The organism is Acinetobacter sp. SwsAc5 (assembly GCF_013391485.1).
Classification (GTDB): Bacteria; Pseudomonadota; Gammaproteobacteria; order Pseudomonadales; family Moraxellaceae; genus Acinetobacter; species Acinetobacter towneri.
In genome coordinates this window covers 115,343-162,171 of record NZ_JACAXD010000006.1, presented here as the reverse complement: position 1 = coordinate 162,171, position 46,829 = coordinate 115,343, and the positions used below count along the sequence as shown (strand labels likewise).

Sequence of the window (46,829 nt, the reverse complement as noted above, 5' to 3'; positions counted from 1 at the left end):
GCCTATTTAAGTGATGTGCTGAAAAGGCTGCCGACACATAAAGTGACCCAGATTGAAGAATTGCTGCCGCACTGCTGGAAACCTAAATCGAATTAAAAAATAGGCATGGGGTTCAGCGGACGCTTACTTACATTCGGGGTTTTTTCAATTGCTAATAAGGCAAACAAGATGCGTTTACGGATATGGACGTACCGTACAATTTCCGACTTATAGTTTAGGTGATAGCCATCATCATTAGGGTTTGATTGTTTAGTTAAAGTAAACTTAACCCCCTGAATCTTTGTATAAATTAGAAATGCCGCAAATCGGATATCTTCTTGTCTAAGCTGATTTTTAATAGAAACTTTGGAAATGAAATGAATGAGCAGTTGATGAAGAAGAAGAAAACCCAGACCGAGCACAAGTACCGCAGCAACATTATTCTGTATGTCCGCAAAATCAATATATTTTGTCATATAAACGATTAGGGGAATGCCTATTAGCACTAATAACCCTAGCGTACTAAAATATATAAAGCGCTTTTGCTGCTCGTTATTTAAAATCATTTATTAGCCCATGTCTTGAATTCTTATTTTATAAAAATTTTTGTATATTTTCTAATTGTTATATGTATATTTTAGAAACATTGGTATGTCGATATAGTGGTTCTTGATATATAGCTTATGTCTATTGTGTTTGAAAATTAAGTTTATCTAACAGATACTAATGAAATTAAAAAGCAAAAATAATTATTGCGTAGTAGCGGTATATGCTTTATATTTTATTTCAAGAATGCTCTGTTATTTATTTGCTCTTTCTAGCCAATGCACCCTATACATTGGCTTTTTTTTGTCTTTAAAATAATTTGTTTCTTTAATGTTTATTTATTTTGTCGGATTCATATTGTATGAACTTTTAGTATTGTTATAATTATTTTGTTTCAGCGTTGGCAGTCTGTGGTTTGGAAGGCTCCATAGACGAGAAAGGCGGGTTTATACCCGCCTTTTTTTTGGACTTATTTAAAGCATTTGAAGCTGCGTGGTCTTAACAGGCATCGGGTCACGTTCAACACCAAACGTAGCAAGTGGAACAGGTTTGCCTTCACCCAAAACGTGATAGTGAATCCGGTTGTGATAGGCAATATAGCGGCGGTTATTGACAGTTTTATGCAATATTAAAACAGTAGGAATGTAATGCGGCTCGGTGGAACCAGTTGGCTGCTTGTTTTCATCCAGTATTGGCTTACTGTATTGTTTCAGGGGGTCGAAGTTATTTTTTGGAGCCAAATGTGTAATTGATTCAGGTCCAAAGCGATATATCTTAAATCCGAAAACTTTAACCCTATAATGGCCGTTGGCCAGTTGATCCCTTAATTCGTTCAGGCGGCCGATGTATGCCGGTTCATCTGATGCAAACAAACTGTAATCAAGGTCAAACCCGCAAAAAACGTGTAGAACGACACGGGCAATATCTTTGGTTAATGTAATTTGATTTATTGGTCCTGTTTCTCGCTCAAGATAATGATTAACAGAATCAACTGGTTCTTGAGGTGCAAGGAAAGTTGCATTTTGACCATTGGCATCTATAGCAGTAACTTCTGCATATTTCTGAAAAATATTGAAGTAGGCAATTACACCATTCGCATCAATGATCTGCGCTGTAAACATACCCTCACGAATCATCCCTTTATTAAAATTGTTGAGAGCATATTCAATCATTTTGAGATTGTTTTCAGGATCATCAAGATTAAAGTAGCGCATGAATTCAATGACTCTTGCATGAGCACGTTGTTTATCTATGTGATCACCGACCTGTTTGGCAGGGCTGTACTTGATATTGATATGCCCTATAACCATTTCCACATCTTCTTGCTGTGTCATTGAGTATGACCAGTGAGCGCGATAGGTTGGCATAAAAGCGTTTTCGTCCTGTAAGCGCACGGCACGTTCAAAGTACAAGTATTGAGAATGTCGCTTGGTTTTCTTTTTATCGAGAGTTTCACGCGCATTGTGGCCAGTGTAAAGCGCTGTGATCTTGTTACGGGCTTCAACCAAGTTGGATGCGCGTTTAGTTAGTAGCAAATCATTCGCGCCTTCATCGATGTTATTTAAGCGTACGCGCACAACTTCACGCTGCATCATGTCCAAGCCATAAGCATAAGTAATATTATTTTCAGTTTTGATTTCATGCACTTTCATATACAACGATAGGAAAGGTGCTAAATTGCCAGTACCGGTGGCCTTAGTATCGGTTTTTGCAATTTGTGATAAGTCTTGCAGAAAGCTATTCATCATTTCACCTAACCCCAATTAACTAAACTTAAAAGTTTGTTTTGGATAATGCTTCATTTCATCAATTTTTGCATCTGAATAGATACCTTTAAGCTGTTCCTTTCCTATATAGAAGTCTACATACAGGTAATTTGTCACGATATTGCGTTTAGATCGGGTGCAAATATAAAGAATTGGAATGTTGCTAACTAAAATGTCACCGGCTTGATAATCTTTCGTTTTTTTGTCTGCATAATGTAGGCCGGTATCAATTAGACCATTTTCATCATAAGTAGCAAATTTTAAATGACTGACATCATAACGAACTACATTCCCACGACCTTGTGTAGAGGTTTCTTCTGATATGCCTTCATCATTGCCGGATACATTGAAAGGAAAACAATTATTAGCTTTTAGAAGCGCGTGGAACTCGTTGTGATTTTTTGGAGTTTGATAAAAGGAATTAACAGATTTGGATTCTGTTTTATCGGCTGTTGTAGCGGTATTTTCTTGATTTCCACTATCTGCATTATGGGTTTCGATAGGTTGGCAGCCATACACAATGACAGCCGCAGCGAGAACACTGATTTTTGGGATGGTTGAAAGTGCCATAAAGTCACCTTAAAAATCTATTTGTTGATAATATTTATTATAAAATAATAAACACTATTTAAATAATATTATTATGTTATTAATGGTTAATTAACCAAAAAATTAACAAACTTTGGTGTATTGGATTGTTTTATATCTAAGAGTTAAATCCAATACGGAAAGGTTTGCATTCACAGTAAGTTGGAGTGGGCTATTGATTTGATGTGGTATATCAAAAATTTATTAAAAACCCCGCATCATTTAACAGGGTTTTCAGTTTGTTGGTGGGGGTTAGGGATGGTTTTAAAGATTGCCAGTGCATCATGAATATCAGCCATTTTTGCTTTATAAATGTATATAGAAGCAATACATAGGATTGCACATAAAAACATAAATAGGCTGCCATTAAGACCGAGATTGATGACATCTAAGGTGTGTTCAACTTCATAAGGGATACGGTTAACTTTTTGGCCTTCAAATGTGGCATTAATAAAAACCGATAGCAGAAAAGAGGAACCGGCAATAGTCATACCGGCGGCAATGTAAGAGAATCTAAATTCACTTTTAAACATGCTATATGCGCCCATAAGGATTAATGGTATTGAAAGCAACATGCCAAATACATGCAATCCATTAACCAGTGCATTTACACTCTGCATAAGTGATTCATTAACTGTAAAAATTTGTGATGGAAAGTTGGAGTCACCAACAATTTTTTCAACCGGTACTTCCTTATATTTGGTGGAAGTCCATTTGAAATGGAAGGTAGCTGCCAAATAATTAAGGACTGAAAGGACAAATAATGAGATACCGCACTTGGTAAGTCGAGCTGTTAGCTTGGCTTCGCGTTTGGCATGGGTGTCAAAATAATTGTGGAGAGCATCGTATTCATTGACCTCATTATTGCTAGAATCATTTAGGAGTACCGCATCATTTAGATGATGCAAGGTAACAGTTCTGAACTTATCAATATGCTCAATCTGTTGATGGCAGACAGCAATCTTCTGTTCTATTGTCGCAATTTTTAAATTATTGACCGAGATAATGCCTAAGTAATCTTGTTTAAGCTGAGAATCATCTAGTTGAATCGTGTATTGGTTTAGTTGGCCAACACAGTTCTTCAAATCCAAAATAAGGTGGGACGCTTTAGAGATAGCCGACTCAATTTGTAATGCAAAATTTGTTAACTGTTCGTAAATTTGATCCCGCTGCGCCTTGAATAGGTAGGTGTAGACACGCATGATAATTGGCTTCATTTTTTGAAGCTTTTCGATTTCAGCAGACTTTAGAGCAATATATTCATTACTTAATTTAAGAGGTTTGTCTAAATACTCTAAAGAAGGGCTTAGTAATGTCAGTTGGTGAATTATCTCTTGCGCTTTGCGTTTTTCAGCCAATTGTGGATACGGTGTATCGCTATTCTCAAATTTAGCGTTCATGTGTTTTACCTGTTGATAGATTTGAGTAGTTGTACTCTCTTATAGTTAACAATGATTATAATGGAATCAATTATTATGTGTAAATAAATTAATTAATGTATTGTTTCATTTTTGAAAATATTAAGACAAAATATTTTTCTTATTCTTTAGTTATATGTCTAATATTATTGAAAAAAAAGACACAGAGAGGTGCATAAATTTTGATAAGCAACATCATTTCTGCTCATTGATTATCCATTGCGTCTTGAATTGGTGAATCAATGAATATTATCTGCTATATTTTGGTGAGTACGTTTTTTTTGTATAAATTGGAGCAATCATTAATGAAACATTTATTTTTTGGGAGTATTTTCTAGTAGAAATTATGAACACTCATATTTTTTCAGAAAAATTATATTTAAAATAATATTAATGTTTATTATTGATTAATAAATAATAGCTAAACACAAAGCATTTAAAATATAAATTAAAATGCCATGACTTATTAATTTAAAATAAATAGCAATATATTGTAGATATGAGGAATTTAGGTTGCTTGTCACGCATCCTGTGTAAAGTTGTGTAACATGGATTTCGGTGCAAAGTGCCAACTATGTATAATTTAAGGGTGTTTTAAGAAATTTGTCAGTGTATTTTTTATGTAAAAATAGACGAATAATTGAGCAATGACTTGACAATGATGGTTATAGTCATTTAATAATTAAACTTGCTTTTTTGGTTTAATTTCCTAAAATATAAATATGTGTTCTTATGTATGAAATGCTTTATTTAACCCTTTTTTTGATTGAATGATATTTATAAAAAAATTATCTGAACAGGGTGAGTTTATTATTGTTTTATTAAGAGGTAGGTGTGGATATAAAATCTAAGATAGAGCAAATCCTTGTTCGTTTTGATGATTGTGAGCTGCAATCCAATGAACAATTGAGCGCAAGCTTATATTATGCTTATTGCTCTTTGCCTATTTATGATTCTTCCGAAGTTGATCTTCGAGTAAGAACAGCTACATCTATTAACTTTAAAAAAATTAGACGAGATTCTTGGGAGATAGACTTAGCAGATAATATTGCTAAAATCTTTCGCTGCATCGTTTCTATCAAAGAGATTGTAGGCAATACATCAGGCTCAAAACCAAGAAAGATATACACGTTTGAATTCGTAGGCGTAGAAGATGATCCGGAGATCGCAAGCAATATTTTCAACCGTTTATATGGTGCAATGATTTATAAGTGCAGAAGTACATTTAAAAGATCGTTAGATAAAGTCTTTTCAAAAAAACCTAAAGCCTATGCAGCCGCCAGTTGCGGTCGATCTAATAAAGAATCGACCAACAGAGCAGATAATGAAATTAAAAACCTTGTTGAAGATATTTCAGACTTTTCATCCAGTCTTAATGCGAATGAATTTAGTGATCTAATTACTAGGCATTTTATGAGAGAACATCACCAAGGGCTTCCTTCGTAAAAGCCTGTTATTTCTTTAGCCTAAAATTTCATTAAATTGGGTGGATAGTAATGTTTCCTCATGACTATCTATACCTCACCTCTACGTTAAGAGAGAAAAAAACAGCACCGGCAGTCAGGCTAGTCATAGAACGCTCACCGACTGGAACACCTCTAAGTTAATAGCGAATACCGCTAAAAGACCCCATGGGCTTTGCTTTTGTGAAATACCTATGCGCAAGTGGAAAAGCTTAAATGTAAACTTATGCCTATAATTACAAATATTTTGCCCGTTATCATGATTGAAAATTGCTCAGTCTGGTTATATTTTTCTTGTGTTCATCTATACACATGAGTTTGTAATTCTCTTTGAAACCAATCTCTTTTCTATAAAAATGACTTAAAAAACACTAAATTCTATATATATTTATTAATGTAAAATAAATATACCAATAAATAAATGTATTTATATCATAATAAACTATTCATAAATGAATTTGAATTAGACTATAATTAAATAAATATTGTGGATTCGGATGTCCGTATGTCTATTTTTTATCCTCTGCGTGTAGAGGTGGATATGGCTACCTCTGTAATACCTTCAAAAACCCATCCAATACATCTTGATGGAGTTCTGTACTGGTCTATCTTCGATCTTCTTAAAGATCATGAACGGACGATCAAAGAGCTAGACAAAATTCTTTCAAAGTCTCATGGGGTATATCACGCTTCGCAGGCGCTCCTTGATTCTGATTCTAAATTAACGATTTTCTTTGCTCATGGGGATATGGGAAAAATTCAGTTCTATTTAAACCGCCTTAAAAATACTAATACTGGCTTGAATACTAGAATTGGCGAAATAAGAAAAATAGAGATTATCAGAATGGTAGAAGATTGCAGTTGGTTCCTAGATGACAAGTTAAATCGGATTCTACCGACCTCAATTTTCTATGATTCGCGAAAAGAACCAGTGCGTTCATGCCGTTACCTTCCAAACTATAAAAACAGCACCGCTACAGAGTGTTACATCCCAATCAAGAATACCTTGATTGCATAAGGGGGAGTGAATGAAAAATTTGAATTTAATGGTTGTTGGAATGTCATTTCCGAGTTGTCGGAAGATATTAGTGAAAGGCTTAAATAAATGAACAAGTTTAAATTTTCTGTGTTACCAGTCGTTGTCTTTGGGGCACTGGCTATGACTGGTTGCAGTTCAAGCAATCATAAAGATGCGCACTATGAATTGCATGACTCAGAAATTATTGTTGAAGATGAAGCAAAGCGTAAGTCTATTGCTGATCTTCATAAGCTTTCAGTAGAAGGTGTAGGGAAAGCACAAGGTAAATTAGCTCAAGAATACTATGACGGAATTTATCTCAAACGTGATGATGAACGTGCGTTGTATTGGGCGAAAGAAGCAAAAAGTAATGGGGATGGATTGGGAACTCTGATACTGGCTCGAATGACGTTTTATGGTGAATCTACTGAAAAGAATGTGCCATTGGCCTTAGCGCTGATGGAAACCATTGTGAAAGAACGAATTGAAGCCGGTTATATCTTGGGGAAAATGTACCTTGAAGCAGCCGATCAGAGTCCGGACTATGCGTTAAAAGGGGCTGAAATGATTAGCAAGACTGCGGAACGTGGTTTTCCTGTAGCTCAATATGAACATGCTCAAACTATGCTTATGGGTGTAAAAGACTCTGATCCAAAAGTAACAGACGCAGTTCGTAAGTCTATTCGGAAAAATGCCGTTGAATATATGTCTATGGCAGCAGATCAACAGTTTGTGCCTGCAATGCGTGATATGGGCTTGTTCTACTTGAATGGCTTTGGGGTCGCTCGGAATGAAGATAAAGGCAAAGGTTTATTGGAAGCGGCAGCGCATCATGGAGATCGAATTGCTACTGAGTGCTTAACGACAGGTAAATGCGATTTAGGTGTATATCAATGAAAATAAAATTAAGCCGATTACTTATCGCCGGCATAGTAGCCATTGGGCCATTAGTAATAGTTCATGCTGCGGGACCGCAAACCGTGATCACAGATACGGAAGGGAGTGAGCTGACTCAGAAGGCATTGTTTTACTATAACAGTCCATTGGAAGAAGGTTTACAGACAGCATTTGAGTATGCGAAAGAAGCTGTTGAAAAAAATCCAAATGATATTGTTTCGCACCGATTGCTTGGGAATATGTATTACCACGGTAAAGGGGTGGAAGCAAATCATGAAGAAGCATTGTTCCATTATCTTCAAGGAGCAGATAATGACTCTGTATCTGCATATATGGCCGGAAAGATGTACCTGAATGGTGAAGGCACAGCAATAGATATTGATACTGGTGCAGATTTGGTAAAACAAGCTGCGGATATGGGCGAGACACTGGCTCAATATGAGCTTGCTCAGTTAAGTCTTGATCAGGCAGAAGTTGAATCAAACCCGCAGATGAAACATAACCTTGAAAAAAGTGCTTTGCATTATTCAAAGCTCTGTGCGGAGAAGAAAAACACCGGCTGCATGACCGTGTTGGGTCGGATATTTGAAAAAGGTTTGGCCGGTATGCCCGTGTCAGTCGATTCAGCAAATCAGCTTTACGAGATGGCTAGAAAATGAAATTGAGTATTCAGCCGAAAACAGGTCACTTAGTTGTAGCGTTAATTATGAGTGGGCTTGTGGGTTGTGTTCAGGCTACCAGTGATAAAGGGGTTAATCTTGCTGCTAGTTACGAGATTCTAAGTAGTCATGTTGATAACTGGCAGATTAATCAGCCTAAAGAATTAATCATAGATAAACCTGAAAAGGATAAGCCAATGTTCCGGATGAGGTTTATACGTGTTGATGCTGAGAAAGCTGCGGAAGCTTGTAAGGACTCACGGGATCAGAGAGGGTTCGATTTGTGTGTGAAATCTGCTTATGAACATTTTCCTATCCACGCAATCAACTTAACGCAATACATAGAGTCGGAGGGCTACAAGTTATTGAAGGATAATCCTGAACTACGCAAGGTGTTAGACAGTGCAAAGAAAGATGGACACCTCAGTAATGGCGAGTTCAAAAAAATAATTACAAAAACTCAAGAGTTGCTAACCCTAAGTTTTGAAAAGCAATATCAAGAAAATATTGCAAATTTATAGGTAGAAAACTATGACAGCAGATGTTATCAACCCTTATGGCAATACATCTAAGGGGAAAACGCTACTTGACCTGAGTACCGTTGCGTTGGCTTTGAATGAATTGAGTCGTATTCGTAAACGTCCGGATGGATACTCAATGGAAGTAGTTAAGGCTGTACGCGCGGCAATCTTGAATGATACGGAACATCCCTTAAAAACATGCGTTCTGAATATCATCAAAAATCCCGATCTGAGAAAGATGTAAAAGATAATTATGGATATCTAAATAGCAAAACTGTTGAAAACAAAGGGGGTGGTCGGTTCGGCAAGAGGTGGATATATCCTCAATCCCAAGCAATGCTGTTCTATTTGGGTAGTCGAAAAGCGCTTAAACAAATTTTATAACCGGACGAGGGTTCGGTTTTTTTTGTATTTTATATATAATAAACATTAAGGAAACTAATAAATTAAAAATACGCTATATGAGTAATTTAGAGTATGAATATGACCCCTATTTTATAAATGAAGTTATCGACTATGGACACATGATCGGTGCTGAATCCGTGATGATGATGAACGGTGATATTTATTTGTATTACAGGAAGGGAGATAAAAACTCTAAATATTATCCATGGATATTCGACCCACATAATCAGCGAAAACTAGAATGGGCTATTGGGAATAGCGCCAGTGTTGATTCTGTTGTGAAATTTTACAGAAACTTGGGTTGTAAAACTGAAATAATTGACTTCAAGACGTTTCAGAAGTTTGACCTTCCGGAGCGACCAAAAAGCGCATGACTAATATTATCGAAATAATATTTTTATAATAATATCCATTATTATGCTTAAATAAATGATAGAGAAATCAAAAGAATTTATGATATAATTTTCATTGATATTTTGCTCTTAGAGATATAATTAATGGATAAATTAGACAGTATTCTTGAGCTGCATGATCATGCCATGATTTACGCACTACAAGCCGAGTTCAACCGTGTGCGTGGTTCTTTCGACTTAGAAAATCAAAAAGCTGCACTAGGTAGCTACAACATCTTTGAATCAGAGTTTAAAGAATTGATTCAAGCTGTAAAAGAAGAAAATTACAATGAACTGCGTGATGGTATCGGGGATGTAATAACTACAATCCTTGCTTTGGCTTACCTGATTGATATGGATATCAGTTATAAGCAACTGAAAGATGTCTACATTGAAGAATCCTTGTATCCGTGTGAAGATTATCGCTGTTATGTTGATAGCATCTATAAGTCAGTGGTACTTCTCAAAGATGCAATCCTGAATAAAGACATTGAAGAAACAAAACGTCATGTCGTAGGTGTATTGGCACGTACTTACCTGTGCCTTCCTGAGTTTGCACGTTTCTCAATCCGTGAGGATTTAGTGCAGATCACTAAAGCTTCATTAAGCAAAATCTGCCCGACAGAAGAAGATGCACAGATGACAGTGGAGAAGTATGCAGAAGAAGGCTGTGAGACTCATTACAAGCCAACTCCGACCGGTGGTTTTGCGATCTATTCATCTAAAGAGCAAATATTACGCGGTGAAAAGATTTCAGAAAATAAGTTCCTGAAATTTTATAAATGGCAAGAACCAAAATTTGAGCCAATTGATAATGAGCAGACTCGTTGGAATCACTACAATACCAAGACCTTTAAGGCTTTAGCACTGATTGAATCACAAGCTGCATAAACACAAAAAAAGCACCTGATTAAGGTGCTTTTTTATTGGACACGATTTTATTGTTCGCTTTCGGATTCACCGTTATCGCCATATTGAGATTTTAGGTGTTCAAACACCATGGTTTGCCAGTTTGGAATAAAGTTAGCAATAACCAGTTTCAATGAGTAGATATGTGAGAGATTAATTAATAGATCATTGACATCTTCATTATCTGATTGGACCCATTCACCGGATTCAGATAGATATACCCGTTCATTATTATGGAATTCTTTGATTTTGTCATACTCGGCAATTTCGTAAGACTCTATACCATTTTCTAAAATGTCATCGACATCGTTCCATAACATCGAGTCATAGTGCTTAATCTGAATACCGGTATTAGGGCATTTGTAGACCACAATAAAGTCAGAAATGATGGCCCCATGATTAGTGGTAAATTCATGTGTGACAGTTAGGTTTTTTGCAAAATCGTCAAAATTTGAGTTAGCAGCTGCAACCGCTTGAGTTAATGCTTTGATTAAAATTGCACTGGATATTTTCATGGATAACCCTACTTGTTGATACGCTGTTATTCAGCTTTTATATAATAACCATATACCACAAAATATTATAGTTAATTCTTGTAAAATCTACAGTGTTCCGTGGTTGGCAATGTGAATACCATGCCACTCACCAACGAGCTAATACGATTACTTTCAGCCCTGCGTTGCTTGGTATTCACCGTTAGAGCATGAATGATGATTGTATCCTGATACATTTTTTCAGGCTCAACTTTTTCATCAATTTCCGAAGCGCAAACCATTTTCATACTAGCTTCATGTGCTGCTCTACGATATGTTTCACGATCTTCACTAGCCAAAGTCATCTTTCTTCGCAATTCTTTCGCATACTGCATATATACGCTAATAAATTCAGGGTTATTCGCATATTTGAGCTTTATGTATCCCTCAATATCATCACGCACACCATTATTATTAGCATCAATCCCACCGATGGTTTTTGTTTTATCTTCATTTTTTAGGAAATTGGATGCTCTCACTTCTTTTAGTGAATTGTGAATAGTTGGATTAAGAAGCGAGGAACAGCCTGTCATAAATATACTTAACCAACTCAGTACAATAACTGCTTTTTTCATAGGACTTTTTTCACTTTTGTTGAAAATAAATTGTTTCGCTAATGTTTATTTTAAGAAAATATTTTGATAAATTATTATTTAGTTTGTTGAGTATAGTTTGACGAACTCGATTAACTTGTAGGACAAGACGATAGGTGGGTTCGCGGGGAACCCACCTTTTTTAATTTATAACCTAAGTTTTTATATTCAATGGATTTTCATGCTTAGGTACTTTGGGCTTGGTGTTTTTGATCTTCTTGAATGCTTCATATAAATGAGGTTCATTGCTCAAGGTGTTATAAATAAACTGGCGCACAGTTTCCATTTCTATCACCTTATGGCGCTTCCTAATATACGAATATGAGCATAATGTTAGCGCGATTTTATTAATGTCCTTTTCGGTAAAGTTATTAAATAAATCAGGCGTTGATTCATCCCTTAAAGAAATACAGTCATCTTTCGGTGATGATTTAGCTAAGTTTTCGTTATTCATATCCATAGTCATAACCTATCGATTTATGATTCGATGAATCAATCGTTTATACAAATTTAAAAAAAGGACCAAGAATATAGGGATAGGTAGGAACGTCAGGATGTTCACTACGAACTGAGCTATATGTCCCCAAAATAATTGAGTCTTAGGTAAAGTTATATTTTCAAATGCCTTTAGCTTCGTGCCATGGCAGATAATCGCGTTGTATGGTTTGTTATCCAAAGTCACCAGTTGATAGCCGTTACGAATAGAAGGGATCGCGTTTTGATATTTGAGCAGATCAAAAACATGCTCGGTATCACATAGCAGTCGGTTATCCACGGCAAGGCGGTTTTTGCTCACAGCATTCTGAGACATAGTTGCGTATTGAACGCTCTCTACAGTCGGAATAAAGACATTGGTTGCAATGAGGAAAACGGCAGAAGCCGTAAGGAATTGTCTAGGGTAGGATCGACCAAGTACAGGGTACTTCTCATGCACAATTACTACGAACAAGAATGATAACGAGACAAAGATCAGAATATTACTTGCCAAGTAATAGTAGATCGAGCCAAGCAGCGGGATCGGATAGCTGATCAGCTGCTTTAAGCCCTGCATGTTACTGAGATCGGCTTTCGTTGAAGGTATTGGAAGCAGGGTACAGACTGGTGCTGTATCCTTGCCACCGGCAAAAGTAACTAGCTCTTTGATTCGTTGTTGATTGGCAGCAGTCAAGCCTTCGGCCTGTGCACACGGCGTTTTCAGAATCGTTGAGGTATCGGATACATAAGACTGGTAGGTATACACCGGTACGGAAAAAGCAAACATCAGTAAGCCGATTTTAGTTACCCGACCTATGATGCTATCCGGCATATAGTCATTAAATGCCATGACGAGCTTATTTTTTTTGAACTTGGTCATTCGGCATCCTCTTTCTGCAAGGTGGCGAGGAAGCTGATTGCTTCAATATGTCCGTTTTGAGCTGCTTTTTTTATGAGTCGTAAACCAAGATCGCGGTTGGTTTCAAAACCTTGCCCGTTGTAGACGAGATAGCCCAATGTGAATTGAGCATCCTTTGATCCTTGTTCAGCTGCCACTACTCGAAGCTCTAGGCCGCGCCTAATGTCGATTGATTTCCCATATAAGCCATTTTCATAGATACCGGCCATAACCTGACAAGAAGGGGAAAAACCCTTGGATACAGCATTTTCAAGAAGCTTGATCCCGATGGACTGACTGAACTTCGATTCAGGGGCATATTGAAGGTAATAAATGGCAAGGGCGTGATACCCAAGTGGATGATCCATTTCCTGTGCCGCCGTCAGGTGCTTTCTAGCTTCATCCAAATAGGTTTGAAGTAATTCATCTGAGATAGTGGTATCAACATAGCGGTTTGACTTCGCCTGACTTGGCATTAAGGATTCAATATACCGGTCAAGTTCATCCTGACCTTTGGCATTCTTTATCTTGTGTTCTGCTTCAAAACGGCGTTGATCTAATACATTGGTGTATTTACTTAGGAGCAGCTGACCAAGCAATGCTTCGACTTCTGCATTTTCTTTAAAAGGGGCCTTTTTAAGAATACTGATAGCAGCATCTTCATCCTTGGAGTTGTTGATTGTATAAACAGCTAGATCAAAACAGGCCTGCGTATGACCATTTTCACTGGCGATTTTATACCAACGTAGCGCCCCTTCCTTGGCATTGGGCAATTCTGAATTCGAGATCATTTGTGCGACCTTGTATTGGTATTCAGGATTGCCAAAAACGGCTCGAATATAAGAATACAGCCGTTCAAAGTAATTTACTTTAATCGTTAATTGCTGCATTTCTTAACTCTTGATCAGTGAATTGATCTGTCTGCACACGAAGCGTATTCGGGATATTTTCAGCCTTCATCTTGGCTGCATCAACGTGTTCGATAACGACATTCTTGGTATTCATACCGAATTCCTGCGCCATTTGTTGCAGGGTGTCTTTATGGGTAGCAATACCTGTTTCCGGATCAACGTAACGGGTTTTGTTAAATTGTTCCATTTTATCGACTGCAATATCATCGGCTTGATAGTTGCCGATATTTTGAATACGTTTGCTAACAACTACAGGGACGATATAGGTTGGATTTTCAGGTATATAGTCTGGAATTTTTAAGTCTGATACTGCGTAGCTTGCAAGTTCTACCGCATTGTTGGCCTGAACAAGTTCGCCCATTTCTTTAAAATTCTGAGCTGAAAAGGCTTTATTGGTCAGTATTTCATTAATCGCATTGGCAAGGCCCGACTGATCTGATTTCGGCTTTAAATTCGCTTCTGTCGTTAATGAAAACAGATTGATTCCATGATTAGAAGTGATGTGCTGACGAACATATTCAAACCCATGGTAAGGTTTGATATAACCTCCGTTCATATATAGCAACGGCGCTTCATTGGATTTTTGAACAGAATAAATGTATGGCAGTTTTTGTAGTTCCCCATTGCCATTTGTAGAGTACATATAGTTGCATTTATAAGAATTATTACCTTCTTTAAGCGTTACAGTGCTTTGATAGATATTGGGTCCGCTGTTCAAGTGCTCACTGTACTTATTCATTTCTTCTTCTTTTGAACCATAAGAAGCTACATAAACTTCCGCAAAAGACTTAGCTTCTTCAATAGAGGGTTCTGAACCGGAAATTTTGGCTGAACTGAAATCAATAGTCTTGCTATTAAAATAGCTTTTTAATGTCTTGTCGATGCAGTCATGCACTAAGGCTGCATTTTGAAAATTATTTAAATTAGGACGTTCAGCAGAGCCGCAGCCAAGCAGTCCAAAGGACAAGGCGCAAGTTGTCAGGAATACGGTTTCTTTCTTCATGATTGTCCGTTTTCGTAATGTTTAGGGTTATTTATAATAATAACATTAAAGAATCATTTTGGTATTATAATTATAATTACTATTCAAAGGTTTTATTAAATGGATATTATTACTTTCTTAATGGTTTTGAGTTTGGCACTAATATTCTTTCTAATTGGAATTCTCAAAACGAATTACATGAAAAAGAAAAGAGGGAAGGAAGGCGAGAAAATTGTCGCTAAGTCTTTGAATTTTTGGATAGAGCGAAAGAACAAGAATTATGTCTACCATGACATTACTTTGCCAACCAAATCAGGCCGCACTACACAGATCGACCATTTAATTTTATCAACTAAGGGCATCTTTGTAATTGAGACTAAATACCTCAACGGCGCAATCCATGGGGATGTAGATAAACCTTATTGGACACATACCAACAACATCAAGAAGAAAAATCAAATCTATAACCCTTTAATGCAGAATTTGGGTCATTTAAAGCATTTGGCACAGCTATTAAAAGTGCCTATGAATGAAATGACCGGTATTGTCACGAATGTGGGTAATGCCAAGTTACATGGTTCAATCAAACCGTTATTCGGCAAAGCGGCTATTGAACGTGGAACCGGATTTGCTTTTCGCATTTGGTGGAGTTCAGCCAAGCCGTTTACTCAGGATCGCATCGACTACTTTAAAGACATTGTTGAAAGAAATCGCTTGGAACAGGACGATGAAGTAAATAAGAAGCATATTGAATACGTGAAGGGCTTTAAATCTAAGAAATCAAATAGGAACGCCGTGGCAGTCATTGGGGCAACTTTAGTGATTGGCGCTGTATTTGTGGTCTATCTTATGGGATAGCAGACCAAGGTTACATTAGAAACCTATATTCAATTTGTATTTGATATGAAAGAGAATTATTTTTTAATATTATATGTAATTTATTAATTCTTTATTTTAATATAATATTTACAATTCATTATTGTTTATTAAAACCAATATGTTTTTGGATCAACCATGAAGAAATTGACTCTATTAGGCTTGGCATTCGTACATTCTATGGCTGCTCAAGCTAGTGATTGGTACTTGGTCGATGATAATGCGAATACACAAATGTTCGTGGATAAGCGCAGTATATTAGTTAATCCTAATAGAAACAGCACGGTTGAATACACCAATGTTATTGTTTCAAAAAATGATCTCAATCCAACTTTATTAAACAACTTCAAGTTAATCGCTCATGTGGTTGACGACTGTTCTAATAATACCCAAGCAGTTGTGTCAGTTAAGGTACTGGATGCAGGCAATGTACTGGTCCGTAATTCCGATGTCACTTATCAGTCCTTGCAGCCTAAAAAAGTTAATCTCAATTCACCAAAAGGCAAAGGCCATCTATACGCTTGTGAAATTGGAGCCAAGTATCCAATCCTCACACCAGTAGCAGAAGAAGTAGCGCCGTCTGATCTAGTCATTCCGAAAGTAAGTCCAGTAGAAGAAAACACGGATGGAACCAAGCTTTATCGCTTTGAGGGAAAAGATTGGCTTTATATCGCCAAAAATGACAAAGCCAAAGTTTATGTGCAGCCGGACAACATCAAATATAACAGCCGTACCAAAATGGCAACTTACTTTATGCGACTTGAATCCATAACGGACACTAATGCTGATTTCACTACAGGGCAGTATATCGTTTCTCAAAATGTGGGTGACTGTTCCAAAGATACGATGGCCAGACTATATGTATCCTTATTCGACAAGAACAATAAACGGATTAGTGAACAACGATTCAGTTCAAAAGAGATCAAATTTATCTTTGCCGATCCTGAGAAATTAAACGGGAAAGTGCAGAATTATGTGTGTGAAATCAAACTGGCAAGCCATATCAACTAAAAGGATTGTATCGAATGAATGTTGTGACTTGCCTATATAAACATAAACTGGACATTAATTAAGGTCCTAAACTTTAACAATACAGTTGTAAACTAAGCAGAGATATAAAAATGTCAAATTTTACATTTGATCCTGAAATTTTTGTGGTTAAAGGACATGGTTCAGATCATGGCGAATGGAGTGAACAAGACAGAAAAGATATTGCTCAACTACGTGAATCACACCCTGAACTAGCACACTGGGGCGATTTAGCGATAGGTGTTGCATTTAGTAGCTTCTCCGATGATGTCTTAGAAGTTGGTTGGGGTAATTGGATAATTGGTGAACGTAGTGAAGATTTCTTAACTTATTGTTGTTGGCGACAAATTAAAGGAACTTGGAATTTTGGTATGTTTTTCAAGAAACCTAATCAAGAAGTTTTACCAATTTGGAAAGGCTAATTTACAACTATATTGAAAAAAAACGCCATTCTTCTAAACTGAAAAATTCTTAGAATCTGCCAAAAACAACTATTTACTGACTTTTCATTACAAAGGCTGTGCACAAGAAAAAATGAAAGATTTCATGGAATTTAAACCCGATTGATCAGGTGTTTTTCACTCGATCCCGCAGCTATTAGGTTAAACTTGGCCCATAAAAATAGGGAGTGTTCGACTTGGTGAAAATGACAGAAGATTTCACGATACCATTAAAAGTGATTACGGCGAGATTGAATCACCTTAAAAATAATTTTACGGGGATCGTTGCTGAAATGCTACTCTACCGTATTAAATTAACAGACGGCGGTTGCTTTGGTTTTATATTTATAAAAAAATATAAACAGCATCAATCCTATCGAGCATAAAAATTAAGAGAGTTAGTCATGGGTATAATTATTGGCGGTGTTCTGCTAGTCGTAATCTTTTTGGTCATCGTTAGTTTTCTAAAAGATGATAGTAAAGGTAAAAAAAGCCATTATAAAGATGAGATCACTGGCAAAAGAATGTTATCGGCTAATGAGATTAATCTGTACGAAAAACTTAAAGAGTTCTTACCGACCTATACGATATTTTCACAAGTAGCTTTCAGTGCATTTATGACTACGAAAGATTATGGCACTCGCAACACCTTCAATAGAAAATTTGCTGACTTTGTTGTACTGGATCAGAATTACGAAATTATCTGCATAATAGAACTGGATGATAATAGTCACCGTAATCGCGAGAAACAGGATAAGTATCGTGACGATCTATGTGCAAAAGCGGGTTATCAAGTAGTCCGATTCTCAAGTCAGCCAAATATGAATCAGATTCAAGAGAAGCTAGGCTATCTAGTGCAGCCGGCTCTGAAAGTCGTGAATAGATAATGATTTCGTGGATCATAAAAAAGCCCTCATTTGAGGGTTTTTTTCATCAGTTCAATTGGGTAGAAGGTACTGTGTTTGAACGAGGGTGGCTGAAAAGGTGAGTCATGTAGTGTTTCATCAATCGGAATGGCAATTGGACCATAAACTCATACTGTGAATTTTTAGATTTCTGCCAAAACACCAGTTGATTCATGAAAAGTGAAAACTCATAGCTAGACATGACGCTACTAACTTTGGCCAAGTTTTTTTGATTTATTTATTTTGAATAAATCTTGTTTGTTATATTATCCTAAATAACATCTAAAAGTATTTTTAGACAAAAAAAATCCCGCATTGACTACGGGATATAAAACAGATGTTTTTAAAAGCAGATATTAAGCATTTGGCTCAGATGGTTCTGCTTCAACAGAAGCGGTTTCCTCAGTAGGAGCCGGTTCTTCTTTTGGTTGTTCAGTTGCAGGCTTTTTAGATGTTTTAGGCTTTTTGGCAACCTGTTTAGTATCTTTTTCTTCTTGGTCTGCATAAGCACGTTCAGCAGCTTCGATTTCTTCTTGAGAAACCTCAAATTCTTCAATCTTATGACCTTGCTGAATAAGGGCTTGTAACCATTTAGGCTGTTTGCCACGACCAGTCCAAGTATCTTCCGGATTGACGTTGCTGCGGTAGCGAATTGGAATAGGACGGCGTGGAGCACGGTTAGATTTAATGATGCCGTAATTTTCAGCTGCACTAATAAAGTCATGAATAGTCTCATAACCAAGAGCAGAGATATCAGTAACTAGCTTTTCATAAATTTCGCGTACATTCTCGCGTTTCTTTTCGTCAAGAGCTAGATGCAAATTATTAATAATGCCTTCAATTTCTTCGGTACTACGACCTTGAAGATAAGTTTTGATATCGCCAATTTGCTCAATATCAATAGTAGCAGTATTTTTGCTCATTTTATTAGACCTCAAAAAACCTTTCGGTTTTCTTAAACATTATATCTGTTAGAAACTAAAATCTTGGTTCAAAATTACTATAATATTTAGTATAAATCAAACATTAGGGAAATGATTTAACAAAATTCATTAAATTTTGATAATAATATCGGTATTATGAGCAGCGATTTTTATTAAATAAGCGTTTAAGAAATGAATTGAGTATGGATCGTACAATTTTTTTGTTTTTAAAATAAACATCAGATTATGTGTTTTATTATCAAATTGGCCTAAAAACTTGGACAGACAAGGCTTCTAGGATCGCTATAATCCAGTTTACTTTTGACAACTGGAATAAGTAAATGATCAAAATGATTATCTAAAATCGAATCCATAATCGCTATAGTTCAGTCTATCCTGATCGATTAAGAACAGTGAATGTTGAGGGCCATGTAAAAAATCTACAAATACTCAATTGGAGTAAGTATGATGACTTATAATTACTATATAACACCACATGATAGGATGAGATATGCTTGAGTCCAGTTCTACAATTAGCGAAGAATACGCTATAAAAATTAATCAGCTGATTGATAAAGGCCCACATTCTCCCGATCTATCAAAATTGATAAACCATGTTACTACAGGCATGAATCGCATATTGAAGGAACGGGTTGTTGTTCAGTCAAATGGAAAAGTCAAAACCGTATTTAATTGGCAAGTTATGTCGGGCGAATATCTAGTCTTTAAAGTATATCTAGGTGATGAGAGAGCAACACTTGGCATCAGGGTGAATAAAGATCAGAAAAATCCATTTGAATTTGAACAATGTTTTAAGAAGTACAATCATATTGTGTCAGATGAAATGAGAAATCTAGCTATAAAATTTGTAGATCAACTGAATAAAAAGCCAAAACTAATTTTGGTAGGTTTATAGCATTAGGAATTGAGATTACATTATGAAAATCAGAGAAGCGTTTGAATGGTCTTTAGATAATAAATTCTATGATGATCGGAAAACCTGTTTATTGGGGTGTATCCATGTACCTGACGATCCTACAATGAAATTTTATTTTCTTTCATTGAACTTGGATGAAGATTCTCGGCTTGAAGAAAATATTGACGCATATTCTTATTATTTGGTGGCGGGGAATATTATAGACGGGCCTTGTAAGGAAGAAATGCAAATATCTGAATCCGTAGATCAGTTGATAGACACGCTTCCTGATTCTGTATTGCAAATGAAGTTTAAGGTTTATCCATTTAGCGATTCTGTTTTATATGGGGCCTTTATAGGTGAAGCGATTAAAGTAATGTTTGATGATTTGCCAGTATGGGATGAAGATATGGATACAGATGCTAAACTCGCATTTGAAAATGCCGCGATAGAGAAACTAAATTTTCATAACGCATAATAGGATGCGCAATTTATCTTTGGTGAATAGGCTTCTTTAAATAGCCTAAGCGAATCTACCCATTCTATTCCCCGCATTTCGGCTCCGTCTAGGCTCATTTTTGGGCCTTTCCGACCTCCTTCCTTTTAGGCTCATTTCCTTGAATTTCCCTCTTTTTACCTCCTACTAAATAGCCTAAGCGACTCTATCCCTCTGTTAAACCCCGCATATAGATACCTATTTAGGCTCAAAAACCGCCTAGACGTTCCTTTTCCTTTATAACTTCTTTACCAAAACTTTTCCTGTTTTACCTCTTGGGGCAGGGTATTCTTTGCTCTTTATAGTGACCTATATAAGAAAATTGGTTCTCTATTTGGTCCAATATAGATTTCTATATGGGTCAATCTAGGTTTCTATATGGGCCAATCTAGGTTTCTATGAGGGGGTATTATAGTTCTCTATATTTTGGGGTATAGCGCACGATTAGGAAAAACTATAGGAATCTATAGAAGGAATAAATAGCTTGCTATAGAGGATAGGAGAGGGGGCAGCACGGCGGGATTTTTCAGGGGATTAAAATATAGGTATCTATTATGGGAATATATAGTGGACTATGCCGACCCTATTAGGGTGTTAAAGCTGCTTAGGCTATTTTTTTCCTTTCCCTTCCCTGTTTAGTGGATTGTTCAATTAAAAATTTCCGTTGGTTTGGCACTCGTTTTCATCCTTGAAAGGGCTGCCTATCTTATGCTGTCTAGGATTGATTTGCACAAAACAATTTAGCGTCCTATAAAAAAACTGTATTCAGAGGGTGCTATTGCGGAATCTGCGCCGTCTTGAGGTCAGATTCCGGCTGCTATGGCCAGTACCAAAAAATTGTTGTTCAGGGGGAGCCAGTGATTGCCGGCAAATTTCTCGCGGCGGCAAAATTTAGCGCCGTCCGGTTGCTGCGGGATTTGGAAAAGCGGATATCTTGTGGTTGTCTATTCAGAAAAAATTTATAAGTCTTTCATTTTTATGTGTTAGTATCGCGTCAGTTAAATCTTTATGCAAAGACTTAATCCCCTAAAAAAAAGGTGCATTCACTTGTACGACAGGCCCATAGAGAATGGGCCTTTTTAATTTCTGCATCTATTCCAGTTCAGTCCCAATCGCCGTGGCCAATTTGTTTCATAGATCAGGCTTGGTGATCCCAAGCCCAAAAAGTTATAACCCCATTTGGCATACTATTTTCTATAAAAACGGGTTTATTTTTACATGCTGTTTATTTTCCGTGGACAAGCTGATTTTTTTAATCTATTTACTTGGAAATACATAACCACTTATGGATCAACATAATGACTACTCAAGCTGAATTAATGGCTTTTCTTCAAGACATGGACGATAGTGACTTCATGATTGGTGTGCTTGATCATTTATATTCAAAAAAGTTTAGCAATTGTGAAAACTATTCTCAGGAAGGTGTTGTTGAAAGCCGTATGGCTATCCTTTTGAATAATTTGGGCTATATCTTTCCATTTTCATTTTGGGGGGAAGATGATTACCTGTTTGTCCTTGGGAGGGTGGAAGTCGAGAATTATTTAGGGATCGCTGATATTCCGTCATTAGGTGACAACCTGATCGGCATGTATGAGGATGCCTTGGATGAGTGGGAAGAAATAGAGGAAGGTGAGCCGCTTGAATATTCATTCACAATGTTCCAATGGAGCAAAGTTTCTCAAGCTGCTGCTAGTGGTAAACGTGTAGATATTTATCCGATCCTGAACCACTTTATGAAAATTTTCATGCAGTTAAATGATTACTTCATAGAGTATAGGGATGGTGTGATGTTCTTTAATTTTGAAGCGGACGTTATTACAGACGAAACACTTGAGCAGGCCTTCATCAGTTTTGTGGAATTTGTGAATACCGTGGTGATTCCTAAAATATCTATTCAGGAAGATGTCAGCGCTAATTCCTGATCCGGACAAAGAAAAATCGCTTTTTGAATAGGAGCCAAATGCTCGATGTATTGGTGGGGGTTTAGGAATGTTGGCCAGTATGATGATTACTAGGGTTAAAGGGGCAAAAGCCACAACAACTTTTTTCCACGATCTTTGTTTCCCTTGCACCTTATCTTTATCCTTTGCCATTATTCATTCATGCAGTCTATCCCATGACAGCTTATTTATACGCCGTAGCGGATCATGGAATAGAAAAAGAAAAGCCCACTGTAGTAGTGACAGTGGGCTTTTCAAAAACCAACAAAACAAGCTAAACAATGTTTACCAAAACTATGAGTTCGCTTGTAAGGCCAAAATATAGCAATCCAGTTTATTTGTGACAATGCTGTTTGTCAGAATGTGTTTTGAGTTTTGTAAATTTCCAGTGGACATCTTTTTGTGTTTCATGTTTGATGCAATAAGCGCTTTTTATTTCTCGGATTACTCATGAGCACTACACAAGCAGAACTAAAAGATTTTATTGATTCAGTTGTTAATTATGACTTCTTTTTGGGGATTCACGATTTACTCTATTCCAAGAACTTCACCTTCACTGAAAGTTATGATCCGGATGGCCATGTCTATAACCGTACGGCAATTTTAATGCGTGGACTATGCCATGTGTGTTATCAGCGTGGTTCCGAAATCACCATTACGCTTGGGCGCTTGCCATGGGTGGCAGAGGAAGGGTTACTGGATATTCCGTCAATCGTGGATACGCTTGAAAGCCTATATGCAGATGCCTTGGATGAATGGCAAGAACTGGATCAGGAAGATGATCCGACTTATGTAGATTTCACCGCCTTTACTTGGACTTCACTGATTAACGCCGTAGAAGGTAAAGAGGTTGCACCGGTACTGACTTTTTTCCTTAAAGTGTTCAGAGCAGATATTAATTCAATCTTGCAGTATGTAGATAGCTACGGCGGCGGGGATATGGAAGGTGAGCCACTGACCGACCAAACCCTTGTTCAAGCCTTCACAGCGTTTGTTGAATTTGTCCGTGATGTGGTTTTACCTAAGATTGCGATTAAAGAAGATGATCAGCTTTAATCTTTGATCCGGACAGAAAAACCGCTACGGCGCTCGGCTGTTGCGGTTTTTTTATGGATTTCTATATCCCTTATACAGTTACCTAAATTCACAGTTATAAATACAGATGTCGTCTGTTCAATATTGGTTTGGATTATGCCTTTCTCATGGACTTAACCAATCAATTTATTATTAGATGGTAGTACATCATTATTGAATGTCAGGTTTTATTATAGCGACTACAGATATTCAGATTTTTGAAGAATTAGCAAAGGAATACTGAAAAGATTTATTTTGGGCCATCCTTGATCTTTTTGATAAGGACCATTATACCGTTCAAAAGCGTTATAAAAGGTACTTGGAAAATCTGATGAAGCATGATGGTAATGTGGCCATTTTGATACGTGGTTTTTGCCATATTTTCTATTATTCTCTAATGAGGGTAGTTGTGGCCAGTGAGAGCCAGTCGCGGCTGACAATCGGGGAATTTCCTATATCAACCCATCAACCGATTAGCTTTGTTCAGGCCATGAAGTGCGCCGTAGAATACAGCTGATTTTGATGTCAATTATGATCTGTTTCTATAACTGTTTTGAGTTGGATATATGCCTGAAATTTTGTTAGTAGCTATTCTTATGATGTTTTTTATAGCGAGTTACTATAAAGAGTTTAGATGTTTTCAAAGCGGCAACCATGAGCTGCTAATCGGGCATAGTAAAGAAATGCGCAGCTTGGTTTACAAGTATGCCGGACGAATTTTCAAAATCCAGTTATCTTGTTCATTCATGGTATTCACGATGCTATGTGTAGTCGGCATTATCGGACTGATCTACGGTGCGCCAAGTAAGACTATTGCTCAAATCGCTTATGGTAAGCAATTGGCGATCTATGTACTGGTTCCGACCATATTCTTTAATACGGCGACATTAATCTACAATCATAAATTCCGTCATCATATTTTCCATCAAGGGAATATGCACAACGCTCAGGATCAGAATGCCCGTTTAGATAAAATCAGCAATTATGGCAGGCTGACCATTGTATCCGTGCTTCTAGGGCAGTTGTCATTATGCGGCATGATGATCTTTTTCTTACTAGCTCGATGATAAGCAACATAAAGGCGTTATTTTTGCTGTACTAATATTCTTTTTGTTAAAGCTTTTGGCGTAAGTTAAATTTTATTAAATGTAGGTACATTCATTTGTACGACAGGCTCACTAGCAGTAGTGGACCTTTTTAATTTTTATGTGATTTATCGCGCATTCTGTAACCGATCAGCTTTTTCAGCTGCATATCACCCAATTAGGCATGTGCTAGTATTTGCTTTGGTTCAAGCATTTTTGTTTGATCCAAAATTTTGTAAGTGTGCTGTTTGCACAATGGGTCTACAAGTAACCCTTGTAGGCCTTTTTAATTGTTTGTTATTACGGCGTTAGTTCATCGGTTTGATGGATTTTGACTGGATAATGCTCAGTTTTTACTTTATTTTTTATTCACCGGTTCTACATTTAGCGCCTTGTTTTATCCCATCTGCGGAGCTATTTCTTGGATAAAATCATTCAACGTATCCGGACAATGGATGAACAGCGTTTTAATAACATGATCTATGTTATGAAAGCCTTGGCATTCCTGTTTCTGATGGTCTATTTCTTTTATGACCCGATTTTTCCGTATGCGCTTGAATTGGGTGATTGGCTGTTCTCTCAGCATATCTTTATGTATGGCTCACTGGTATTGGCCTGCATCTTTTACTTTGGTGCTTATTGTTTAGTGTATTACCGCAACTTGCATATCACCAGTAAACAACAGACCCTCACTAAAGAGCAAAAATCTAAACAGCGTAAATTCCTATTCACCGGTCTTGGTGTTCTGATCGTACTGCTTGTTTTATCCAGTACCTACGTGATCTCACAACTAGAAAAAGCCAATATTCAAGACGACCCTATGATCAAGGCAAATGCCGAATATAAACAGCTCAAGGATCAGGGATGTGTACTGGTCAATCATCAGATTAAATACAATGCCGATCTGCAACCGATCATCGTACGCAAGAACGTGAATTCAGATGATGTTAAATACCTGAACAATTCCGTTTCTGTCAGCCTGCGTCCTTTGGAAAACGGTAAAGGTCAAATCAAAGTCGAGTACCAGTGCAGTAATGGTGAATCCCTGTATTCTGTATACCGGTTCCGCGATCTAATGAAATAACGTATGTCTACTCAATAATGGATTACGTCAAATCCAAAACAGAAGTTTTGGCATAAACACAAAGAAAAAAACCACAAAGATAAAATCAATGTGGTTTTTTTAAGTGTGGTCTAAGAATACGATTCAATAGACTTTATGAATCAATTCCAGTAGTACCATAAGTCAAAACATCAAATGCAACGACTAATGATAGAGCTGAAACTTTGAAATGGTCGAGAACGCTTTTCCATTCAGTAGGGTTAAAATTCTCATAATCGAAAATCACAACCCCATGAAGAAAAAGACTGCCTGCAACTGCGATTAATACTACGGAAAACAAGAAAGTCGTATAACCTTTAAGCGTAAGGATATCGATTTTTGAGTAACGCAAGTACAGTGTAATCGCAGCGTAAGCACAAACACCTAACGCACAAGCCATTCCTAGAATAGGAAAGATGCTGTCAGAGGTACTCATGAACTCGACACTAAGGACAAGCAACGTAAATAGTACAACGACAATAACTGCATTTTTAAACATGATATTTACTCCGATTGACGCTCGGACTACGGAAGAATTCACTTGAACTCAACCGTGTCTAAGCTTTTTGTTAAAAAGAAATTAATACAGGTTGAAGCTCAAAAAAATGTGAACTTTCAAGACACATCCTACAGAATACGAAAATTGGAATCAATTGTACGAATTGTCTTTTAGACAAAAAGGAAGGGATAAATAACGGGGCAGCTAGGTGTAGCTGCCCACGGCGTTTAAACTGAATACTGGTGAGGACTTATCCGAAGATCGAGAAGAAAAGAAAGATCAGGATAAAGATAATGATCCATGTGACTACTGTATTAGATTTAGGTTGATCCGGACTAAAATTGGTATTGTCTGATCCAGTTTGCTGATTGGCAGGACGGTTTTTCTTATATGACCTAAAAGTGCTATATGAAAGACCAGTTTTCGGGATAGAAACAGATGTGCGTGTTCCTTTGCGGCCTATACCAAAACGCAGGCCTTTACCACCGACTGAAACACCTGAAATACCCTTTTTACCTATGTTTAGGCGAACATTTGGAGCGATCTTGATGCTTTTTCTAAAATTCCAACCCATATTTTACCCCTAATTAATGACAGTGACGTTCACCGGTTTTGGCTTCTTTATGACAGCCATTTTTATCCGTTCTGCCGCCATGGGCGTACAAGGATGTTGTTAATAGTGAAAGTACCAATACAACTGCAATTTTTTTCACCTAACCGCCATTTACCGTGTTTATTTTTCATGGACTATATAGCATTTAAAAAATAAAGGATATAGACCTTATCCTATATAAAAACGGCGGCCTAACCTTTTATATGAAAGAATTTGATCAGGTTCTACTTATCTAATAATCATTATACCTTTTAAACTACACAGCAAAAACATATACCACTCTAATTGTATAGACTAACTTCTTTGTAAATGTTACCATATACCAAATATTTGATTGTCAGTGGGAAGATAATGACTCCGCTTTACCATAAGTCAGATTTACTAAAAGAACTAAAGTTCAAATACACTATAGAATCGGTTGTTCGTTTTTATAGCCGTAAAGCTGATTATTTTTTTGCTGTTCACAATCTTCCTGATAACAAGATTGTAGAACTAATCAACTATTTGATTGAGAATTCAGAAGATCAGTTTTATGTGTCTTATTACAGCTATCAGGCAGGGATGGAGCTATTCATTTCTCCAAGCAAGCTACAGGCTAAACCTTATTGGTTTAATTGCCATGCTTATAGTGATTCGCTAACCCGATCTGATACAAATGTGTTTATTCCAGTACGCATACCTACCGTATTAATTGAGTCACTGGAAAAAATCACTGATAAGTTAAATGTAAGTAAAGGGGCTGTTCTTTCATTAGCTTTGATTAATGAATTTGGCCAAAACACATGGATGAAGTCGTATGACCACGAAAATATCGTGGACGCGCTATTATCAGATAGTTACATTAAGCGCCATTATAACAAGAAGGGCCGCAAGGGATTACCAGTGGTAACAGCTAATTGGAATGATTATGTCGATGCTTTGACAGAGATTTCCGGTGAAGATGCTTGTGATCCTGATCTGATCAATAAATTCATCGTTGAATTGAAAAAACGCTATCGCCACAAAGTCGAATATATGAAAGATTTGCGCGAATACAACAATATGCGTTATGTCATAAAAGCTGTATCGCGAGATTCGCATGTTCTACGTGAAGATAAGCTGCCTTTAAATTTTGCTTTGCATAAACTGGAACAGCTTTTCACTCAGAATATTGATACATATCGTCATGCCTACAAGCTCTACGTTTATGATCCATTCATCAAAAATGAGTTTGTATATTATCCGACTCTTATTGGATTCTTGCCACAAAGCCGCGCGAAGTCATGCAATTTCAGTATTCCTAAAAATATCTTTGATTGGGTAAATGACCAATCAGGAGCATCAGACCGTTTACGTTCAAGTATGTTTATTCAGGCTTTGCATAACTCAGTTTTAGGTTGGGAAGATAAATTAAACGAAAAGAACTTGCCTAAAGTTATTGAAAACTTGGGGAAATTCTATAGTTCATACAAATAAGTGGCGGCAAGCATGACTAACAGCAACACTCAAATGAACTCAACATTAGACATTGAGGAAATCGACAAGCACTTGATTGGCTTACAGCTTGAAATTGCTGATTTCATTAACAATTATATGGTTGAAAACAATATCAGTTACCGGCAACTATCTAAAGATTCCGGTATTAGCAAAAGTACGATTGGATATTATCTATCTTGTACTTCTGATAATAATTTGGGTAAGCTCTTATTAATTGCACACCATCTAGGTCTTATGGGAAAAATCTCTGTAGATTTAGCAGCACCAATAGGTAAGGATAATAACAATGAGTTTTGATACCGGATTTTATAGTGTAAACAGTGAAGAAGAAGCGATTGCCGTTGTCCGCGAGGAACCGTCTATTATTATCAGTTTGCCTGAACATTTGGTAACTGATGATGTACTGTTTGAAGCATTATCACGGGATGATACCTGTTACGACCTGATTGATAGCAAGACACTTTCAGATAACCTCATTTTGCGCTTGATGCTTGATAACTCCAAAGCAATTGAGCATATACCAAAGCGTAATATCAAAACTGAACACTATATAAAAATGGTGGAACTGGATGGTATGACTATCCAAGACATTCCACCTTTTGCACTGAATAGTGCAATTTGTAATGCGGCGGTTAAGGCGAATCCGAAGGCCCATGAGTTTGTGCCGGAAAATCTGCAAGATCAGGAATACGTCAATAATCTTCTACGTCATACACCAAGCTATGTTAACCGGATTGATATTACTCAACGTGATACCAAGGTGCTTGAAGGCCTAGTTGAAGATAATCCGATTATTCTTCGATTTATGACTATGCAAGATCGTACTAAAAAGATTTGCCTGAAAGCCATGGAAAAAGACTACACCATGATTCAGTATTTTCCTGAGAAAGTGTATGAAGATGCGAAAGTCTTGGAGCTGATGGCAAATCTTGAGTGCTTCCAAAATCCGACCGTGCGTTTTGATGCAGAATTAGTGCGTAAACCACTGGCCAAAGTTATCTTTAAAAAACGTCCTGAACATTACCGCTATTTACCAATGTTCACCATTGATAAAGAAATGGCGATTCAAGCAATCAAGAATGACCCACATAATATTTATGCCACACCATCACATTTAAAATCTGATGGCAAATTGTGGGAGTTAGTTCTTCAACAAAATGAATCCCTTTGCGATCATATTCCTGCGAATGAGCAAAGTGATCAGGTGCGTATCTTTATCACTCGAAGAAAAGCAAAACTGAATAATTCCAGTCTCGCAACTCAACGAATGCAATTGGAAAAGGAGAGTGTGAATGAAGCATGAAGATTTAATTCGTGAGGATGGTATTCTACTGAAATTCGTCAAGCGTGAAGGGCGTTCTTATGAATTATGCTTGGCAGCTGTAGAAAACAATCCCAAGGCAATTCGTTTCGTTCCGTCTGAGATCATTGACGATGCAATCCTTGAATTGGTTTTTGATGCGGGTGAGCAATACATTAAAATGATTCCCCAAGAATCAATGACAGATTACGCAATCACGACTATCAAATACCAATACCCACATATCGCAATTGAAAAGGGTATAGCACCATTGATTTTAGATGGCGGTGGAGAGCGTGAATATCTTGATGATGATTACTTTGATTGTCTGTTCAATCAGGGCGTTAAAGTATTGTTTAATCTGCCGACCGAGTATCTAACTCAGTACGCAGTTGACAAGATCAAAGCCACTTATCCAAAACTTGCATGTGATATGGATTTGATGGACGTTGTGCTTGATCAGGAATCTCTACAAACCTATTATCATGCACTTGGTATTATTAATGGTGAAGTTAGCCTGTAGAAAACAGAATTTGTTCAATTAATCAGATGCTTAACCACTAATCCAAAAAAATGACTGCTGTGAAAGCGGTCTTTTTTTGTCTAAAATTTAGGTAAAACCACAAGATTAATAACTCATTAACGAATACTTAAAATTATAATTATTAATGTTATATAAATGCTTTACATTATTAATTAATTAATGTTAGCAAAACATTTGTATTTTTCTAATTTATAATTAAACTTTAACGATATTATTATTGGTTTGTAGATATGTTTACAAAAAGAACATTACTTGCCCTGTGTATTTCAATGAGCGCAGCGCCATCTATGGAAGCCTTGGCTGATATATCTCAGTACAACTACGATACGGAATTAACTACAAAACAGGTGGGTGTAGACATCCAAGCTGTGATCAACTGTGGTTCAGCGTATGGCAATAATAAGGACTGTGAAACTAATCCAACTAATACAACGAATGCAGGCTACGGTCAGAACAGTAATGTTGTGAGTGGTTCTAATGACGCACGTTCTTTAAACAAAGGCAATGGGCTGAATGTACCGGCATCAACTCAGAAACAAATGGGTTATACCAGTATTGACCAGACTCCAAATACAAATTATGGAAAAACCCGCGATATCGCGGCGCAACAAGAACTATTGAGTGAGACATACGGCTCTACCAGTAAAACCCTGACCCCTGAACAATTGAAGGGAATTGGCATTAATGGTGTGGATTCTACCGGTGTAAATACAAAAGACACATCTACAAATCTGACAGGCACATACAACACCAATAAATTATCAAATACTCAAGGCGAAGCATTACGTTATAAATGCTTGGAACCTAATCCTAACCGTCCGGCAGGCAGTAAACCAACGGATGATAGCTACTATCTGTATAACGATGTTCAGTGTTTATCAGTCCGGACTGTAGCTCTTTCTAATGATAATGCCGCGACATCAGGTTTCACAAAATCTGATCCTCTGCGTGATTTTGTTGCTAAAGGTGCTACTACCAACAAAAACACAAATAACAAGGTTATCAACGTCAATACAACTGCTAGTACCACGACCACAGCGAATCAGCAAAGTTATGCGTGTGAAATAACTCCAATGAGTCAGGAATACTCGAATAGCACTTGTCAATCGAAAGGGGTAGGCAGACAACAGGTTTGTAATCAGAAACTTACTATTGAATGTGGCACAAACGCTAAAGGTGATCGTGATTTACCTGAATGCGTTTCAGGCCTTTTAAAAGGCTCAATAAAACTCGCTCCAAATTCAACACGTAAGGCTCCATCTTTCAAAGCTACAGATGCCAGTTTCTCTATGGCAGAAAAGTGGAGTGATGGCGGCTCTACTACCGACTGGTATTTCACATTCATGGTGAATAATCCGGATAAGGTAAAAATGACTTTGACCTATGCTCAGATCGATAACCGATTGGAAATCAAATTAAATAACTTGGATGTGTACTCCGGTCAAACAGGCGGTAATATATCTGTTTATCCAAACATAGATATGAGTCCCAAAATCCGACTTGGATTAAATACATTCCATGTTCGACTCATTAACTGGGCGGGTCCGGCAGCTGCTAGTTTTAATGTTGCCATTGATCCTTCTAGTTATAACGCTTGCCAATGTAAAGAGTCATGGGTGAAAACTTGCTCAATTCAAAACATGGAGCTTCAATAATGAAAAAGAAGATTTCTAAATATTTGATACGAACTCTAATTGGAGCAAGTGTACTGTTTTCCATGGGACAGGCGTACGCAGCTGATGGATTAAAGTGTACTTATACAACTTCAATCAACGACACCTTTAAAGTTACCCGTCAGGATCGTCCAGTTTCAGTTTATAAAACAGAAAATACGTTTGGTTTTTCATGGTATGGAAAAGAAAATTACACAGATGCACGTTGGACTTTCACATTTGATGTAGTTGATCCACGATTCGTAAAAATGACATTACGCCGCGTACGCTATGACGATGACATGATCATCTATGTGAATGGCAATGTCATATTCAATGGACATCAAAATGGATATGGCGGTTTTGATGCCAACATGGAGTTGAAAAACTATTTTGTAAAAGGGACAAATACACTGGAAGTTCGGCTGCTAAATAACATTCCGAAAGAAGGTCGTATTGAAGCAAATTTTCAGTTCTCGGAAGGCGGCTGTGAAGGAATTCCTTTACCCCGACCAATTATTCCAAATTTACCGGACAGCATGAGGTGTGTTGAAAACCTTGTCTGCACAGAAGGCGCGGGATCAAAAATGATTAGCGGTGTAGAAGTATCCCGTGATTGTTGGAATTGGGAGACTAAACGTACCTGTTTCGATTTCCGTGAAGATCGCAGTAAATGTCAAGAAACACCTGTAAATGGTGGCTCTTGTGAAATCGTATCTAAAGAGTGTATCGAAGAACGTGAATTTAACGTAAATGGCAAAGTATTTAATGGCTGTGTCCTGTATGAGACAAAAACACGGTGTACCAAGCCAGTAGATATTAACTCAATGACCGCTGCTGAACGGGCAGAATTTGAAGAAGAAAATAGACGTAGAAAATTGCTTTGTAAGCCGGTTCAGACTTGTGTTGGTAATGACTGCTATATAACAGAAGATGAACGCGATAAACCGGATGAAGATATGCCGTTTATCCTTGCATTGCTTGAACTTGGCCGTCAGGCGGGTACTTATTTTGACCCTGCAAATATGCGTCTATTCAGTGGTATAACCAACAAGTGTCGTTCAATGCGCGGTTTTGGCGCTATGGCTGCCTGCTGTGAGGTGAAAGCCCCTGTAGCAACAGACTCTAAAGGTCAACAGGTAACTCCGACCAATGCAAATACCTTCAATAATCTCTACGAAAATGTAGAGCAGAAATATGCTGACCCTAATACTTCATATCAAGAAGATTATGTTCAGAGTGGTTCAAACCCTTATACCTATGACGCACTGTATAAACCTAATGAAGCAGCGTACATGCTTCAAGGTACTGGTGCTATGAAAGATACAGAAGCAGGGAAGCAAGGTTTGGCAATGGGCGGTGCTTCGACCGTAACCGTAATGGGTTATGGATGGTCTGATTCAGGTACATCTACTGGCGATCAGAAAACATTTGGCAATTATGCAAATTCTCCAAATAACACAACCCCTGATGACTAAGGTGATTTAATGAAAACGACCAACAAATTTAAAATTGCCTTGGGGCTTTTCTCTATTAGCTTGTCAGGCATGGTATTTACAACACCAGTACATGCAGCAACAGACTACAATGCAGAAATTTGTACTACATCAATGTCGGTTGCAGAATGTGAAGCAGCCATCAATACGAAATGCGCATTACCGGATGGTCAAAATTATCCAGTATGTCAGGGTCCAAAACCTGATTATACAGCACGTATTTGTACGGATGGCATGACCGGCGACCAGTGCCAACAGGCACTTTCGCAAACCTGTAGCCGTCAAGATGCTCTGCTATTCACTGACTGCCGTGGTAACTTGGCAGAAGAAGATGCGGAAGAACCGCCTGCACCACCACCGGCAGGGCAAGTTCCCAACAGATCAGGGGCAAAAATCAATGGTGGGGATGCTGCAAGTTTAATGTTCTCCCCATCAAGTTTTGCGGCTCAACAGGCTATTGGTTTTATTCAGGCCTTCTTTACTTGCAAATCTGAAATGTCGGAGGAAGAAAAGAGTTTAGCATACCGCCGAGGTGCAAACCTATGTGTAAGCGTTGGGCAATACTGTTCAAAAAAAGTTAAAATAGGTTTTATAAAACTTTGTCGGACTAAGAAAAAATCATACTGCTGCTTTAACTCAAAACTGGCACGTATTATCAACGTAGAAGGTCGCAAGCAACTTGGCACAATGGGTTGGGGAAGCGCTCAAAATCCAAGATGTGAAGGCTTCACTTTAGATGAATTCAATAAAATCGATATTGCCAAAATGGACCTATCAGAATTCGTAGATGAAATTACGCAGAATGCGAAAATGAATGTCGCGAAGAATGGAGATTATTGGGAACAGCGAAATTCAAAGCGTTTAGACGCGACTTGGACTAACGCTAGTGAATATGGTGACGACATAGGTACTAAGATTCTGTCATCTGACAACCCATACGATGTATTCAATCAACCGACTGATGGAAAGACACGCGCAGACAAGACAGCTCGTACGGTTAAAGATGAAACTGCTCAGAATACACCGAAAGCTGTTCAAACTGCTGAGAAACCGCCTGTTAATCAAGTTGAAGTAGACCAAGCTAAACAGGCCATTATTGATCGTTACGGTGTTGGTAATTAAGGAGATAAGTCGATGAAAAAACGTAACTTATTGATCGGTTTATTATCCGTATTATCAGTTACTCAAGTGTATTCTGCTGAGAAGCAGAATACACTGGTAGACACCCGTAAAGGCTATACCGTAGCGCAGTTGATGAAAGAGAACCCACAGGATTTGGCTTTCAGTCAGCAAAAGGGTGGCGAAAAACCACTTTATGCAGAAATGTTTAGCCCGACCTTAGCTCAATGGTATAAAAGTAAAGAGAAAATCAAATACACCTCAAGCGGATTCGTGCATGAACAAGACTTCAAGGTTCCGCAGCCACCGAAAACAATTGAGGAAGTTGCTGATCTGAGCCGTATCCAGTATTTCTACAAGCAAAGCCTTCACGCTGAGTTAGTAGGAACAAAGGCAAAGGAAATAATGGAATTTACTCATAGTCGCGGCGGCAAGGTTTATGTAAGCACATCGATTGTCAAAGTCTATCCGGAAAAAACCTATACAGATGATGATACGCAGAAGGTGGAAATATCTCAGTGTGTAGATGTTTTGACACGCATCACTGTGACAAAGGTTCCGATGCGCAATACACATGGCTTGGAAAGGCTGATCGATTATTGGCATGACATTAAGAACTACCAGTGCCGGAGTAATGCCGAAACTGATTAACTTATAAAGACCGCATTTGTCGGTCTTTTTATTTTATATAATGTAATGTTTCAAAAATGATATTTTATGCTTATAATAATTTTAATTTAAAAATTCTTTAATTAAAGATTATGCTCACTCAATATCAGGATTATAAGAATCAATTAAAAGATTCAAATATTGAAATAGACGACTCAGGAGTAGATTTGTCTAATGCAATTTTTGTGGGATGTGCATTCGGTCTTTTCCAAGGTACAGATTTAGTCTGCACGTTCCCGTTCTATCCGCAAAAAATCACTGATATAAATGAGTACCGTACAACATTGACCCGCATGTATTTCATGCACGGGGAGTTGAAACGGGTAGCGCTATATTTTTTAAAGAACAAAAATCAGTATTTTGCAGTCGTTAAAAATAAACGTGCTCAAATCAATTTAGAAATCCGTGATGCCAAGCGCGACAACATTGAGAAAAAGAAGGATGCCAAACAGCATCCAACTACGATTAAAGTCCATTTTGAAGATACTAAATTCCGAGATTCATTTGGTGTTTTAAAGACTTTCGGTAAACGCTTTTCTTTTTTACCCATTATAGTTTTTGATTGTGACAAATGTACGGACGACATCAAACAAGCTTTCATTCCGGTAGCTGCCTATCTTGGTGACGGCGATCTACTAACTGGCATGTGGTATATCTCAAAATATAGAAGATTACGCATGTTCAAAATCGAATATTTCCCTGAACACTTACGTTTTGGACGTACGATCAACGACATCATGTGTTTTTACGATTTGATGTTCACTGAAATCATGACAAAACGACCGCGTAAAAGCCAAGAAATGCTTTTCGTGAATAACCGTTTTGTTAAAAAAAGCATCTTCATGGGAGAGCCAATAACTTACGACTGGTTTGGTCGTGAATTCGGATATTGGCTTCGATCTGATGATGGCAGGGTTCTTCGTCTTTATAGTGAGAGCTATACAGACAAGGGTATTACTGCAAATTTAGAAGAATTAGGTGATTAGAAAACATGGGTATGAAATTAATCATTGCAGAAAAACCTTCTGTTGGTAAAGCAATCGCTAAAGCTTTAGGCGGCTTTGTGATGGCAGATTCCAAGAAGTTTTTGAGCAATAAGAAAGACTGCATTATCACTTGGGCTTTTGGTCATTTAGTAGAGCTATATCACCCAACAACCAATGACATCAACAGATTACCGATCTTGCCTACAGATGATGAGTGGCAGCTCAGAATCATTAACTCAGACGGCTATCAGGAGCAATTTGATAGCATTAAGAAGCTTGTAGACAACAATAATGTCACCGAAGTGGTGAATGCGTGTGACGCGGGAAGGGAGGGTGAATTCATTGGCCGTCTTATTTATCTAAAGACGGGAACTGAAAAGCCTTTAAAGCGCATGTGGATCAACTCAATGACCGATGCAGGTCTGATCGAAGCCTATAATAATATTACGTCAGCTGACAAATACGAAGGTTTAAACCAGTCGGCATTTTGTCGTTCTAAGATGGATTGGTGTGTTGGCCTGAATGGTTCCATTGCCGCTACATCGGTTATGGCCAAAAAGGAAGATTTGGCTCAAGTGACCGAGATCGGTCGTGTTAAAACTGCTGTTCTAGCAATGGTGGTTTTTCGTGAACGTGAAATCCTGAATTTTGTGCCGGAAAAGTTTTGGGAAATTGAAGCCAATTTTAAAGCTAAAACTGCCGGATCAGACTATCTTGGTAAATGGGTAAATTTCCAAGAGCTTCAAAAGAAACGCGCTACAAAACCTGATGCTGTTACAAATGCTGATCAAGAAGGCAAATCAGAAGAATCAAACGAATCCAACTCTCTGTACCGATTTAAAGACGAAGCGGTAATGAAACAGGTAATCGCTGAATGTAAAGACGGCGCTAACTGGAAATCGATCTCAAAAATTATTGAAAACAAAACACTTCGTAAGCGAAATGCACCTCACTTGTTTGACTTAGCAGGCATTCAGGTACTAGCAAACAAACTCTATAAATTTAGCAGTAAGCAAACACTTGATATCGTCCAAGAGTTGTATGAAAAGCATCAGGCAGTAACATACCCACGTACTGAGTCCACTCATTTACCAAGTGACTACCCAAATGAATGTCGCAAAATCTTTGGAAAACTTGCGGAAGCCAAACATAACTCAGCTGTTTCTGAATATGCCAATGAAGCCCTTGAGCGTGTTGGTGAAGTAGGAAAGCATATCTTTGATGACAACAAGATCACGGATCACTTTGCAATTATTCCTACAGGCGTAATTCCTAATTTGGAAGGCAATGCCAACGCCAAGAAAATTTACCATCTGATTGTAAGACGCTTTAAAGAAGCATTCTTACCGGCTCAAGAATACAACGAGACTGAACGATTTACCTTTATTGGAACTCATGCTTTCCGTTCAGTAGGTGAGGAAATAGTTAAAATTGGATGGAAGATAGTTGCCAAGGATGATGAGTCCGGTTCTAAAAAAGGCGATACAATTTTACCTTCCGTCAATGGCGAATCAGATGTTGAAGTACAGGACATCAAACCTTTAGCTAAAAAGACCACTCCACCATCCCGTTTCAATAACGGTTCACTTCTCAATACCATGAAGAATATTTCACGCACATTGAAAGGGGATCAGAAAGAAGCTCTAAAATCATGTGGTATTGGTACACCGGCAACACGGGCAACTATCATTGATGAATTACATGCAACTGTTTCATCGGGTGGCCATCCGAAAAAGGCCATGTTAGAAGAACGCGGCAGATCGAAAGAAATATATCCAACAGACTACGGTATGAAAGTGATCTCCTTCTTAGAAGAAAATAAGATCATGAACCTGATTACGCCGGAATTTACTGCCGATCTTGAAATGGGCTTGGAAGAAGTTAGAAAGGATGCGGGGAAAGCCGTATCTTTCATGCGCCACACCCATGAAATTGTGACAGACTTCATTAAGAAGTTGCAAAATGCTCATGCCAATATTCCGGTCCGAGGTTTTGATGGTGCAGACTGTCCTAAATGCAAATCACAGCTAACTATTGAACCACGATTTATTGCTTGTAGCTCATGCAGCTTCAAGGTTCAACGGGTCGTAGCCCAAAAGACATTATCAAATGAAGATTTAGCAGTTCTCATTAAAAACAAACAAACTGGTGTAATTGACGGATTTGCTAAAAAAGCTGTAGGCAAGGCCAAGCCTAAACATTTCAGTGCAGGCCTTAAAATGGAATTGGACGAGGAAGGAAGGGACGTTATCAAGTTCTATTTCCCGAAAGAGAAATACAAGCATAATTGCCCGATCTGTAATTCCGATATGATGAAAACCATTAATGGTGTTGAATGTCAAAATACTTCATGCAAGTTAATGGTTTGGTCTACAACTTATGGTAAACGCCTTACAGATTCCAACATTGAGCAACTGATTTGTGAAGGAATCACCGATCAAATAGATGGTTTTGTCAGCAAAGAAAAAGGGAGCACCTATTCTGCGCGATTGAAGATCAATCATGAAGCCAAAAAAGTTGATCTATCTTACGATAATGTAAATTCAATAGATGAAGGCGTAACTACTAAGCAGAAATGCAAATCTGAGGGATGTAACGGTTGTTATGTTAAAACAAAGTTCCGTTATACTTGTAATACCTGTGGCAAGTACATTCAGTTTAAGATGAAAGATCAAGAACCTTTATCAGACGCACAGATGAAAAAACTGTTTAAAGGTGAGACAGTGATGCACGTATTGAAAGAGTCAAATGAAACGGGCGAAATCATAAAGAAAAATTATAACTTCTTTATCAATAAGTCCGGCATGTTACGAAAGTCCGAAGTAGAAGATATCTAAAACAGCCCCGAAAGGGGCTTTTTTATTATCTTTATAATAATTCATTTATATTATCAATTATTATTACTTAATCTTTTACATAATTACCATATACCATTTTTTAAGGAATGTTATACTCAAGGTGAATCATCAGCTATGGAAAATAATATGGTCAAAGACTAAGAGGTGACGTATGGGCTTATTAATGGACTGGTTTTTAAAAAGTTCTGACAAAGATCAGGTAGTTTTGGATTATTCAAAGCTAAATAGCCTTTTTGTGTCACAAAATGGTCTTTACCGTAATAAAGATGGTTCCATGCCTACTATTGAGGACTTTGAGAAGCATGGCTTTTCTGAGGATCAATATTTCCTAGCCGTATATGGACGGACTCAAAAAGAAATTCAAGATCGTTTAATGCAGCGAAATGCGACTAAACGTGGCACTCTCCGCAAAATGATCAATGCGCGTCTAGCCAAGAGTACACAGCGTTTAGCTGATTCTGCAAAGAGCAAAAAGAAACGTAAAACGCCTAAGCAATTCGATATTAATGAATTCGCTTTTTTTGCTCCGTTTGGTATCTATCACTTTGGTATTCGTGATGGTTCTCCGAATGACCTGATAGAGCTTAGTTATCAGCTTACTGGTACTCCATTTGGATTGTTTGAATGGTTTGGTACACCTGTTTATGGCCATAATACTTTTGAAAATCCAATGGATGATCTGATGTCGTGGGTTGCAGATGATATAAACAATTCGTTGATCCATAATACTTATGGGCATCAAATTGACCACCAAGTTAACTTTGATCATGACACACCAAACAATGACATTTTCTAAAAGAAGAATCCCTGCTCCGGCAGGGTTTTTTTTCCTATGAATCAAGTTTTCTCAACAAAAAATAAATTATATTTGTAATGTTTTATTTTCCATATATTAATCATTTCCCTAATGTTTAATAAATCCTATTATTTAATGTTTATAAATCTTTTGTATTTCTATAATATATAAATGTTTCTGTATTGAATAAGAATAAAGGTATGGCTACCTCTGCATTTTCAGTTTATACGTTAGGTGACACAAGCACATTCCGTTCAATGCTTGAAGGGGTGGCATTACTATTCCAAGACCCACTTTTTTCAAGTGATGCTTACTTGGGGTTAGGCTTTGGCGCATTCTTTGGCGCTATGATCCTAATGCTGATCATGATCTATCAGGCAGCTTTTAATCAGCGAATGGATATTCGCATGTTATTAGCACCTTTATTTGCATACATCATTTTGACTGGTCCAAAGGTTCCAGTACAAATTGTTGATGTCTATAACATTGATGCACCACAGCAAGTCAATGGGATTCCAATTGGTTTGGCGATACCTTTAACGATCGGGGGCGGCGCAGCTTATTTATTTACGCAAGCCATGGAACAGTCCTATAGCACACCGAATAGCCCACGTATTCTTACTGATGGTTTTGTCATGCCATTAAAGACGCTGAATGCGATCCGTTCTATCAATCTAAGTGAAACAAATCCCTATTTGGCCGAACTGGTAAATGCAACGTACAAATCATGTGTAACCGGTAATCCAAAATTCAATTCTGATGAATACCTAAATTCTCCGGACAGTTATCAATATTTCAATAACTTCCTAACGACTCAGGCTTTTGGTGTAGTGCCATTCACGGCAGTAGATGGTAGCCAGTCTATTATTACTTGTAGTGATGCAGCAGACCGGATCAATGTCGCTCTAACTGCATTTATGTATGGTGATGGTTCAGGTGGCATAGAAACATTAGAATTCAATTTTCAAAAGCTACTTAACCTTAGTTTGTCTCAAATGGATAAGTCAGGCGGCTCAGGAAAATTAGTAACCACACAAGACTTTTTGGATGACTTTGCGAAAATCACTGAACTATCAGCCGACCAAGGCCGTATGTTCATGACAAATGCGTTATTCAACCAAACCTTAATATCCGCATCTTTATGTGCTGCCCACGGCGCAGAGAATGATGAAGATAATTCTTCAAGATGTACGGCATGGGTTCAAGCCAATGAGCAAACAGCCGAGGATAACGCAGCCAAGGCATCAGGTTTCTTACAGGTAATGCAAGATGGTCAGAACATCCTGATTATCATTGCAATTTTAATGTTCCCGTTAGTCGTTATGATGATTATGTTCTTGGGTACAAAATCCATGAAAGTAGTTTCAAGTTACCTGATATATGTTGCTTCAACATATCTTTGGTTGCCTATGGCTACACTGGTTAATTTCATCGTATTTGCCCGACTGAAAAACACTGTCTATACCTTCACGGGGAAGGAAGATTCTGACTTATTTGCTATTGCTGACTATCCGGCTTTTTATGAAGCAATTTCTAATGCTCTGTCACTGGCAAATGGCTTGATTGCGACAATACCTATATTTTGTATGATGTTTTTCAGCGGTATGACCATGGCTGCGATTGCACTTCAAAATCGTTGGAACCAAGGTAAAAGTAAATATGCAGATACGACTTTAGATGCTCCACATATCATGGGTGCATCAGCTGTAGTAGCACAAAAGAGCAGTTTGCATTCACAAGGTTTGAGTGGTCAGGTAGATGCTTCGGGCGGTAAAGCATGGGAAGGCAACTTTACACAAAAAACATCTGCTCAATTATTGGAAACAATGGCCTTATCCGAGAAGAAATCGGTCTTGGAATCTAAACGCAAGGCGCTTGCACACCAACTAAGTCTTACTCATGCTTCTGCGGCAAGCGGCACTCTAAACAATGAACTGCAAACCAATGTGGAGTCCAAAAACAACCTCAAGCTTATAGACGGCATAGGGTATACCATCACTAGCGGCACATCAAATACTGGTATTTACGGCTCTAATGGAGCTAGTTCCAGTCATGAAGCCAAGGAAACGGATCAAAAAATAGCAAGCGGCGTTAATCTAAGAACCGCAAATGCAAAATTCAAAATTGGTTTAGGATTCGGCGAGTATCAAAAGCAGACTGAAATGACAAGCGTTGATGGTTCGGTAAACGATCCAACAGCCCCACAAATACCATCATTGCCTTCTAAAACTACTAAAGGTGGAGAACTTGATCTTAGTATTCGTGGAATCAAAATCGAAGCCGGTGCAACTGTAAAACAACAGCTAGGCGGTAATTTGGCAACCGTCAATAGGCATGATAAAAATGACTCAGAACAAAAAACGCCTTTAGCCAACAGCGGTACTATATCAGATAGCGTAAATCAGTATGTTTATAAACTGGTAGAGGATGAAAGCACTTCTGAAATGAAAAATGGTCGTGTTCACCAATACACTGAAAGTACCGCTGTAACAGATAGTGCATCAGAAGAAGATACTCTATCTAAAGTTGCAGCATTGCAACGCCAGTATGACCAGACTTTAAGCGAGATCGACACAATACAACGTCAGATCACAGAAACGCTTTCTTCAACTATGTCATCCAATTTACTTGCTGCTGACGTATTGCACCGTATCTCTGCACATAAAAGCGTCAGAGAGCAATTAGAGGAATTAGACCGAGAGTATTTGCTCAAATATGGCGAAAGTTGGGCTATTGCAAAAGCCGAAGCCGAGGGTGCATTAGCAAATACGACAGTTGGAATTAATAAGGCTGTTAATCCCGAACTTTATGATCATCTAATTACTTATACAGCATCCTATTATCTTGATGGCAATGCTGCAAATGAAGCACATAAGATCGTTACTGGCATTGATACGATGAAGATGTTTGAAATGACAAACAATGCCACTGAATACGATTGGAAAAATTGGAAAGATATTGAAGCAGAAGCTGACCGTGCTATGGCAACTGTGGACCAAGCATTTGCAAACCGCAGGCAGATGTCACTTGATCAAGCTAATAGCATGATTGTATTGGACCCTAATAACCGAAATGGTTACTTCGCCGCACCTGAATTTGCAAAATATCCTGAAATCAGCTACGCAAATGAAGCCAACCAACCAATTCAAGAAGGCAGATTGGCAATCAAGGGTAGTCAGCAAGAGCAAAATACTGCTCGTATTTACAATGCCTTTCTTAATGCAGGCTTTACTCCAAGACAGGCTCGGATCATGACCGCAGAAGTAGGCCGAGAAAACTCTATGCGTGTTGAAGGCATGTATGGGTTACACAATGACCCGCATAAAAAAGAACTGATCAACGGCGGGATCATCAGTTTTAACGATTCGCGTAAAAGAGCACTGGATAAATTTATGGCCAGTAAAGGATTACTGAAATCCGGCAATCCAAACAAAGGAACCGGTAGCTATGTCGAAGGACAAGCATCCTTAAACGCCATGGCTACTTTCATTAGAAATGAATTAGAAAGCGGCAAGAATAAGGGATGGTCAGCTGCGTGGACCGCCTTGCAAAACGATAAATTGACTGATGCTGAAATCCATAAAGTCGTAGGTAAACGATACATCTTGTGGCGTTATGACGACCCGACCTATCAAGCATCAGGTTTAAAGAACATTGCGACATTTAGGGGCATTTTGGATCGTCAACTAAAAGAGCAAAATCTCTTGGTTGGCACTCAACCTAACAAAACCATTCTTAACGCTGCTGCAAAAGTGGATCAAGCAGGACTAGATAGAACTGTACTGCAACAGCCAAAAATGCTGTCTCAAATCATTCCTGAAAAATTGCGCTATAAGGCGGCAGATCAGTTAACCAAGGAGGAAATTAGGGAAATTGCAGAGAAAGCACAGGAAAAACTGGAAGTCAAAACACATAAAGATATTGAGAAGAAATTCGGGATCAAAGTTGTGCGCGATTCAGAAGGCAAGGTCGATTATGAAATTAGCGATTTTACCAAATTTGCAAAACAGTTGGTTCCACCGGCTGCACCTAAGCCATTGCGTGAAGTTGTAGCAGAAGCTCCGGCAAAAGTTGCAAAAGCTTCATGGGACAAAGTGACCGGAATCCGTACTCCATTGGCTGCGGAAATGGACATCGTTTCAGGCAAACATCAACAGATTCTTGGACATCCTAATATCAAACCATATATGACAGAAACGCCTAAGAGTTTCGGGATTCCGGATGATGTAACTCTGCCGAAAAATCAGATATACGGCTTCAATATTAAAAATGAAGTGAATCAGGACAAGATTGATCGTTGGGTTGAAAGTGAAAAAGCGCGTAATGAACATTACGATAAACGCAATCAGGATATGGTGAATGCAGTTGTTCAAAATGCAGCATCAACCAGTACAGGGAATAAATCTCAAACCAATAACAATCCTAAAACAATTGAGGATTGGGCTAAACAAGGCTCTGATGCTAACCAAGCACTTATTGAAAAGATCAAAAAAGATGGCATTAGTGCTCTTGATACGAATCGTGCAAATACTGAATTTAATAAATGGTCAGGAGCACAAGGGGAATAATTATGGAATTTGAAATCTACACCCTTGGCGATACGCAACTATATTGGGATGTCCTGAATGGCATTGCTATGATCTTTAGTGGTAGCGATCTAGTATCCGGTACAAACGGCATGAACCTAAGTTTTGGTGCATTTGTAGGCGCTATGATCTTGCTGTGTGTAATGATCTTCAAAGCAGTATTTCAACGTGAAATTGAACTACGCACTCTACTTCTCCCTTTAACAATTTACATGGTACTGACTGTTCCAAAGGCTTCCGTAGTCGTCAATGACATCTACAATGTTGAACCAATTAAACGCATTGATAATGTACCTTTGGGCTTGGCATTGCCGGCAAGCGCATTTAGTGGATTTGCTTTTCTGTTAACTCAAATACTTGAACAGAGCCTTGAAGTATTACCTTTGGATGGTAGTGTTTCACGTTTACCGAAAATGACTGAGGAAGGCTTTTTAACACCTCTCCAAGTCTTAAATCAGGTCCGTTACGATGATATGAACAGGGCTTATCCCGCATTTCAGCAAACCGTAACATCCCTTTATAACGAATGTCTTGTTAATAACCCTGCTTTTAATGCTCAACAGTATCAGCAAAATACCAATAGTTTCGACTATCTGCTGAAAGCAGCTCAGAACTCAAATGGCATGGTGATTGTTTATCAGAATATGGCGGGAGAAACAGTACCGAAAGCCATGAGCTGTAATGAAGCTTCTGACTCTATACGGACTACTTTTGGAGCCTATATTGATGGCTCAACGGACATCTTTAACATGCTAAATATGAGTATCGCTAAGAACTCATTTAAGGATCGTCTAGCCAAACGTCTATCACATATCAATACATACGGTAAGGTGAATACCGTGAATGGTATTGGCCATTACACACCGGCACAGATTACCGATATGGTGGGTAGTTCAATTGGGATCAACACAGACCGCGCCCGAACTTTCATGACGATGGTGACTTTTGATCCGTTAGTGAAAACTGCTGCTTCATGTGTGGAAAATTTCAATACCTTCAACCTATCCATGTGTACGGGGTGGATCACAGCAAATGAACAATGGAAACAGTCAGCTACCATGAGTGGCACAAGTTTCCTGAAAAACCTGAAAAACGGTCAAAACTTATTAGTCATGGTCGGTTTTCTCCTGTTCCCGATCATGGTTTTCATGGTGATGATTCAGGGAATGGGTAGTGCAAAACTAATAGCAGGCTATGTGTGCTTTATGATGTCGAATTTCCTTTGGCTACCTTTTGCAACCATTATTAATTTCTATGCTCAATCAGAGTTTCAGGAAGCTGCTTATTTATTGATGTCACAAGACCCAAATGCTTCCCTGACATTGGCACAAGCCCCACAGCTTTATGATGCCTTATCTCAGAAGATCGCAGTCGCCAGTAATGCTTTAGGTATGGTTCCGGTACTTACTACCATGCTATTTGGCGGCATGATGTGGGGTATGTCAGCTATGGCAAGCTCTATGAATCCGGCAGATGCAGGCTACAACGCTAAACTGAACAGCAAAACTATTAAGGACAGTGCGGCTCTTTCTACAAGTTCTAGTGTACTTAACCGTGATGGCTACGGGGGTACAACCATTCAGGGGGTTGGTAACGTCAATGTCAAAATGGAAGGGGCGCTCTCAGCTGCACAATCACAGACTAGGGAAATCAGTGCGCGTCAGGAACAGATTTTATCGCGCATGGCGCAAATCAGTGATAAGGCAAATAACAGTATTGGCCAGTCTCAAGGATCAGCTCATGGCAATAAATCAACGAGAAGCAGCGGCACTGTAACTGAACATAGTATAGGGGGTGGCTCGAATGAATCATTTGCTGTTGGCGATACGAATGACACGAACAAAAATGACACAACAAAAGAGCAAAACCTACAGGTCATTGCGAACAAACAGGCTCAAACTGCGCTTCAAGGTGATTTATCAATTACTGGAAATGCCGGTGGTCAGTTAAATGGTACTGGCGGCAATGGCTTGAAAGGCTTGATAAAGAATTCAAGTTTCGGTGCAAGCGTTACAGCCGGCCCACAAGTTTCAGCTGCAACCGGTGGTAATTCAAATGTGACTGTTTCTGAATCTAATATTGGTGATGGAACAGAAAAACCTACGGCGAAGAATAGCCATGGCAATATTGATAATCTCAGAATTTCTAATGCAGATGCGAACATTAATTCAGGTAAAGAAGCAACTTACAAACTTACCGGATCATCTAATTATGATTTTGCTGCGGAACGTCTAAATGAACAAATTCAAAATAGTCGTAGCGCCACAATAACTGCATCAGAGCAACAAGAATCACAACGCTTGCTTGAAGAAATGAGAACTCTATCTCAACAGAAACAACAGATATATAGCTCAGTTCTGTCAAATGCTGTTTCTGATCGTGACTTGGCAGGCATGATGAATGACTTGTACCCAAGAAGTCAGGCAGTTAAGAAAGGACTGGACGATATTGATCAACTTGGTAAAGGGTTGGTAAATCGTTGGGATGAACTCAAAGA

At 38.1% G+C, this 46,829-nt stretch carries 47 protein-coding genes (1 of these 47 cut by a window edge); 33 read left to right on the top strand and 14 right to left on the bottom strand.

Annotated features, from left to right (window positions below; all coding sequences use genetic code 11):
- A partial coding sequence (locus HYG89_RS05395) for a transposase domain-containing protein (protein ID WP_004785112.1) occupies nt 1-96 on the top strand: 96 nt, incomplete at its 5' end.
- Here HYG89_RS05395 and HYG89_RS05390 read toward each other — a convergent pair.
- The 4 genes from HYG89_RS05390 to HYG89_RS05375 all read right to left on the bottom strand — a co-directional run bounded on the left by HYG89_RS05390 (nt 93) and on the right by HYG89_RS05375 (nt 4,279).
- Nucleotides 93-545, bottom strand: coding sequence for a hypothetical protein (locus HYG89_RS05390; protein ID WP_178866515.1), 453 nt, complete (start codon nt 543-545; stop codon nt 93-95). The two genes, HYG89_RS05395 and HYG89_RS05390, sit on opposite strands and share 4 nt — an antisense overlap.
- Before the next feature lie 453 nt (nt 546-998).
- Entirely contained in the window at nt 999-2,273 is a 1,275-nt protein-coding gene (locus HYG89_RS05385) for a hypothetical protein (protein ID WP_178866513.1), read from the bottom strand.
- Between the two features lie 15 nt (nt 2,274-2,288).
- Entirely contained in the window at nt 2,289-2,861 is a 573-nt protein-coding gene (locus tag HYG89_RS05380; RefSeq protein ID WP_178866511.1) for a hypothetical protein, read from the bottom strand.
- A 236-nt stretch (nt 2,862-3,097) separates the two neighbouring features.
- Entirely contained in the window at nt 3,098-4,279 is a 1,182-nt protein-coding gene (locus HYG89_RS05375; protein WP_178866509.1) for a hypothetical protein, read from the bottom strand.
- Between the two features lie 852 nt (nt 4,280-5,131).
- Between HYG89_RS05375 and HYG89_RS05370 the strand changes: the two genes are divergently transcribed.
- The 8 genes from HYG89_RS05370 (at nt 5,132) to HYG89_RS05335 (ending at nt 10,543) form a co-directional block, all read left to right on the top strand.
- Complete coding sequence (locus HYG89_RS05370; RefSeq protein WP_178866507.1) at nt 5,132-5,743, top strand: hypothetical protein; 612 nt, start codon at nt 5,132-5,134, stop codon at nt 5,741-5,743.
- A gap of 522 nt (nt 5,744-6,265) precedes the next feature.
- Nucleotides 6,266-6,778 carry a hypothetical protein gene (locus HYG89_RS05365; protein WP_256733934.1) on the top strand — a complete coding sequence of 171 codons (513 nt, stop codon included), beginning with the start codon at nt 6,266-6,268 and terminating at the stop codon, nt 6,776-6,778.
- 87 nt (nt 6,779-6,865) lie between these two features.
- Nucleotides 6,866-7,675: a tetratricopeptide repeat protein gene (locus tag HYG89_RS05360; protein WP_178866504.1), complete on the top strand. Its 810-nt coding sequence runs from the start codon at nt 6,866-6,868 to the stop codon at nt 7,673-7,675.
- Nucleotides 7,672-8,334 carry a tetratricopeptide repeat protein gene (locus tag HYG89_RS05355; RefSeq protein WP_178866502.1) on the top strand — a complete coding sequence of 221 codons (663 nt, stop codon included), beginning with the start codon at nt 7,672-7,674 and terminating at the stop codon, nt 8,332-8,334. The genes HYG89_RS05360 and HYG89_RS05355 overlap by 4 nt, the downstream gene beginning before the upstream one ends.
- Complete coding sequence (locus HYG89_RS05350) at nt 8,331-8,855, top strand: hypothetical protein (protein ID WP_178866500.1); 525 nt, start codon at nt 8,331-8,333, stop codon at nt 8,853-8,855. Before HYG89_RS05355 ends, HYG89_RS05350 begins: the two co-directional genes overlap by 4 nt.
- Nucleotides 8,856-8,865: 10 nt before the next feature.
- The gene (locus HYG89_RS05345; protein ID WP_178866498.1) at nt 8,866-9,099 is read left to right on the top strand and encodes a hypothetical protein; all 234 of its coding nucleotides are present in this window, start codon (nt 8,866-8,868) and stop codon (nt 9,097-9,099) included.
- Between the two features lie 217 nt (nt 9,100-9,316).
- Nucleotides 9,317-9,634, top strand: a complete 318-nt coding sequence (locus HYG89_RS05340) for a hypothetical protein (protein ID WP_178866497.1) — start codon at nt 9,317-9,319, stop codon at nt 9,632-9,634.
- Nucleotides 9,635-9,757: 123 nt separating this feature from the next.
- Nucleotides 9,758-10,543: a hypothetical protein gene (locus HYG89_RS05335; RefSeq protein WP_178866495.1), complete on the top strand. Its 786-nt coding sequence runs from the start codon at nt 9,758-9,760 to the stop codon at nt 10,541-10,543.
- Nucleotides 10,544-10,590: 47 nt separating this feature from the next.
- Here the strand turns inward: HYG89_RS05335 and HYG89_RS05330 are convergent, their stop codons facing one another.
- The 6 genes from HYG89_RS05330 to HYG89_RS05305 all read right to left on the bottom strand — a co-directional run bounded on the left by HYG89_RS05330 (nt 10,591) and on the right by HYG89_RS05305 (nt 14,973).
- Complete coding sequence (locus HYG89_RS05330; protein ID WP_178866493.1) at nt 10,591-11,076, bottom strand: hypothetical protein; 486 nt, start codon at nt 11,074-11,076, stop codon at nt 10,591-10,593.
- 71 nt (nt 11,077-11,147) lie between these two features.
- On the bottom strand, nt 11,148-11,669 hold the full coding sequence (locus HYG89_RS05325; RefSeq protein WP_178866491.1) for a hypothetical protein: 522 nt from the start codon (nt 11,667-11,669) through the stop codon (nt 11,148-11,150).
- Nucleotides 11,670-11,841: 172 nt separating this feature from the next.
- Nucleotides 11,842-12,147, bottom strand: coding sequence for a hypothetical protein (locus tag HYG89_RS05320; RefSeq protein WP_178866489.1), 306 nt, complete (start codon nt 12,145-12,147; stop codon nt 11,842-11,844).
- A gap of 9 nt (nt 12,148-12,156) precedes the next feature.
- Nucleotides 12,157-13,041 (bottom strand): hypothetical protein, encoded by an 885-nt coding sequence (locus HYG89_RS05315; RefSeq protein ID WP_178866487.1) that lies wholly within the window; start codon nt 13,039-13,041, stop codon nt 12,157-12,159.
- A complete protein-coding gene (locus HYG89_RS05310) occupies nt 13,038-13,949 on the bottom strand; it encodes an SEL1-like repeat protein (RefSeq protein WP_178866485.1) in 912 nt (303 codons plus the stop codon). The genes HYG89_RS05315 and HYG89_RS05310 overlap by 4 nt, the downstream gene beginning before the upstream one ends.
- Complete coding sequence (locus tag HYG89_RS05305; protein WP_178866483.1) at nt 13,930-14,973, bottom strand: hypothetical protein; 1,044 nt, start codon at nt 14,971-14,973, stop codon at nt 13,930-13,932. Before HYG89_RS05305 ends, HYG89_RS05310 begins: the two co-directional genes overlap by 20 nt.
- Before the next feature lie 99 nt (nt 14,974-15,072).
- Between HYG89_RS05305 and HYG89_RS05300 the strand changes: the two genes are divergently transcribed.
- From HYG89_RS05300 to HYG89_RS05280, 5 genes are all read left to right on the top strand, one after another.
- The gene (locus HYG89_RS05300) at nt 15,073-15,810 is read left to right on the top strand and encodes a nuclease-related domain-containing protein (RefSeq protein WP_178866481.1); all 738 of its coding nucleotides are present in this window, start codon (nt 15,073-15,075) and stop codon (nt 15,808-15,810) included.
- Between the two features lie 156 nt (nt 15,811-15,966).
- Nucleotides 15,967-16,839, top strand: a complete 873-nt coding sequence (locus HYG89_RS05295; protein WP_178866479.1) for a surface-adhesin E family protein — start codon at nt 15,967-15,969, stop codon at nt 16,837-16,839.
- 110 nt (nt 16,840-16,949) lie between these two features.
- Entirely contained in the window at nt 16,950-17,279 is a 330-nt protein-coding gene (locus HYG89_RS05290; RefSeq protein ID WP_178866477.1) for a hypothetical protein, read from the top strand.
- A gap of 218 nt (nt 17,280-17,497) precedes the next feature.
- Nucleotides 17,498-17,683, top strand: a complete 186-nt coding sequence (locus tag HYG89_RS05285) for a hypothetical protein (RefSeq protein ID WP_178866475.1) — start codon at nt 17,498-17,500, stop codon at nt 17,681-17,683.
- 18 nt (nt 17,684-17,701) lie between these two features.
- A complete protein-coding gene (locus HYG89_RS05280; protein ID WP_178866473.1) occupies nt 17,702-18,184 on the top strand; it encodes a DUF2726 domain-containing protein in 483 nt (160 codons plus the stop codon).
- 374 nt (nt 18,185-18,558) lie between these two features.
- Here the strand turns inward: HYG89_RS05280 and HYG89_RS05275 are convergent, their stop codons facing one another.
- On the bottom strand, nt 18,559-19,125 hold the full coding sequence (locus HYG89_RS05275; protein WP_178866471.1) for an H-NS family nucleoid-associated regulatory protein: 567 nt from the start codon (nt 19,123-19,125) through the stop codon (nt 18,559-18,561).
- A 511-nt stretch (nt 19,126-19,636) separates the two neighbouring features.
- On the opposite strand from HYG89_RS05275, the gene HYG89_RS05270 reads away from it, so the two are divergent.
- From HYG89_RS05270 to HYG89_RS05245, 6 genes are all read left to right on the top strand, one after another.
- Nucleotides 19,637-20,041: a hypothetical protein gene (locus tag HYG89_RS05270; protein ID WP_178866469.1), complete on the top strand. Its 405-nt coding sequence runs from the start codon at nt 19,637-19,639 to the stop codon at nt 20,039-20,041.
- Nucleotides 20,042-20,063: 22 nt separating this feature from the next.
- On the top strand, nt 20,064-20,519 hold the full coding sequence (locus HYG89_RS05265) for a hypothetical protein (RefSeq protein WP_178866467.1): 456 nt from the start codon (nt 20,064-20,066) through the stop codon (nt 20,517-20,519).
- A gap of 1,316 nt (nt 20,520-21,835) precedes the next feature.
- A complete protein-coding gene (locus tag HYG89_RS05260; RefSeq protein ID WP_178866465.1) occupies nt 21,836-22,459 on the top strand; it encodes a hypothetical protein in 624 nt (207 codons plus the stop codon).
- A 468-nt stretch (nt 22,460-22,927) separates the two neighbouring features.
- The gene (locus HYG89_RS05255; protein WP_178866463.1) at nt 22,928-23,533 is read left to right on the top strand and encodes a hypothetical protein; all 606 of its coding nucleotides are present in this window, start codon (nt 22,928-22,930) and stop codon (nt 23,531-23,533) included.
- Between the two features lie 584 nt (nt 23,534-24,117).
- On the top strand, nt 24,118-24,618 hold the full coding sequence (locus HYG89_RS05250; protein ID WP_178866461.1) for a hypothetical protein: 501 nt from the start codon (nt 24,118-24,120) through the stop codon (nt 24,616-24,618).
- 439 nt (nt 24,619-25,057) lie between these two features.
- Nucleotides 25,058-25,720, top strand: a complete 663-nt coding sequence (locus HYG89_RS05245; protein WP_178866459.1) for a hypothetical protein — start codon at nt 25,058-25,060, stop codon at nt 25,718-25,720.
- 133 nt (nt 25,721-25,853) lie between these two features.
- On the opposite strand, the gene HYG89_RS05240 is transcribed toward HYG89_RS05245, so the two are convergent.
- The 3 genes from HYG89_RS05240 to HYG89_RS16085 all read right to left on the bottom strand — a co-directional run bounded on the left by HYG89_RS05240 (nt 25,854) and on the right by HYG89_RS16085 (nt 26,950).
- Entirely contained in the window at nt 25,854-26,237 is a 384-nt protein-coding gene (locus HYG89_RS05240) for a hypothetical protein (protein WP_178866457.1), read from the bottom strand.
- Between the two features lie 250 nt (nt 26,238-26,487).
- Nucleotides 26,488-26,811 carry a DUF4236 domain-containing protein gene (locus tag HYG89_RS05235; RefSeq protein WP_178866455.1) on the bottom strand — a complete coding sequence of 108 codons (324 nt, stop codon included), beginning with the start codon at nt 26,809-26,811 and terminating at the stop codon, nt 26,488-26,490.
- 13 nt (nt 26,812-26,824) lie between these two features.
- Nucleotides 26,825-26,950: a YHYH domain-containing protein gene (locus HYG89_RS16085; protein WP_178866453.1), complete on the bottom strand. Its 126-nt coding sequence runs from the start codon at nt 26,948-26,950 to the stop codon at nt 26,825-26,827.
- A 251-nt stretch (nt 26,951-27,201) separates the two neighbouring features.
- Between HYG89_RS16085 and HYG89_RS05225 the strand changes: the two genes are divergently transcribed.
- The 13 genes from HYG89_RS05225 to HYG89_RS05165 form a co-directional block, all read left to right on the top strand.
- Nucleotides 27,202-28,305 (top strand): hypothetical protein, encoded by a 1,104-nt coding sequence (locus HYG89_RS05225; protein WP_178866451.1) that lies wholly within the window; start codon nt 27,202-27,204, stop codon nt 28,303-28,305.
- 12 nt (nt 28,306-28,317) lie between these two features.
- On the top strand, nt 28,318-28,623 hold the full coding sequence (locus tag HYG89_RS05220; protein WP_178866449.1) for a helix-turn-helix transcriptional regulator: 306 nt from the start codon (nt 28,318-28,320) through the stop codon (nt 28,621-28,623).
- Nucleotides 28,613-29,629, top strand: a complete 1,017-nt coding sequence (locus tag HYG89_RS05215) for a hypothetical protein (RefSeq protein ID WP_178866447.1) — start codon at nt 28,613-28,615, stop codon at nt 29,627-29,629. Before HYG89_RS05220 ends, HYG89_RS05215 begins: the two co-directional genes overlap by 11 nt.
- Nucleotides 29,619-30,149 (top strand): hypothetical protein, encoded by a 531-nt coding sequence (locus tag HYG89_RS05210; protein WP_178866445.1) that lies wholly within the window; start codon nt 29,619-29,621, stop codon nt 30,147-30,149. The genes HYG89_RS05215 and HYG89_RS05210 overlap by 11 nt, the downstream gene beginning before the upstream one ends.
- A gap of 251 nt (nt 30,150-30,400) precedes the next feature.
- The gene (locus HYG89_RS05205) at nt 30,401-31,825 is read left to right on the top strand and encodes a hypothetical protein (protein ID WP_178866443.1); all 1,425 of its coding nucleotides are present in this window, start codon (nt 30,401-30,403) and stop codon (nt 31,823-31,825) included.
- A gap of 62 nt (nt 31,826-31,887) precedes the next feature.
- Nucleotides 31,888-33,300, top strand: coding sequence for a conjugal transfer protein TraN (gene traN / locus HYG89_RS05200; protein WP_256733933.1), 1,413 nt, complete (start codon nt 31,888-31,890; stop codon nt 33,298-33,300).
- Between the two features lie 9 nt (nt 33,301-33,309).
- Nucleotides 33,310-34,440, top strand: a complete 1,131-nt coding sequence (gene traN / locus HYG89_RS05195) for a conjugal transfer protein TraN (RefSeq protein ID WP_178866439.1) — start codon at nt 33,310-33,312, stop codon at nt 34,438-34,440.
- Nucleotides 34,441-34,452: 12 nt separating this feature from the next.
- Complete coding sequence (locus HYG89_RS05190; RefSeq protein ID WP_178866437.1) at nt 34,453-35,088, top strand: hypothetical protein; 636 nt, start codon at nt 34,453-34,455, stop codon at nt 35,086-35,088.
- A 185-nt stretch (nt 35,089-35,273) separates the two neighbouring features.
- Complete coding sequence (locus HYG89_RS05185; protein WP_178866435.1) at nt 35,274-36,092, top strand: hypothetical protein; 819 nt, start codon at nt 35,274-35,276, stop codon at nt 36,090-36,092.
- A gap of 5 nt (nt 36,093-36,097) precedes the next feature.
- Nucleotides 36,098-38,929 carry a type IA DNA topoisomerase gene (locus HYG89_RS05180; protein ID WP_178866433.1) on the top strand — a complete coding sequence of 944 codons (2,832 nt, stop codon included), beginning with the start codon at nt 36,098-36,100 and terminating at the stop codon, nt 38,927-38,929.
- Between the two features lie 172 nt (nt 38,930-39,101).
- The gene (locus HYG89_RS05175) at nt 39,102-39,746 is read left to right on the top strand and encodes a hypothetical protein (RefSeq protein ID WP_178866431.1); all 645 of its coding nucleotides are present in this window, start codon (nt 39,102-39,104) and stop codon (nt 39,744-39,746) included.
- A gap of 200 nt (nt 39,747-39,946) precedes the next feature.
- Nucleotides 39,947-44,314 (top strand): conjugal transfer protein TraG N-terminal domain-containing protein, encoded by a 4,368-nt coding sequence (locus tag HYG89_RS05170; RefSeq protein ID WP_178866429.1) that lies wholly within the window; start codon nt 39,947-39,949, stop codon nt 44,312-44,314.
- Nucleotides 44,315-44,316: 2 nt separating this feature from the next.
- Nucleotides 44,317-46,829 carry the 5' portion of a conjugal transfer protein TraG N-terminal domain-containing protein gene (locus tag HYG89_RS05165; protein WP_178866426.1) on the top strand. 766 nt of this gene lie beyond the right edge of the window, so only the first 2,513 of its 3,279 coding nucleotides appear in the window; its start codon is at nt 44,317-44,319; the stop codon falls past the right edge of the window.

Bases quoted from the DNA above. Each gene is read 5' to 3' on its own strand.
- traN (WP_178866439.1), top strand. From the start codon at position 33,310: ATGAAAACGACCAACAAATTTAAAATTGCCTTGGGGCTTTTCTCTATT.
- HYG89_RS05345 (WP_178866498.1), top strand. From the start codon at position 8,866: ATGACAGCAGATGTTATCAACCCTTATGGCAATACATCTAAGGGGAAA.
- HYG89_RS05225 (WP_178866451.1), top strand. From the start codon at position 27,202: ATGACTCCGCTTTACCATAAGTCAGATTTACTAAAAGAACTAAAGTTC.
- HYG89_RS05210 (WP_178866445.1), top strand. From the start codon at position 29,619: ATGAAGCATGAAGATTTAATTCGTGAGGATGGTATTCTACTGAAATTC.
- HYG89_RS05280 (WP_178866473.1), top strand. From the start codon at position 17,702: ATGGGTATAATTATTGGCGGTGTTCTGCTAGTCGTAATCTTTTTGGTC.
- HYG89_RS05240 (WP_178866457.1), bottom strand. From the start codon at position 26,237: ATGTTTAAAAATGCAGTTATTGTCGTTGTACTATTTACGTTGCTTGTC.
- HYG89_RS05275 (WP_178866471.1), bottom strand. From the start codon at position 19,125: ATGAGCAAAAATACTGCTACTATTGATATTGAGCAAATTGGCGATATC.
- HYG89_RS05310 (WP_178866485.1), bottom strand. From the start codon at position 13,949: ATGCAGCAATTAACGATTAAAGTAAATTACTTTGAACGGCTGTATTCT.
- HYG89_RS05300 (WP_178866481.1), top strand. From the start codon at position 15,073: ATGGATATTATTACTTTCTTAATGGTTTTGAGTTTGGCACTAATATTC.
- HYG89_RS05385 (WP_178866513.1), bottom strand. From the start codon at position 2,273: ATGATGAATAGCTTTCTGCAAGACTTATCACAAATTGCAAAAACCGAT.
- HYG89_RS05320 (WP_178866489.1), bottom strand. From the start codon at position 12,147: ATGGATATGAATAACGAAAACTTAGCTAAATCATCACCGAAAGATGAC.
- HYG89_RS05170 (WP_178866429.1), top strand. From the start codon at position 39,947: ATGGCTACCTCTGCATTTTCAGTTTATACGTTAGGTGACACAAGCACA.
- traN (WP_256733933.1), top strand. From the start codon at position 31,888: ATGGGACAGGCGTACGCAGCTGATGGATTAAAGTGTACTTATACAACT.
- HYG89_RS05250 (WP_178866461.1), top strand. From the start codon at position 24,118: ATGCCTGAAATTTTGTTAGTAGCTATTCTTATGATGTTTTTTATAGCG.
- HYG89_RS05215 (WP_178866447.1), top strand. From the start codon at position 28,613: ATGAGTTTTGATACCGGATTTTATAGTGTAAACAGTGAAGAAGAAGCG.
- HYG89_RS05235 (WP_178866455.1), bottom strand. From the start codon at position 26,811: ATGGGTTGGAATTTTAGAAAAAGCATCAAGATCGCTCCAAATGTTCGC.
- HYG89_RS05220 (WP_178866449.1), top strand. From the start codon at position 28,318: ATGACTAACAGCAACACTCAAATGAACTCAACATTAGACATTGAGGAA.
- HYG89_RS05180 (WP_178866433.1), top strand. From the start codon at position 36,098: ATGGGTATGAAATTAATCATTGCAGAAAAACCTTCTGTTGGTAAAGCA.
- HYG89_RS05365 (WP_256733934.1), top strand. From the start codon at position 6,266: ATGTCTATTTTTTATCCTCTGCGTGTAGAGGTGGATATGGCTACCTCT.
- HYG89_RS05360 (WP_178866504.1), top strand. From the start codon at position 6,866: ATGAACAAGTTTAAATTTTCTGTGTTACCAGTCGTTGTCTTTGGGGCA.
- HYG89_RS05325 (WP_178866491.1), bottom strand. From the start codon at position 11,669: ATGAAAAAAGCAGTTATTGTACTGAGTTGGTTAAGTATATTTATGACA.
- HYG89_RS05375 (WP_178866509.1), bottom strand. From the start codon at position 4,279: ATGAACGCTAAATTTGAGAATAGCGATACACCGTATCCACAATTGGCT.
- HYG89_RS05340 (WP_178866497.1), top strand. From the start codon at position 9,317: ATGAGTAATTTAGAGTATGAATATGACCCCTATTTTATAAATGAAGTT.
- HYG89_RS05175 (WP_178866431.1), top strand. From the start codon at position 39,102: ATGGGCTTATTAATGGACTGGTTTTTAAAAAGTTCTGACAAAGATCAG.
- HYG89_RS05255 (WP_178866463.1), top strand. From the start codon at position 22,928: ATGAGCACTACACAAGCAGAACTAAAAGATTTTATTGATTCAGTTGTT.
- HYG89_RS05390 (WP_178866515.1), bottom strand. From the start codon at position 545: ATGATTTTAAATAACGAGCAGCAAAAGCGCTTTATATATTTTAGTACG.
- HYG89_RS05305 (WP_178866483.1), bottom strand. From the start codon at position 14,973: ATGAAGAAAGAAACCGTATTCCTGACAACTTGCGCCTTGTCCTTTGGA.
- HYG89_RS05260 (WP_178866465.1), top strand. From the start codon at position 21,836: ATGACTACTCAAGCTGAATTAATGGCTTTTCTTCAAGACATGGACGAT.
- HYG89_RS05295 (WP_178866479.1), top strand. From the start codon at position 15,967: ATGAAGAAATTGACTCTATTAGGCTTGGCATTCGTACATTCTATGGCT.
- HYG89_RS05315 (WP_178866487.1), bottom strand. From the start codon at position 13,041: ATGACCAAGTTCAAAAAAAATAAGCTCGTCATGGCATTTAATGACTAT.
- HYG89_RS05330 (WP_178866493.1), bottom strand. From the start codon at position 11,076: ATGAAAATATCCAGTGCAATTTTAATCAAAGCATTAACTCAAGCGGTT.
- HYG89_RS05290 (WP_178866477.1), top strand. From the start codon at position 16,950: ATGTCAAATTTTACATTTGATCCTGAAATTTTTGTGGTTAAAGGACAT.
- HYG89_RS05265 (WP_178866467.1), top strand. From the start codon at position 20,064: ATGAAAATCAGAGAAGCGTTTGAATGGTCTTTAGATAATAAATTCTAT.
- HYG89_RS05350 (WP_178866500.1), top strand. From the start codon at position 8,331: ATGAAATTGAGTATTCAGCCGAAAACAGGTCACTTAGTTGTAGCGTTA.
- HYG89_RS05190 (WP_178866437.1), top strand. From the start codon at position 34,453: ATGAAAAAACGTAACTTATTGATCGGTTTATTATCCGTATTATCAGTT.
- HYG89_RS05380 (WP_178866511.1), bottom strand. From the start codon at position 2,861: ATGGCACTTTCAACCATCCCAAAAATCAGTGTTCTCGCTGCGGCTGTC.
- HYG89_RS05335 (WP_178866495.1), top strand. From the start codon at position 9,758: ATGGATAAATTAGACAGTATTCTTGAGCTGCATGATCATGCCATGATT.
- HYG89_RS05270 (WP_178866469.1), top strand. From the start codon at position 19,637: ATGCTTGAGTCCAGTTCTACAATTAGCGAAGAATACGCTATAAAAATT.
- HYG89_RS05205 (WP_178866443.1), top strand. From the start codon at position 30,401: ATGTTTACAAAAAGAACATTACTTGCCCTGTGTATTTCAATGAGCGCA.
- HYG89_RS05355 (WP_178866502.1), top strand. From the start codon at position 7,672: ATGAAAATAAAATTAAGCCGATTACTTATCGCCGGCATAGTAGCCATT.